The organism is Xanthomonas dyei (genome assembly GCF_002939865.1).
GTDB lineage: Bacteria > Pseudomonadota > Gammaproteobacteria > Xanthomonadales > Xanthomonadaceae > Xanthomonas > Xanthomonas dyei.
The window spans coordinates 1-56553 of the sequence record NZ_MDEE01000016.1 but is presented as its reverse complement, the minus strand read 5'-3'; the positions used below and the strand labels follow the sequence as shown (position 1 = coordinate 56553).

The window sequence follows — 56553 nt, the reverse complement described above, 5'->3', positions numbered from 1 at the left end:
TTCAGCGCCCCACCCTTGTGCCAGCGGGATTCCTTGTACTGCGGCATGCGATCGGGCAGATCGCGGTAGACGCCACCGGGACGGTAGTAGGCCGCGTGCATGCGCGCGCCGCTGACCGCCTCGTACACGTCCATCAATTCTTCGCGCTCGCGGAACGCGTACAGCATCACTGCCATCGCACCCAGATCGAGCGCATTGGAACCCACCCACATCAGGTGGTTCTTGATGCGGGTGATCTCGTCGAACATGGTGCGGATGTACTGCGCACGCTCGGGCGCTTCGATGCCCATCAGGGACTCGATCGCGCGCACGTAAGCGTGCTCGTTACACATCATCGACACGTAATCCAGGCGATCCATGTACGGAACCGACTGGTTGAACGGCTTGGACTCGGCCAGCTTCTCGGTGCCACGGTGCAGCAGGCCGATATGCGGGTCGGCGCGCACCACGGTCTCGCCGTCCATTTCCAGGATCAGGCGCAGCACGCCGTGCGCCGCAGGATGCTGCGGGCCGAAGTTCATCGTGTAATTGCGGATTTCCTGCTTGCTTTCGACAGGATTGCTCGCGAAGGCATCGGTTGCCTGGCGGAACTCACTCACTTGGCGGTCTCCGACTTGCCCACTTCACCGGCGGCAGTCTCATAACGGGCATCGTCGCGAATCACGCGCGGCACACCGACGCGCGGCTCGACCGAGGTGACCGGTTCGTACACCACGCGCTTGCGCTCTTCGTCGTAACGCACTTCGACGTTGCCGATCAGCGGGAAATCCTTGCGGAACGGGTGGCCGACGAATCCGTAGTCGGTCAGGATGCGGCGCAGGTCCGGGTGACCGTCGAACACGATGCCGAACAGGTCGAATGCTTCGCGCTCGAACCAGTTCACGCCCGGCCAGATATCGGTGACCGACGCCACCACCGGCACCTGCTCGTCCGGTGCGTAGCAACGCACACGCAGACGCTGGTTGTGCTGGTAGGAAATCAGTTGGGCGACCACCGCAAAACGCTGTTTGGGCATGTGCTGCGCATGCGCGCCGGTTGAGCTTTCCTGGCTGGGAAATTCGCCCCAACCGAAGCGACCGACGGCCTTGCCTTCGACGCCACGGCTGAACCCCTGCGACGACACATCGGCGGTATCCCACTCGTCGCTGCCGTAGCCCAGGTAATCGACGCCGCACAGGTCGCTGAGCTGCTCGAAACCGAGCTCGTCGCGCAGTGCGAGACAGGTCGTATGCCAATCGGCCGCGGCGACTTCCAGCGTCACCTCGCCGCGCGGCAATGCCACGGCGATCTGCGCACCGGCGAAACGTGCCGCAAGTCGGTCAGTGAAGGAAGATGCTTGCTCTGCCATGGGGGCTTGGCTGCTCTCGGTAGGAGAAGACGGGTGTCAGCGCGCGATCGTCTGGGTACGCCAGATCTTCTTCTGCAGCTGCAAGATGCCGTAGACCAGCGCCTCGGCGGTCGGCGGGCAGCCCGGGACATAGATGTCCACCGGCACGATGCGATCGCAACCGCGCACCACCGAATACGAATAGTGATAGTAGCCGCCGCCGTTGGCGCAGCTGCCCATCGAAATGACCCATTTCGGGTCCGGCATCTGGTCGTAGACCTTGCGCAGCGCCGGGGCCATCTTGTTGACCAGGGTGCCGGCCACGATCATCACGTCGGACTGGCGCGGCGACGGGCGGAACACCACGCCGTAACGGTCCAGATCCAGACGCGAAGCGCCGGCGTGCATCATTTCCACAGCACAGCAGGCCAGACCGAAGGTCATCGGCCACATCGAACCGGTCCGCGCCCAGTTCAACAATGCGTCGACGCTGGTAGTCACGTAGCCCTTTTCGAGCAGCGGGTTTTCGCCGTCCGGGCGCAGGATGTCTTCCACCCGGCCTTCCGGCATCGGGTTGGTCATCAGACGATCCAGGGTCTGAATCACTCCCATTCCAGCGCTCCCTTCTTCCACACGTAGATAAAGCCGAGGAACAACATGCCGACGAACAGCCCCATGGTGACCAGCGAACGTGCGCCGATCTCCATGAACACCTGTGTCCACGGCACGATGAAGATGATTTCCAGGTCGAACACGATGAACTGGATCGCGATGAGGTAGTAGCGCACATCGAACTTCATGCGCGCGTCTTCGAATGCCTCGAAGCCACACTCGTACGGCGAAAGCTTGCGCGCGTCCGGGCTGCGCGGAGCGAGAAACCGACCAATCAACATCAGCACGATGCCGATGCCGGTGGCGACGATCAGAAACAGCAGACTCGGCAAATATTCGGCCAGCACAGCGATTCTCTCTTGCCTCTGCCCGCACGCGCCGCGTGCCGGCATGGGGTATAGGCAGACCCCGCGCGCGACACATCGCAATGCGCAGGAACTGCAGCCAAACAATGGTGCCCAAGAGGGGACTCGAACCCCTACGACCTAAGTCGCTACCACCTCAAGGTAGTGCGTCTACCAATTCCGCCACCTGGGCATACTTTGCGCCGCTGGGCATCCCAGTGCGCAGCGTATTGTAACCGGCTTCAGCGTTTTTGTGCTGGTTCCGAAGCGTTTTCTTCGCTGGCCGCGGGCGTCGACGGCGCAGGTGCGGCCTGCACCGGTGCAGCAGCGGGCGCGGCGGCAGGAGCAGGCTGCGACGGAGCGGTCGGTACCGCGCCAGTGGCAGGCGACTGCGGCAACGGCTGGGTCAGCTCACCGGCCGCAGCCGGTGCCGGGGTGGCGGACTGCGACATCACGCCCAGGTTCTGATCGGTCGGACGGGCGCCGTGGGTGGCGTACCACGCCATGAACAGGCTGATGCTGAAAAACACCACCGCCAGCCACTTGGTCGACTTGGACAGGAAGTTCGACGCGCCCTGCGAACCGAACACCGTGCCCGAGGCGCCCGCGCCGAAGCCCGAACCGGCCGCCGCACCCGCACCACGCTGCATCAGGATCAGCGCAATCATCGCCAGCGCGACCAGCACGTAGACCACATTGAGGATCAACATCAGCATTTCGAAATCCGTCCCCGGACAAAACTTAATGGGTTAACAAGCGGCCGCCGCACGCGCAATGGCCAGGAAATCTTCGGCCACCAAGGAGGCGCCTCCGACAAGCCCACCATCGACATCGGGCTGCGCGAACAGCTCGCTGGCGTTGTCGGGCTTGACACTGCCCCCGTACAGGATGGGCAGAGAGTCGGCAATTCTAGCATCCGCCTTCGCGACTTCGCCACGCAGGAAGGCGTGCACGGCCTGCGCCTGCTCCGGACTGGCGGTGCGTCCGGTCCCGATCGCCCAGATCGGTTCATAGGCCAGCACCGCGCGGGCAAAGCCCTCGCTGCCGACCAATGCCAGCACCGGTTCGCACTGGGCACGTAGGATTGCCTCCGTCTGACCGGCTTCACGCTGTTCCAGCGATTCCCCAACGCACAGCACCGGGATCAAGCCGGCATGGAGGGCGGCGGCAAATTTGCGCGCCACCAGCTCGCTGCTTTCCTGGTGGTACTGGCGGCGTTCGGAGTGGCCGACCAACCCGTATTCGGCGCCGACATCGACCAGCATCGTGGCCGAGACCTCACCGGTGTAGGCGCCCTTCTCGTTGCTGCTGACGTCCTGGGCTCCAAAGGACAGGTAGTGCGCCTCGAAATCCTCGATCAGGTCGCCGAGGTAAGGCAGTGGCGGCAGGATGACGACATCGACACCCGCCAGGGGCATGTGCGCGGCAACCTGAGCCACCAGTTCGGTGGCGAAGGCGCGGCTGCCATGCAGCTTCCAATTTCCAGCAACGATCTTTCGACGCATCAGGCGCAGGTTCCTGAGGGGAAGACAGGCGACAGAATAGCCCATGCCCTGTCGGCAACCGGCACACTTCTGTCCGTCGCCTGTCCCACCCCTCCCCCAACAGGAACCTGCCATGTCCGTTTCGCCTGTCTTCGCGCTGGTCACCGGTGCTTCCAGCGGCATCGGCCGCGAGATTGCGCGGGCATACGCCAAACGGGGTGTGCCATTGATCCTGACCGCACGTCGGGTGGACCGACTACAGGCACTGGCTGCCGAACTGGGCGCGCAGGTGCGGGTGGAGGTGCTGCCGGCCGACCTGGCCGACCCTGCGGCGGCCGAAGCGCTGGTGGCGCAGATCCAGCGCAATGGCTGGACAGTGGGCACGCTGGTCAACAACGCCGGCTACGGCGTGCCGGGGCGTTACCTGTACAACGACTGGGCTACGCATGCGCGCTTTCTGCAGGTGATGATCGGCGCAGTGTGCGAGCTGACCTGGCGGTTGTTGCCGATGATCCGTGCCAGCGGCCAGGGCCGCATTCTCAACGTCGCATCGTTTGCCGCACTCACGCCCAGTGCCGACGGGCAGACGCTGTATGCGGCCAGCAAGAGCTTCATGTTGCGCTTCAGCGAGTCGCTGGCGCTGGAGAACGCCGATTGCGCAGTGAAGGTGTGCGCGCTGTGTCCGGGCTTTGCATGGTCAGAGTTCCACGATGTCACCGGCACCCGCGAAGCGATGTCCACCCTGCCCGGCTGGGCCTGGCTGCAGGCCGATGCGGTGGCCGAGTACGGCATCGCCGCATTGGAGCGCGGCCAGGTGCTTGCGGTGCCGGGCTGGCGCTATCGGCTGATCAATGCCGGCCTGCGCCTGTTGCCGCATGCGGTAGCGCTGCGGCTGATGGCGCGCGGCTCGCATCGGGTAAGACCGCTGGATTGAATACCTCACCGCCGCTTGGCAGTGGCATCGCGAAGCATCGGCTCTGCACGGCCGTTGCGTGCGGCATGCAACTCCGAAACTTGGAGCAACTCACAAAACCTGGCGAGCAGTCGTCAGGTGGGTGCGGACGGCGCCCTCAGAAACGACGTGGACGCGTGGACCATGCCGCACCGAGCACCGGCCGCGCCCGCGTGGCGGTGAGCACAGTCGGCTTGTTAGCCGCTCTTAGTGATTGACGATCTCGCCGTGCATGGCGGCCAATCGTGTCAACAGGCGATTCTGGGTGCGGCGCGGGATCTTTTGTTGATCCATTGCCCAGTTGAGATCTTCGACCAGGGCGTTGAAATCGCCCTCGCGGATGGCCAGATGCGCATGCGCCTGTTGCATCGATTTGGCGGTATCCGGGCACGGGCCATCGGCGACATGGCAGAACTTCTGCACCAGACGCGCGTTGAGCATGACGATGTTGACCCGCGCGAACTTGTCGACGATGCGTTGATCGTCGGCAATGCGCGACAACATGGTTTCCACCAGCGCCTCGATGCCGGCCTGCCCACCGAGTTCGTCATACAGCGTTTGAGGCGGCTGCGTGGTGGCGCAGGCACTCAAGCTCAGCGCGCATAGCAGGGACCACCGCAACCATCGATTCATCAGAACGCTACCTGCAAGGAGAGATACGGGCCGCGCTGGTTGGTCAGCGTGGCGATGTCGCCAAGATCGGCCCAGGCCGCAGTCAGCGAGACATGCTTGTTGGGGAACCAGGCGACAAAACCATCGGCCCAGGCCTGTTCGCGCGCAAAGCCCAGATTGTCCGGCTTGTCGCGATATTCCACACCAACCACCCACGACGGCGACAGCACGACCGCAGCGCTTGCCTCAGGGACCAGTCGATAGCTGTTGCGACGATCGCCGCCGAAGCCGAGCAACCCGGTCTGATTGGCGCGGGTCGCGCGCAGCGTACCGTTGAGCAGCAATTGATAGCCGCCGGCGCCCTGCAACAGCAGCCTGCTGGCGCTGACATACACATCGGTGCCGTGGTCGTCGCGCGCACCGATGGCCAGTGGCAGCGTACCGTCGCGCAAACGCTTGTACTGCACGCCGACGCTGACTTGCGGGGCGCGCCCGTAGACCAGATCGCCATACACGCGCAGCTTGGCGCCGAAGACATCCTGGCCAAGCGCGTTCCACGGCAATGCAAGGCGATCCTGCAAGGTGCCCAGATCCAGGCGCTGGCGCGCGAGCGACAGTTCCAGCCGGTTGCCGACCGTCAGCGCGGCGCCTTGCACATCAAGCCGGTAATCACCACTGTCCACATGCGTGGCAAACAGCACGGTGCCGAGCTCATCGCGGGTGCCATAACCGGACAACGTGGCCCACGGCACGATGCCGCCACCGCTGCTGCCTTCGATCATCGACACGCCGCCGGTGGCGAGCAGACGGCCGTCGCCGGCAACCGCAAGCGCTGGCATCAGCGCGACACTGCACACTGCAAAAACGAGCGCGGCGCGGAAACGATGCGTCATCCTTGCGCTCCGATCTGCGAGTGCGCGGACATCCCGAGTTGGCGCATGCACCACGCCACGAAGGGTGCCTGCTCCAGCGGCGGTGCATAGAGATAGCCCTGCACCATGTCGCAGCCATAGCCGCGCAACAGATCGAGTGCAGTGGCGTTTTCGACGCCTTCGGCGATCACGCTCAGGCCCAGGTTGTGACCAAGATCGATGGTGCTGCGCACGATGAAGGCATCGTCGGTACCTTCGGCCAGCTGCATGACGAAGCTCTTGTCGATCTTCAATTCGTTCACCGGCATGCGCTTGAGTTGGGCCAACGAGGAATAGCCGGTGCCGAAATCGTCGATGGACAGACGCACGCCGACGCTGCGCAGTTGATGCAGCATGTGCAGCGCGGATTCGACATCGCGCATCAAGGCGCTTTCGGTCAGTTCCAGCGTGACCGACTGCGCCGGCACCGCATGCTGTTCCAGCCGCGCACGCACATAATCGGGCAAGCCTGGATCGGCGAGATCCAGCGCCGAGAGGTTGATCGCCATGCCCAGCTCCAGCCCTTGCGTGCGCCAGCGCGCCTGGCAGCGCAGCGCCTCGTCCAGCACGAAGCGGGTCAATGGATGGATGACGCCGGAATGCTCGGCCAGCGGAATGAATTCGTCTGGACCGATCGGGCCCAGCGTCGGGTGATGCCAACGCACCAGCACTTCGACCTGTTCGACGCGATCGCTGCGCAGGCAGATCTTGGGCTGGAAGCGCAGAGTCAACTCGTTACCGCCAATGGCCTGGCGCAGATCGCCGGTCAGGCGCAGCCGCCGCAGATGCTGTTCGTCCTGTCCCATGCGGTAGACGCTGGCACCGATGGTGGCGATATCTCCAACCTGCCGTCGCGCAATATCGGCGCGGCGCAACAAGGTGTCCGGGTCGGCGCCATGTTCGGGAATCAGGGCGATGCCGATACTGGCTTCGAGCTGGATGCGTGCCTGCGGCAACGCCAGCGGACGACGCAATTGCAGCAGCAGGCGTTGTGCGTCCTGCTGCACGGTGGTCGCATCGGCATGCGCCACGATCACCATGAACTCATCGCTGCCCAGCCGCCCGACCAGGTTTGGTTCCTGCACCACCTCGGCGAGCCTGCGTCCGGCCTCGACCAGCAACTGGTCGGCAAAATCATGACCAAGGCTGTCGTTGAGTTCCTTGAAGCGATCCAGATCCAGGATCAGCACCGCCGCGGTGCCGCCAGAGGCGACAGTCTGCGCGGTCACGTCTTTCAGTCGTTCCAGCAACCAGACCCGGTTGGGCAGCCCGGTCAATGCGTCGTGCCGCGCCTGGTGCAGGATGTGTTGCTCGCGGCTGGCGATCTGATGCTGCATGCGCCCGAAGCTATCGGCCAGTTCGGCGAGCTCGCGACCGGGCGGAACGTCCACCGCCGTCTGATAATCGCCGCGCTGGATGCGTCGCGCGGCCTGCACCAGTTGCGCGACCGGTTTGCTGACGCCGCGTGCCAGAAAGATTGCCACGCACAGCGCGGCGGCGGTCGCCAAACCTGCCAGCAGCAGAATGCGCAATTTGAGTGTGCGATAGGGCGCGACCGCGCGATCGAGCGAGGCCTGCAAGGCCACCCGCACGTGGCTGTCGCCCTGGAGCGATTGCAGTTTGACCAGGTAGCGCGACTCACCCAGGTTGAGCGGAATCGCTGCCGCCTGCGTGTGCTCGGCGGCAGGCAACTGCTGCGCAAACTCGCGACGCGCCACAGGCTCCAGGGTGGATGCCAGCACGCGCACCGGCGGACCATCGGTAAAGAACGTGGCATCCAATCCCGTCGTGCTGCGGAAATCCTGGGCCAGGCCGTCGCCGGATTCGTTGCCGATGGCGATCCAGCCAACGCGGCTGGGCGCCAGCACCTGCACCACGGCCAGACGCACGATGTGTTGATCCAGGGCAACCACACCAACTGCACGCCCATCGCGTTGCGCCTGTTGCAACAACGCCTGTACCGCACGCAATTGTTCGGCCTGCGGAAGGTCGGCCAGCCCGGTCAAAAATTCGCCATCCGGCGAGAGCAGCACTGCGGTCTGCGCAGACATGCGCGCGGCATGATTGCGCAGCGCCGATTGCATGGTAGGCACATCGCCGCTGGCCACCGCGGCACGAAAGCCGAAGTCGTCTGCCAGCACCGACGCCGATTGCAGCAGCTGCTCGTCGCGGCGCAGATTGATGCGCTGCCAGACGCGCTCGCCGATCTGCAGTTCTTCGCCCAGTTGCGCCTTGACGCTGCGCTCGGTTGCCAGCTGCACGGCGATGAAGGTCAACGCCTGCGTGGCCAGCACGACCAGCACCAGCAAGACCGCGATGCGCGTGTGCAGGCGCATCGCCCTCATGGGTGCGGCTTCTTGGGGTCGGCGTGGCGGAACTTGTCCTGCAGCGCACGCACGCGCTCGTCCGGTGGCGCGACGACCGGAGCGGCGCCGGTGGTCTGCAAGGTGACCTTGCGTTGCAAGGCATCACGCGCAATCACCAGCGGCTCGCCCACTGCCGCGCCCTTGATGCGTGGATGCCAGACGCGCAGCGTGTAGGTGCCTGCCGGAGCATCGAGTTGCACACGGCCATCGCTGCCGGTCTTGCCGAAATACGGCGTCTCCAGCACCACGATATAGCCCAGCATCCAGTCATGAATGTTGCAGCCCACCGTGACCAGACCGGCCTGATCGAACCGCACCGGCGCGGCGGTAGTGCCCTGAAACAGCGGCAGTTCGAAGCGTTTGGCGGGCGAGAACGAATACACCTGATGGCGGATCTGATCGTTGTTCGGAAACCGTACCGAAGTGCCGGTGCGCACCACCAAGACCGCCGGCACGAATTGCGAGTTGACCTGATCCATCTCCAACATCTTGCCCGGGCTGGCTGCAGCGGGCCGCGGCAGTTCCAGACTGACCACCGCATCGACCAGGACACCGTTGGCATCGGTCACAGTGACGCTGACCGGGGTCGCTGCGGCCGGTGCCACTGCGCCACTCAGCGCCAGTAACGACACCGCACCTTTTTGTTGTAACCACCGCATCCGCATGCGCGTCCCCTGCCTCGTGCAATCGGTAGCGGGCGCCAGGCGAATCCGACGTCGCGCTAGCGATCAGACTGGTTATCGGCGCGGGTGAACGCAAGCTTTAATCAGACACGAGCGGAATTTTATGAACAGAAGTGTGGCGTCGGTCATGGCACATGCTGCGGACGCGTCCATGCCACGCTTAGAGCGGCTCACAAAACGCAGCGCGCAGTCGTCAGGTGGGTGTGGACGGCGCGTTCAGAACCGGAATGCACGCATGGACCATGCCGCACCGAGCAACGGCCGCGCCCACCTGGCGGTGAGCACAGTCCTTTTGTTGGCTGCTCTTAACCATCAACCGCGCATTACGTAGCTGGCGATGGAGGTGCCAGACGCCAAGCGGTCACCACCGCTGCCGGCTTACTTCAACTTGATCTCGCGCAGGCGCTCTTCCAGGAACCCATGTGCGGTAATCGGCTCGGGATAGCGGCTGGGATTGTCGGCGCTGATGCACGAGGGCAGCACGTCGATCAGGAAGTCCGGATTCGGGTGCAGGAAAAACGGCACCGAATAGCGTGGCTTGCGCGCCGCCTCGCCCGGCGGATTCACCACGCGGTGAATTGTGGACGGATACACGTGGTTGGTCAGGCGCTGCAGCATGTCGCCGATATTGACCACGATGGTGTCGGCGTCGGCGGTGAACGGCACCCACTCGCCGTCGTTGGAACGCACTTCCAGACCGGCCGCGCTTGCACCGACCAGCAAGGTGATGAAGTTGATGTCGCCATGCGCACCGGCGCGCACATTGGGAATGTCGTCGCTGGTGATCGGCGGGTAGTGGATCGGCCGCAGGATCGAATTGCCGTTGTTGGTCTTGTCGACAAAATAGTTTTGCGGCAGGCCGATGTGCAGCGCCAATGCCGAAAGCACGCGCGAGCCCAGCTGATCGAGCCGCTGATACAGCTGGTAGCCACGCTCGCGGAATCCGGGGACTTCTTCCGGCCACAGGTTCGGCGCCATCACGTCGCGGTACGGCGAATCGTCCGGAATCTCGCGACCGATGTGCCAGAACTCCTTCAGATCGAAGTGCTTGGAGTCCTTGGCGGTTTCCACGCCAAAGGCGGTGTAGCCACGTGCGCCGCCACTGCCCGGCACGTGATAGCGGCGCTTGACCTCTTCGGGCAACGCGAAAAATGCCTTGAACACGTCGTAGGCCGCGTCGATCTCGGTCTGCGCAATGCCGTGATTGCGGATGCCGGCAAAGCCCCACTGGCGGTAGGCCGCACCGAGTTCGGCGACGAAAGCGTCGCGATCGGTATCGAAACGGGTGATGTCCAGGGTGGGGATGCGCGCGCTCATACGAATATCTTGGTCGAAGTGAGAGAAGGCCCGCCGATCAGATCAGCAGGCGATACAACAGGTAGAACGTCGCGGCCTTGGCAACCACGACGCAGACGCCAATGATCAGCGACTCACGCCGCGTCACGCACCGCTCCGGACAGTCTGTCGAGCGTGTCCTGCATCAGACCGGCGTCGTCGGCTTCCACGGTCACGCGCACCACCGGCTCGGTGCCGGACGGACGCAGGAACGCACGCCCACGCCCCTGCACGGCGGCTTGCGCCTGCTGCAGCGCCTGCTGCACGCCGGGCGCTTCGACGATGGCCTTGGCCGCGCCGCCATCCAGACGCACATTCACGGTCTTTTGCGGCACCTTGGCCAAGCCGCTCAGCGCTTGACGAAGGCTGTGCCCATCGCGGCCCAGCGCTTCGAGCACCTGCAACGCGCTGACGATGCCGTCGCCGGTGCTGGCGCGGTCCAGGCACAGCAAATGACCGGAGGTCTCTCCGCCCAGCGTGCCGCCGCCTTCGACCAACGCCTGATGCACGTAGCGATCGCCCACCTTTGCGCGCTGAAACGGAATCTGCAGCGCGGCCAATGCCGGCTCCAGGCCGTAATTGGTCATCAAGGTGCCGACCACGGTGCCGGTGAGCCGGCCGCTGGCCTGCCACGAGCGCGCCAGGAGATACAGCAGATCGTCGCCATCGACCGGGTTGCCCTGGTCGTCGGCCATCAGCACGCGATCGCCGTCGCCATCGAAGGCGATGCCCAGATGCGCACCGCTCTGCCGCACCTTGGCGGCAAGATTGTCGATATGCGTGGAGCCGACGCCATCATTGATATTGAGCCCGTCCGGCGCCGCACCGATCACCACCACCTCGGCACCGAGCTCGCGGAACAGCATCGGCGCAATGTGATAGGTGGCGCCGTGCGCGCAATCCAGCACCATTTTCAGGCCATGCAAGGTGAAGCCGCGCGCCACGCTGGCCTTGCAGAATTCGATGTAACGGCCGATCGCATCGCGGGTGCGGATCGCCTTGCCCAGGCGCTCGGATTCCACGGTATGGAACGGCTCGTCCAACGCGGCTTCGATCGCCGCTTCGGTCGCGTCATCGAGCTTTTCGCCTTCGGCGGAGAAGAACTTGATGCCGTTGTCGTAATGCGGGTTGTGCGAGGCGCTGATCACCACGCCGGCATCGGCGCGCAAGGTGCTGGTCAAGAACGCGATGGCGGGCGTCGGCATCGGGCCGATCATCTGCACATCGGCGCCTGCAGCGACCAGGCCGGCTTCCAACGCGGCTTCGAACATATAGCCGGAAATGCGGGTGTCCTTGCCGATCAACACCAGTGGACGCTTGCTGCGACCTTGCGTGAGCACGCGGCCGAGCGCATTGCCCAGGCGCAGCACGAAATCGGCAGAAATGACGCCCTGCCCGACCCGACCGCGGATGCCGTCGGTGCCGAAGTATTTGCGGGTGCTCACAGCGCAGCCACCCGGCAGCGCGCGCCGTTGGCGAACGTCCGGGCGCAGATCCTCAGCCCTGCCGTCATCACAGCCCTCACGCTACCGCCTCTTGCGGACGTGCCTGACGCATCATCATCGCGGTCAAGTCGGCAATGCGGTCGCGCATCTCGCGACGGTCGCAGATCTGGTCGATGGCGCCGTGGTCGAGCAGGAATTCCGAACGCTGAAAGCCTTCCGGCAACGTTTCGCGCACGGTCTGTTCAATCACGCGCGGGCCGGCGAAGCCGATCAATGCATGCGGTTCGGCGATGTTGATATCGCCGAGCATCGCGAACGACGCAGACACGCCACCGGTGGTGGGATGGGTCAGCACCGAGATGTACGGCAAGCCGGCTTCGCGCAGGCGACCGAGCGCTGCGGAAGTCTTGGCCATCTGCATCAGCGAAAACAGACCCTCCTGCATGCGCGCGCCGCCGCTGGCGGAGAAGCACACGAACGGGCAGCCCACTTCCAGCGCCACTTCGGCCGCACGCGCAAAGCGCTCGCCGACCACCGAGCCCATCGAGCCGCCCATGAAGGGAAAATCGAAGGCGGCGGCGACCAGCGGGTTGCCCTTGAGCGTGCCGCGCATAGCAATCAGCGCGTCGTATTCGCCGCTGGCCTTTTGGCTGGCCTTGATGCGTTCGCCGTAGCGCTTCTGGTCCTTGAACTTGAGCACGTCGACCGGACTCAGCTGGGCGGCGATTTCGGTCGTCGCGGTTTCCGGGTCGAACAGCGAGTTCAGGCGCGCGCGCGCGCGAATGGCCATGTGGTGGTCACACTTCGGACACACCTCCAGGTTCTCCTCAAGTTCCGGGCCGTACAGCGCGCTGCCGCAGTTGCTGCACTTTTCCCACAGACCCTCGGGAACGCTGCGCTTCTTGGCCGGGGTGTTCTCGGTGCGGATGCCGGAGGGCATCAATTTGCTGAGCCAGCTCATTCGATTCCGTAAAAGCACCCCCTATGGGGCATCAGAATGCGGAGTGTAAACCAGCCCGGCGCCCGACGCTTTCAGAGAGCTACGCGGCGAAACACCAACAAGATAGTCAAGCGGACAGCCGCCCATCGGCACAGGCTTTTACAAGCAACACGATTATGGTATCAGCGACTTGGCACCCAGGGATCGTGGCTGGAGTGCTTCAGCAACCATACGCATGCTTAAATGCGCATCGCACAAACGGAACAAGCCTCCTAGCAGCCTCAGTGAACAAGGATCGATCATGAAAACCCCGGCATGCATTGCAGCTCTCTTACTCCTGGTCTCCGTTACCGGTAGCAGCCAAGCCCAGGTAAAGATGTGCGGGACCGAGACCAGCGCACCGCTTCCAAGCAAGACGACGTCGCACATCAATCCAGATGGCTCGATGACAATAAGGGTGCCTGCTGGCTGGTTCATGTTTACCCAGGAAAAAGGTGTCTGGGAAATCAGTCCGACCGCTGTCCTGACCTGCGCATGTCCTGGAGGATCTGGATGCAGCCCCACGTTACTTCCCAATGGCCAGACTTTCTGCGCAATGAGCTCAGACTGCACACAATGCAACCGTGGCGGAAGCACAGCTATGTATCCGGTTCCGCAAGATCAAATCGGCGTAACCTTCGCCAGTGCTGATGAAATCAAACGCTTGCCGCGGGTCGATGCCCGCTTTTTGTCGGTGCCCGATGTTAGAAAGGATCTACTTGCATTCAAAAAGACCCTGGGCATTCCGGTGGAAGCTGGCGGGCGCGATGCCGTGTGGATCCGCGTATATGGCTATGTCGCACCGATGGATATCCCCGATGGCTATCAGATCCCCATGACTGGCTCTGCAACTGAGAATATGGCACTAGGCTTGCTGGCAAGCCAATCCATTCAGGTCCCTTCTGCCGCAGTAAAATGTAGTTGCACCAGCGGCGGAAGTTGCAAGGCTGAGTCCAATTTCGGGGTTAAGGTATGCAATGCAGCTGCCTGCGCAACCTGCAGCATGACTTATTGATCGCATTGCACATCAACGGTCCAGCGCCTGCCGCAGCGGGGCCAGGAAGGCTTCGGCGCGTTCGCGGGCGCTGCGCACATCCTCGGCTTCGGCCAGGGCCGCGACCAGCGCGCTGCCGACCACGACGCCGTCGGCATCGACCGCCATTGCAGCTGCGCTGGCAGCGTCCTTGATGCCGAATCCCGCCACCACCGGCGCGCCGGCGCGTTGGCGCAGCTGGCGCAGGCGGTCGCTGGCGGCGTGGGTATCGAGCAGATTCGACGCGCCGGTCACGCCGGCAAAGCTGACGTAGTACAGATAGCCCTGCGCGGTGCTGCACAACATGTCCAGGCGTTGCTCGCTGGTGGTCGGCGAGGCCAGCGCGATCAGCGCCAGTCCGACCTCGGTGAAGATTTCGCGGGTTTCTGCTGCCTCTTCCGGCGGCAGGTCGACCAGCAGCACGCCATCCACACCGGCAGCGACGGCGGCTTCGGCGAAGCGGCGCGTGCCGTGGATTTCGATCGGGTTGAGGTAGCCCATCAGCACCACCGGGGTGGTGGCGTCTTCGCGGCGGAATTCGTGCACCGCTTCCAGCACGTAGGCCAGGCCGGCGCCACGCCCCAGCGCGCGCTCGGAGCTGCGCTGGATAGTGGGGCCATCGGCCATCGGGTCGGAAAACGGAACGCCCAGTTCGATCACGTCGGCACCGGCGCGCACCAGCGCGTGCATCACCGGCACGGTAGCTTCCAGCGATGGGTCGCCGGCAGTGATGAAAGGAATCAGTGCCTTGCGGCCGGCCTGACGCAGGGCGTCAAACCGCACAGCGATACGGCCTGGCGCGCGGCTCATGCGCAGCCCTCCACCAGTTGCACGGCGTCCCAGCGTCCCCAATACATCGATGTCACAGTGCCTTCTCCGGTTTCATAGCGAACGGCGAACCCGCCTTGCGGGTCGTGCCAGGTCAGATAAAGATCGTTGCCGCCGTCGCGGCCGTATTTATGCGGTTGGACGCTGTAACCCGCCGGCAGGCGCGCCCGCGCGTCGGCTTCGCTGTCGCCCACCTGGATGCCGAACGGGCCCACCGCGCCGGGGTCGTTGACGTCGAAACGGACGATGCGATCGGCTTCGACCATCATCGCCACGCCGCTGGGCAACAGCCCACCTTCCACATGGCCGCACTGCCCAAGAGGCCCCGCGTTGAGCGGTGCCCAGTGCGCACGTGGCTCCAGCTCACTGAAGCGCTGGCCAATGCGCACCGCACCACTGCGATCCAGCGCGGGCGCAGGCGGCGCAGCAAAGGCCAGCGCAGACATGCACAGCAGTGCCACACCACCGCCCAGCGTGCGCATCTGCGCTGCGATCACAGCACCATGCCCTCGCGCGCGGCGATGGTGTGCACATCCTTGTCGCCACGCCCGGACAGGTTGCACAGGATCAGCGCGTCCTTGGGCATCTCGCGCGCCAGCTTGATCGACTGCGCCACTGCGTGGCTGGATTCCAGCGCCGCGAGAATGCCCTCGGTGTGCGCCAGCAGATGGAAGGCGGCCATCGCCTCGTCATCGGTGATGCCCTGATACACGGCGCGCCCACTGTCGGACAAAAACGCGTGCTCGGGGCCGACGCCGGGGTAATCCAGGCCGGCGGAGATCGAATGGGTTTCGGTGATCTGGCCGTCGTCGTCGCAGATCACGTAGGTGCGGTTGCCGTGCAACACGCCGGGGCGTCCGGCAGCGATGGACGCGGCATGGCGGCCGGTGGCGATGCCGTCGCCGGCGGCTTCGGCGCCGTAGATCTTGACGCCGGGGTCGTTGAGAAACGCGTGGAACAGGCCGATGGCATTGCTGCCGCCACCGACGCAGGCGCTGATCGCATCCGGCAGGCGGCCATAGTCCTGCAGCATCTGCTCACGTGCTTCGCGGCCCACGATCGCGTTGAAGTCGCGCACCATGCGCGGATACGGGTCCGGGCCGGCCACCGTGCCGATGATGTAGAAGGTGTCGCGCACATTGGTGACCCAGTCGCGCATCGCTTCGTTGAGCGCGTCCTTGAGCGTGGCCGAGCCGGAGGTCACCGGAATCACCTTCGCGCCCAGCAGCTGCATCCGGTAGACGTTGATCTTCTGCCGTTCGATGTCGGTGGCGCCCATGTAGACCACGCACTCCAGGCCCAGCCGTGCCGCCACCGTGGCACTGGCCACGCCATGCTGGCCGGCGCCGGTCTCGGCGATGATGCGGGTCTTGCCCATGCGGCTGGCCAGCTGGGCCTGACCGATGGTGTTGTTGATCTTGTGCGCGCCGGTGTGGTTCAGGTCTTCGCGCTTGAGCAGGATTTGCGCTCCGCCCACCTCGCGACTGAGCCGCTCGGCATGGTAGATCGGGCTGGGCCGGCCGACGTAATGCTTGAGGTCCTTGTCGTATTCGGCGATGAACGCCGGGTCCTGACGCGCCTGATCGTAGGCGGCAGAGAGTTCCTGCAACGGGCCGATCAAGGTTTCGGCGACAAATCGGCCGCCGAACTTGCCGAAATGGCCGGCAGCATCCGGATAGGCGTAAAAGTCACTGATGGGCTGGGCCGACATGGAGATCCTCTGCAGCGAATGCGGTCATACGCGAAGCCGCTACCTTATCGCAGCCGGGCAGCGCGATAAATCGATAAGATTGCCGCAACCTGTGATCTGGACTCACACATGAGCACCGTGCTTCCACCGTTGGCGGCGCTGCGCGCCTTCGAGGCCGCCGCACGCCTGCAAAGCGTCAGCCGCGCCGCGCAGGAGCTGCACGTCACCCATGGCGCCATCAGCCGCCACGTCCGTTCGCTGGAACAGGCGCTGGGCGCGGCGCTGTTCGCCCGCCAGGGTCGCGGCCTGGTGCTGACGGCTGCGGGCGCCCGCCTGCGCGATGCTACCGGCGAGGGCTTCGCGCTGATCGCCGATACCTGGGCCGCGTTGCGACGCCCGGCCAGCGAGGCCCCGCTGGTGCTGGGCTGCTCCGGCAGCCTGCTGGCGCGCTGGGTGATTCCGCGACTCGGCCTGCTGCAGCGCGACCTGCCCGACCTGCGCCTGCACCTGTCGGCCAACGAACAACCGCCCGGCCCGGACCTGGACGGCCTGGACGCCGCCTTGCTGTTGGACACCCCGCCGTGGCCCGGGGAATGGCAGGTGCATGAACTGGGCGTGGAATGGATCGGCCCGGTGCTGAGTCCGCAGCTGGCCAGCGCGCTGCAGATCGACGGAAAATCTCCGGGCGCCCTGCGCGACCACCGCCTGCTGCACACGCGTTCGCGACCGCAAGCCTGGCCGGAATGGGCGCAGGCGCATGGCGTGGCGCCCGACGCGCTGCGCTTCGGCACCGAGTTCGAGCATCTGGTGTATTTGCTGGAAGCTGCAGCCGCCGGCCTGGGCATCGCCATCGCCCCCTACCCGCTAGTTGCCGCAGATCTGGCGGCCGGGCGCCTGCTGGCGCCGTGGGGATTCACCGTCACACGCGGGCGCTGGGTGCTGTGCGCCGCCAGGCGCAATCCGGACCCACGCATCGAACGCCTTGCCGGCTGGCTAGGCGAGGCATTGGCCAAGGATCAGTTCACGCCAACGACGCCGAGTAGGGGAGAAGCCTGAGCTTCCATCACGAAATCGCCTCGCCAAGCAATGCGCAAGCGCGGCTAACGAACCGTAACGAGTAGTCGTGGGAATGGGTGTGGACGGCACGCTTTGAACCGGAGGGCACGCGTATCACATGCCGGAACGAGCAGCGGACGCTACTGCCGACGATGAGCGCAGCAGCTTTATCAGCTGCACTGAAGCCGGCTGCGCGCGTTACAAGACGAGCGCAGCGGCTCAAGGGATTTGCGGGGATCAAAGAGTCTGGGCAGACGGCCAGGTGGCGAATGAACGAATGAACGAATGAACGAATGACTGGGTGCGACCGCTCGCCATTAACAAACACGAGCCACAAGCAGCCGTCCACAACCGATCACACCGGCGCAGCAAGCCCGCTCTTACCAATCCCCAATCCCAACTCACCAATCCCCAACCTACGACATCTCGTGGCAATCGGCTCGCCGCACTTCTTCCACGAACTTGCGCATCTTGTGGCCGTCCTTGATGCCGGGGGCCAGCTCCACGCCGCTGGACACATCCACGCCCCACGGCAACGTGGCAACGATCGCGTCGAACACATTGTCGGCCGTGATGCCGCCGGCAAGCAGGAACGGGCGATGCAACCCGGTGGGCAGGCGCGACCAGTCGAACGTCTTGCCGGTGCCACCGCCAGCCCCAGGCGCATGACTGTCGAACAGGAAGCCGGCCGTATTGGGAAAGGCCAACTGCAAGGTACGTGCGTTGGCGTCCTCGCCGTTGACCCCGGCGCTGCCCATCGGCACGGCCTTGAGGTAGGGCAGATTGAAGCTGCGGCAGAACGCGTCGTCTTCCTCGCCGTGGAATTGCAGCAGCGTCGGGCGCACGGTACGCACCACCTCGCGCACTTCTTCCTTGGAGTTGTTGCGGAACAAGGCCACCACATCGACCATCGGCGCGGTGGCCTGGCGCATTGCGCGCGCTTCGGCGGGCGCCACGCGGCGCGGGCTGCCGTGCGCGAAGATGAAACCCACCGCGTCCACACCCAGCTCCCCGGCCAGTCGGATGTCTCCGGCGCGGGTCATGCCACAGAACTTGATACGGGTGCGGTACAGCGATCGATTCATTGGGTCACCTCGGCAGGCAGATGCCACTCTGCAGGATACAGGGGCCCGATAAACACCAGGCCTTGTGGCGGCGCTGTCGGCCCGGCAACCGTGCGGTCGCGCCCGGCGAGCAACGTCGCGATCCAGTCGGTCGGTTGCTCGCCGGTTCCGATCAAAATCAGCGAGCCAACAATATTCCGCACCATGTGATGAAGGAATGCATTGGCCTGTACCTGCACCTCCACGACCTCGCCGATGCGCTGCACGGTGATGGCCTGCAGGTTGCGGCGCGCATGCAGTGCCTGGCACTGCACGCTACGGAAGGCGCTGAAGTCGTTTTCGCCCAATAGCGCCTGCGCGGCGGTATGCATGGCCTCGGCATCGAGCGGCCGACGCTCCCAGCTCAGCGTCTGTCGATACAGCGCCGGGCGGATCTGACGATTCAGCAGGCGGTAGCGATAGCGGCGCGCACGCGCGGAAAACCGCGCATGAAAATCGTCGGCGGCCGGCACGCACCAGCGCACTGCGATCGACGGCGGCAGCCGCGCGGTGGTGCCCAGCATCCAGCCACGCGGTTCGCGCCGCGCGTCGCTGTCGAAATGCACCACCTGGCATTCGCCATGGACGCCGGCATCGGTGCGCCCCGCACAGATCACCTGGATCGGCGCGTCGGCGACCGACGACAACGCCGCCTGCACGCTGGCCTGCACGCTCGGCCCGCCGTGCTCGCCCAACTGCTGCCAGCCCTGAAACTCGCTGCCGTCGTACTCCACGCCCAGCGCGTAACGCATCGGTACCTGCCTGTTGATTGAATCGGTGAAGCGTCTGCATCACATGTTGCGAACCGCCAAAGCGCACAGTCGATCAGTGACACCGACAGCGCGCTACGGGTGCTGCGGGTGCATGGTACAGCCGGTGACGGTGCCAACAGCGCCTGTCGGCAATACGCCATCATCCACCGCTGGCGTCAAGCCGCGGCGCGCTCGGACCACACCGCCAGCGTGCTGCCGCCGGGCTCGCGGAAATGAAACCGGCTGCCACCGGGAAAGCCGAACACCGGCTTGACGATCTCGCCGCCTGCCGCGCGCACGCGCTCCAGCATCGGGACCAGGTCGTCGGCATATAGCACCACCAACGGGCCACCTTCTGCCGGGGCGGGCACCGTGGTGCGATAAAAGCCGCCGTCCAGACGGCCGTCGTTGAAGGCCAGGTAGTCCGGGCCATAGGCCTGAAACTGCCAGCCGAACACGGTTTCGAAGAAGGTCCGGCTGGCATCGGGATCGATGGAGGCGAACTCCACGTAATCGATCCGCCGCTCGCGCACCGTGACGCTATCCATGGCCGGGCTCACGCCAGCTGTTCCAGCAATTGCGCCGCTTCGGCGCGAGTGGCGTCATCGCCGGTGGCAGCGACTTCGAGCAACAGACCGCGTGCGGTGTCCTTGTCGCCCAGGTCCATGTAGGCCACCGCCAATTCCAGGCGATCACGCCCGGCCGAGGCGAATTCCCTCTGACTCACCGCATTGGGCGTCCCCACCGGGACGACCGGGGCCTGCTCGACATCGTCGGGATGCTGCAGCACGTGATTGAAGTCGAAGCCGTCCTGGACAGAGGCAGCCGCTGGCGCCGATGGGCGCTCGCCAAGGGCGTACTGCGGTTCGATCTGCGGCGACGACACATCAGAGTCCTGAGCAACCTCAGGTTCCTGATAGGCCACTTCGAGCTCCGCCACCGGCGCCGGCGGGGTCGCGCGTAGCGCACGCCATTCGTCGCTGTTGATCACTGGAGCCATAGCCACCGGTTCGGACAGCAGTGGTTCGCGACGCAACACGTCCGACAGCGGCGTTTGCGCATCATGAGCGCGCTCGTCCTCGCGCAGGTTGGCCTGTTCGAATTCGGTTTCATGCAGCACATCGTGCTCGCTGGGCTCGGTGGCCTGCGCGTCGTCCTGCTGCTCGGTGGTCTCCACTGGAGCCAGGGGCGGTGCGAAGTCGAACTGCCGGCGCGGCAACGGCGGCAGCGGCGAGGGTTTGCGCCGACGCGCCGCCAGCCATGCGACCACGGCCGCCACGATCAGCACCAGCGCTCCGATCAACCACAGCGGAAAGCCGCCGCCTTGCGGGGTGGTCTGCGGCGCATCGGCCAGACGCTTCTGCGCGGCTGCCAGGTCGGTGTCCTTCATGGCGATCAAGGCTTGCTGTTGCTGCTTGAGCTTTTCCAGATCGGCCACGCGCGAGCGCAGGTCCTGCAATTCCGCATCGCGGGTGGCGATGTCTTCCTTGGCCTGTTGCAACTGTTGGTTGGCCGCCATCTCGCCCTCGCCTTCGGCACTGGTGCCGGACGTGGCGCCGGCGGTGTTGGTCTGACTCGCCACTGCCGGGGCGATTTCGAGCCGCGCGCCGGCACCGGCCGCGGTGGATGCCGCCGGTGCGGCAGGGGCAGGCGTCGCTGCAGCAGCCGCACCGGCATCGGCAGGCTGCGGAATGGCCGAGCGCGCCTGCCGCCACTGGGCAGCCTGCTCGCGCACCATCACCGCCGCTTCGGCCGCACCCACCTGCGCCAGCGCGTCTTCTTGCGGCGTGCGCAACACGACGCCCTGTTTCAAGCGATTGATGTTGCCGTTGACGAAGGCGTCCGGATTGGTCCGCAGCAACGCCAGCATGGTCTGATCCAGCGAATGCCCGCTGGAGCGTGCCAGGCCCGCTGCAATTTCCGACAAGGTCTGGCCCGAGCGCACGGCCGGCAATGCATCGCCGGCCTGCGTGGCAGCGGGCGCGGTTGCGGCGGCACGCGTCGGCGCAGGCGCAGCGCCAGCGTCCCGATCAGCGCGTTCCACCGCCGGAGCCGCCGCCGGCTCGCGTGCAATCTCGCGTGCAATGGTGTTGCTGGCGCCGGCACGCGGCGCGTCGATGGCCGGTTCGGCAATCGCGGCAGCGGTGTTGGGCGCATCGACCAGCGCGGCATATTCGCGCACCAGACGGCCCTGGCTCCACTCCACTTCGATCAAAAAATTGATCGCTGGCTGGTCCACCGGCTGACTGCTGGTCACGCGGATTACCGCACGCCCGCGCGCGTCCTGCGCGAACTGGAACTGCAGGCTGCTGACCAGTCCTTGCGGCCGCTCCAGCCCGACGCGCGCAAAGGTGGTTGCCGATGCCAGCGCCACGCGTGCGTTGTCGAGCTCGCCCGGCTCGTTGGAAATGACCGGAATCTCGGCCACCAACGGTTGCCCGGGTTTGGACAGCACCCGGATATCGCCCAAGCCCAACGCCATGGCGGCGCCGCTGCATGCCATCAACAGCAACGCACCTATCCCTTGTATCGGACGCATCGCGCCCCTGCCCCTATGTGTCATGGGCATCAATATAGCCGCTGAATGAGCGAAAAAGTCGTTCGTGCCTCGCGCATGCGCCGCGCTTGCGATGCCGCAATGCGACATCGGTGCAGCTGCGCAGCTGCGGGCGGTGAATCGGTAGACCGATCAGCCCATCACTTAAGAAGGAAGAAGACCCGCTGCGGCTGCTGCGGGGTGCGCGTAGAGCGCAGCAGCTTCGACTGCTGCCTCGATCGATATCGGCTTGTGCAGAGCACGAGTTGGGCCAACCCGGGCTTCATTCGAAAGCGAAGTGCAGTGCAGTGCAGTGCAGTGCAGTGCAGTGCAGTGCGATCAGTCTTCGCCGCCAATGCATGTCACATGCGAGCGCCTTCTTAAGACAGGCACTTTCTTACCCCGACACCAGGTCGTCAAAAGCTTCAAGCCGCCAGCTCGTGCAGGAGCGCACCTGGGCGCGACGAGCCGTCAGAGGGACAGCCTTCGCGCTCAGGCGCGCTCCTACAGAGCAGTGGATCAACCTTCCTGTGCGACCAGTTCAGCCAGCTGCACGGCGTTGAGTGCGGCGCCCTTGCGGATATTGTCGGAGACGATCCACAGATTGAGACCACGCGGGTGCGAGAAGTCCTCACGAATACGGCCGACGAACACTGCATCCTTGCCCGAGGCATGTGTCACCGGCGTCGGGTAGCCGCCCGCCTTGTGCTCGTCCACCACTTCCACGCCCGGCGAGGCTTCCAGCAGCGCGCGCGCGGCTTCGACGGTGATCTTTTCGCGGGTCTCGATGGCGACCGCTTCGGAGTGGCCGAAAAACACCGGCACGCGTACCGCGGTGGGATTCACCTGGATGTTCTCGTCGCCCAGGATCTTGCGGGTCTCCCAGACCAGCTTCATCTCCTCCTTGGTGTAACCGTTGTCCTGGAAGTCGTCGATGTGCGGGATCAGATTGAAAGCGATCTGCACCGGGAAGCGCTGCGGGTCGATTTGCTGGAAGCTCAACAGCTCGCTGGTCTGCTTGCCCAGTTCTTCCATCGCCGAGCGGCCGCCGCCGGACACCGACTGGTAGGTCGCCACGTTGATGCGCTCGATGCCGTACTTGCGGTGAATCGGCCCCAGCGCCACCAGCATCTGCATGGTCGAGCAATTGGGATTGGCGATGATGCCGCGCGGGCGCTGCTTGAGCGCTTCGGGATTGACTTCCGACACCACCAGCGGCACATCGTCGTCGTAGCGGAACGCGGAGGAATTATCGATCACCACCGCGCCGGCCGCGGCGAACTTGGGGCCGTATTCCTTGGACACGCTGCCGCCTGCGGAGAACAGCGCGATGTCCACGCCGGTCGGGTCGAAGTCGGCCAGATCCAGCACGTCGACCTTGCCGCCATTGAACTCGACCTGCCCACCGGCCGAGCGCGCCGAGGCCAGCGCGTACAAGTTGGCGACCGGAAAGTTGCGCTCGGCCAGGATGCTCAGCATGGTTTCGCCGACAGCGCCGGTGGCGCCCACGACCGCGACATTGAAACGACGGTTTTCGTTGCTCATGAGAATGTCTTTATCGAAAGAGTGAAGAGGGGAACGCGCTGCGCGTGGGTTCGGGGAACCTCCAACGCTGGCTGTGGAGGTTCCCTATCGTTTGGTCGCGCCGGTTTTGCTGGCGTCCACGATCGTGCCTCCGCGTTTGGCGGCTGCGATCGCATCGGCATTGAGCGCGCTCGGCGGATGCCCGGCGTTGGGGCCATGGCCAAGCGCGGCAATCAGGTTGTCCACCGCCAGCTGCACCATGGCACGACGCGTGGCCAGGCTGGCGCTGCCGATATGCGGGGTGAGCACCACGTTGTGCAGCGCTAGCAGTTCCGGGCGCACCGCGGGCTCGCCTTCGTAGACATCCAGACCGGCACCGGCAAGACGCCCATTGGCCAACGCATCGGCCAGCGCGAGCTCATCGACGATGCCGCCGCGCGCGATGTTCACCAGCGTGGCGCTGGGACGCATCTTGGCCAGCGCGGCAGCGTCGATGATGTGGTGCGACTGCTTGCCGTAGGGCAGCACCAGCACCAGGTGATCGGACTGCGCCAGCAAGCTGTCGAGATCGACGTACTGCGCGTTGAGGTCCTGCTCGGTCTGCGCCGCCAACCGGCTACGGTTGTGATATAGCACGCGCATGCCGAAGCCGTGCGCGCCGCGGCGTGCGATGCCCTGCCCGATCCGGCCCATGCCCAGGATACCGAGTGTGCTGCCGTGGATATCGGCACCGAGCATGGTCTTGAACGACCACTGCCCCCACTGCCCGTCGCGCAACCAGCGCTCGGCCTCGGTGATACGGCGCGCGGTGGCCATCAACAACGCAAAGCCCAGGTCGGCGGTGGTTTCGGTCAACACGTCGGGCGTGTTGCTGGCCAGGATGCCGGCCGCGCTCAGCGCGTCGATCTCCAGATTGTTGTAGCCCACACCGACATTGGCGATGGCGCGCAGCTGCGCGGCCGATGCGATTTCGGCCGCGCCCACGCGCTCGTTGAGCGTGATCAGTGCGCCATCGACGCTGGCCAGGTGCGCAGCAAGCTCATGCGACGAATACGCGGTGACGCGCTCGGTGGTGGTCAGCGCGAAATGCGCGCCCAGCTGTTCGACGACGTCGTCGAATAGCGGCTGGCTGACCCACACCTTGGGGCGTGTCGCTTCAGACATCGATCTGACCGGGGATGCGCGGCGAGATCTCGCCGACATCGCCGCATTGCGCGCGATGACGCAGCGCCTGATCCATCAGCACCAAGGCCATCATCGCTTCGGCGATCGGGGTGGCGCGGATGCCCACGCAGGGGTCGTGCCGCCCGGTGGTGATCACATCCACCACGGTGCCGTCCGCGTCCACGGTCGCACCGGGCAGGCGCAGGCTGGAAGTCGGCTTGAGCACCATCGACGCGGTCACCGCCTGGCCGGTGGAAATGCCGCCCAGAATGCCGCCAGCGTGATTGCTGAGAAAGCCTTCCGGGGTGATCAGGTCGCGGTGTTCGGTGCCCTTTTGCGCGGCACTGGCAAAGCCGTCGCCGATCTCCACGCCCTTGACTGCATTGATGCTCATCAATGCGGCAGCCAGCTCGGCATCGAGCTTGCCGTAGATCGGCTCGCCCCAGCCGGCCGGCACACCGCCGGCCACCACGTCCACGCGCGCACCGACCGAATCGCCGGACTTGCGCAACGCGTCCATGTAGGTTTCCAGCTCCGGCACCTGCTCGGCGTGCGGCCAGAAGAACGGGTTGTCTTCGACCGCATTCCAGTCGAAACCGGTCGGGCGGATCTCGCCCAGCTGCGAGAGGTAACCGCGCACCAGCACGCCGTAGCGCTGCTTGAGCCACTTCTTGGCGATGACGCCCGCGGCCACGCGCATGGTGGTTTCGCGCGCGGACGAGCGCCCGCCGCCGCGTGGGTCGCGGATGCCGTATTTCTGCCAGTAGCTGTAGTCCGCGTGGCCGGGGCGGAACTGCTGGGCGATGTTGCTGTAGTCCTTGCTGCGCTGATCGGTGTTGCGGATCAGCAGCCCGATCGGCGTGCCGGTGGTGCGGCCTTCGTACACGCCGGACAGGATCTCGATCTCGTCGGCTTCGCGGCGTGCCGAGGTATGCCGGCTCTTGCCGCTGGCACGGCGTTGCAGGTCCGGGGTGAACTCTTCCGGCGCCAGTTCCAGGCCCGGGGGGCAGCCATCGACAACGCAGCCGATCGCCGGCCCGTGCGATTCGCCGAAGGTGGTGACCGTCAACAGGCGGCCGAAACTGTTACTGCCCATAGCGGCATCCTCTCAACATTGCAGCAGGTGGCAGCGCGCGCACGATGCGCGGCAGATGACGCGCTGCCACCAGCATCGGTGCGACTGCCAACAATCCGCTGAACACCATAAAAAACACGTCCAGCTCGGCATCACGAACGAGCATCCAGTCGACAAGCAGGTAGAGCGCCGCGCCCACCCCACCCAGCAAGCCAAGCGCCACGCCCACGGTGCTGCGCCGATGCGCACGCAATGCCGCATCAGAGCTGCCGGCCAGGATCCAGACCGAAACAAGGCCAAAAAACGCCATCGACCAAAAACCGATCTGCGCCGCCGCGCTCAACCAGCGCTGCGCAGCCGGGCCGCCGTACATCGGGTCGAACAAGCGAAACACCACATCGAGCAGGCCGAACGGAATGGCCGCCCCGAAGACGGACACCGGCGCCAGCAGCACGATATCGATCAGCTGCGGACGCGATGCGGGCGCCTTAGCGCGCACCGGCCAACTCGGTGATGCGCGCGCTGTGCGCGATCAACTCGCGGCATTCCACTGCAAAGATGCCCATCTGCCCAACCTTGAACTCGACCCAGGCCAGATCCACTTCCGGCAGCAGCTTGATCAGATGCTGCTCTGACTCGCCTACCTCACAGATCAACAGGCCGTCTTCGCTCAGGTGCTGCGGCGCGTCGCGCAGGATCTTCAGCACCAGGTCCAGGCCATCGTCGCCGGCACGCAAGCCCAGCTCCGGCTCGTAGGAATACTCCTGCGGCAGTGCGTCGGTCTCGTCGTTGGTCACGTACGGCGGATTGGTGACGATCAGATCGTACTGACGGCCCGCCAGCCCGGTGAACAGGTCGGACGTGAGCAAGGTGACGTTGTCGGCATGCAGGCGCGCCTTGTTTTCGGCGGCCAGCGACAGCGCGTCGTCGCTGATATCCACGCCATCCACCTCCCAGTGCGGGTTGTAGTGGCCCATGGCGATGGCGATGCAGCCCGAACCGGTGCACAGGTCCAGCGCGCGGGTGACTTCGCGGCCGCCCAGCCAGGGCTCGAAGCCGGCTTCGATCAATTCGGCGATCGGCGAGCGTGGCACCAGGGCGCGCGCGTCGCTCTTGAAACTCAGGCCGGCAAACCAGGCTTCGCCGGTCAGATAGGCCGCCGGCACGCGCTCGGTGATGCGGCGCTCGAACAGGCCCAGCACGCGTTCTTTTTCGTCGCGCAGCAGCCGCGCCTGGCCATACGCCGGGCCCAGGTCGTGCGGCAGATGCAGGCTGTGCAGCACCAGTTGGGTGGCTTCGTCCAGCGCGTTGTCGTAGCTGTGACCGAAGGTGAGACCGGCTGCGTTGAAACGGCTGGTGCCGTAGCGGATCAGGTCGATGATGGTGTGCAGTTCGTCGGCCGCGGCGGCAGTCATGGCAACAACTAAAAAGGAATCGGCCCACGATTATAGAGGTCGGATCGGTATCATGAGCGTCCGTTGCACTGGAAACCGCCATGTTCAATCGCAATACCGGCATCGTGCTGCTGGTGGCGCTGGCCGCCGGTCTTGGGTTGTTGCTGGGCCAGAAGTTCTTCGGCGGTGCGCCCCGCTCGCCCTGGCCGCCCACCCAAACCATCACGTTTTACCCGCAGCCGCGCCCCTTGCCGCAGTTCAGCCTGCGCCAGTCCGATGGCACCCAGCTGGTGTCTGGCGAACTGAAAGGGCATTGGACGCTGGTGTTTTTGGGTTTCACCTTCTGCCCGGATGTCTGCCCGACCACGCTGACCGATCTGGCGGTGGCGCAGCAGCAGTGGGAAAGCATCCCCGACGGGCTACGCCCGCGCGTGTTGTTCGTGTCGGTGGACCCGCAGCGCGACCCGCCTGCGCGGCTGGGCGAGTACGCTCACGCCTTCCACAAGGACACGCTGGCCGCCACCGCAGACGTGCCGGCGCTGGAACGCTTTGCCACCGCGCTGGGCTTGGTATTCCAGAAGGTGCCGGGCAAGAACTTCGATCAGAACCCCAACGACTACAGCATGGATCACTCGGCCGGCATCGCCGTGCTCGATCCGCAAGGCCGCCTGACCGGCCTGATCCGTCCGCCGCTCGACCCCAAGGCGATTGCCGCCGACCTCCAACAGCTGACCAAGGTAACCGCTCCGTGAGTTTCGTCACTTCCCTGACCTACGTGCTGCCGCATCGGTTGCTGTCCTCCATGGCGCGCGCGCTGGCGTACTCGGACACGCCTTCGACCAAGCAATGGTTGATCGACACGGTGACACGCAAGTTCGGGGTAGACCTGAGCGAAGCGCAGGAACCGGACCCGCGCGCGTACCCCACCTTCAATGCGTTCTTCACCCGTGCCCTGAAGCCGGGCGCACGCGTGCCCGATGCCGACCCGGCAACCGTATTGATGCCGGCCGATGGCCGTATCAGCCAGCTCGGCCCGATCGAGAACGGGCGCATTTTTCAGGCCAAGGGCCAGTCGTTCACTGCAGCCGAATTGCTCGGCGACGCGGCAGCGGCTGCGCCGTTCAACGACGGCCTGTTCGCGACGGTGTATCTGTCGCCCAAGGACTACCACCGCGTCCATATGCCGTGGACCGGTACCCTGCGCGAAACCGTGCATGTGCCCGGCCGCCTGTTCAGCGTGGGCCCGGATGCGGTGCGCAACGTGCCGCGGTTGTTTGCCCGTAACGAGCGCCTGGTGTGCCACTTCGACACCGAGTTCGGCCCGATGGCCTCGGTGATGGTGGGCGCGCTGCTGGTGTCCGGCGTGGAAACGGTGTGGAGCGGCGTGGAAATTCCACGCTATGGCGACCGCATCACGCGCAAGGATTACCGTGGCAAGGGAATCGTCTTGGAGCGGTTTGCGGAGATGGCGCGCTTCAATTACGGCTCGACAGTGATCGTGCTGCTGCCGCCGGGTGTGGCCAAACTCGATGGCGCACTTGCTGCAGAGACGGCGGTGCGTCTAGGCCAAGCGCTCGCACATCGTCAGGTGGGCTGAGCGCAGCGACGCGGTCAGCTACGGTGTTGTTGGTTGTGGTTACTCGTCACCGCAATCCTTTCAAAGCACGTTGCATCGCTGGAAACAGCCAGCGAACGCTGCGCCCGCTTTTTCACCTGCACTTCAAACCGCCGGATATCGGCGGTTTTCAGGATCTTCGATGACAACACGGATGTTGCGCTGGCCGCTGGCGATTGCGCTGCTCACGGCAGTGACCGGTTGCGGCCACAAGAGCGAGCAGCAACAACTGGACGACCTGCGCGGTGGCCTGCAGTACCGGGGCTACCGACACTTCAGTGAGCAGGGCTTACCGATCGCATTTGCGGCGTACCAGCGCGGCAGTGCCCTGCTGGACACCCCGCCCGCGCCGTTGACCGCCGACGACATCTGCATGCTGCACGCCATGCTGTCCTACACGGCGCTATCGGCGAACAAATTGCTGCCAGCAATCGCCGAGGCCGACCTGCTGGAGCGCGATTGCGCTCCCCAGGGGCGCGTGATCGCCACCGCATTGCGCTCGGTGGCCTACGAACGCAAGCAATGGCCACAACTGGCGCAACAGTCCAGCGACAGCCTATGGAAAAACAGTGCCGATCCGGAAGGCGACTTCGCCACCTTGGTGATGCTGCACGTGGTGATGGCCTATGCCGCGATGCAGGACAAACGCTGGGAAAACGTGGTGTTGCATGTCGATGCGATTGCGCTGGCGGTGCGTGCACCGTGGCTGGGCGAACTGGCGCGCGCCGGGCTGGACCTGGCCGAGCACCGTTATCTGGCTGGCTTACGCCGTCTGAAACGGCTCAGCGAAAATCCCGGCGTGCCGCCGGAGGTGCGTGCCGAACTGCACACCTTGATCCTGCATGTGGAAGCCGAGAGCGGCGACCTGGATTCCAATCTGGTCATCGCCCGCATCCTCAGCCGTTTCATGTGGCAGGCGATCAAGCAGAACGGCTCGCCGCTGATGCAGCAGGCGATGCAGTTTGCAGAGCAGCAGGCGCAGCGCTTTGGTCCCGAGGCGTTGCGCCAGAGCTGGCGCGCGCGGTGGACGCAATGGTGGGACGGCCTCAAGGCACGATGGAGCGAGGACAGCGACTCGCCGCCCTCCTCGCAGGCAGGTACGGCACCAGCTGCGCCGCCGACTTAAACGCCGCTGACAAAACGACTGCGCTCGCTGCCAGACGGGCGCAGCCGGTGCTCGGTGCGGCAGGGACCACGCGTACACGTCGTTCCTGAGCGCCCCGTCGATACCCACCTGACGGCTGCTCGCTACGTTTTTTCAGCCGCTCCAAGTGAGGTGCTGCAATCTGCGATCGCAGCACCTCACACTCAGCGGTCGCAGCCCGCCAGCTTGATGCTCTGCCCCGGCTTGAGTGCGTAGCTCGGTGCCTTCAGGCCATTGGCCTTGGCCAGTTCCTTGATCTCGCACTGGTACTTCTGCGCCACGCGGCCGAGCGTGTCGCCCTTGGCGATGGTGTAGCTGCGCGCCTGCTTCGCCTTCGGTTTGGCGACCGCCGGCTGGCCGGTGGCCACGGTGGTCGGCACGCCGGCCATCGGGCTGACATCGCCCACCGCCACGGTCGGCGTGTACTCGGTTGCGCTGCTGCGCACGATGGCGCTGTTGAGATCGGCAGTGATCAAGGTGCGCGCCAGGTCCGCACGCGGACCGTTCACGCAGTAACGCGTGTACAGGCTGGCGATGCGATTGGTGGCGTTGATGACGGTGCCGGCCGGAATCCAGCCATCGGGTTCATAGCGCGGGTTGAGGTTGCGCAGCGCGCGCATGTAGCCCTCGCGGACGCCCATGCCGCCCAGGCAGATCGTCAGCTCATAGATCGTGGTGGACTTGGCGAGCTTGAGCGTGGCGGGCTGCGCGTCGAGCTTGGGGAAATCGACGCCGTACTGGCGCGGGTGCAGGAAGATCCACGCCGCAGCGATCACCATCGGCACGTAGTCCTTGGTTTCGGCCGGGAACTGGTTGTAGACGTCCTGCTCCCAGAAGCCGCGCCCGCCGGTCTGCGAAAAAACGCGCGCAGCACGCCCTTCGCCACCGTTGTAGGCGGCCAGCGCCAGCTCGATGCTGCGGTTGAGGCCGGCCATGCGCTCGTTGAGATACGCGGCGCTGGCTTCGGCGGCGCTGCGTGCATCGAAACGCGTGTCGAAACCGGTGCCGTCCGGGCCCAGCCCGAAGCGCCGCCCGGTGGCCGGCATGAACTGCATCAGCCCGGCCGCACCGGCGCGCGAATTGGCGTGCACCTTGCCGTTGGATTCCTTGGCCATGATGCCGAACAGCAGCGCCTCGGGCAGGCCGCGCTTCTGCCATTCCGGCCACATCACCCCGCGCAGGCTGCTGTAGTTGTCGTAGCTGGTCATCAACGCCGGGCGCATATCGGTCAGCCAGCGGCGGATGCCGGCCTGCACGGCCGGGTTGTACTGCACCATCTTGTCGAACTCGTGGCGCTGGTCGTTGAGCAGGGTGGCCGCACGCGCCGCCTCGGGCACGCCGTTGGCGACCGGGCCGAGATGATCCGGGTCGGCCTGCAGCAGGGTGTCGTCGTCTTCCGGGTCTTCGGCGGCCGGCGCTTCGGCATCGGTGCGCGCCTTGAGCAGGCGCTTGTAAGTAGCCAGCTGATTGGCCACCAAACAGCCACGCTGCTTGATGCAGGCGTCGATGACGTCCTCCATGTCCTCCAGTGCGGCGTCGCCTTCGGCGGTGCCCTTGGGGTCGGAGTTGTTCACCAGCACCAGCGCATCGCGGTAGCGCTTTTCGGCCGCGGCCATGCGTGTATCGAGCACGGCAGCCTTCTCCGTGTCGCGCTTGGAGATGGCGTGGGCGGCGGGGACGACAGACATCAGCGCCACCACAGCCAGGACAGGCCATGGGCGCAAACCAAAATGAGCGAGCGGCATCGGAGACAGTGCAGCGGAAAGGCAGGCAGGGTAGCCGCCGGGACGACACCGGGGCAAGGCGATGCCGCCGGCAGGTCAGTGGCGCGTTAGCTTGGCGCGCCTGCCCGTTGCAGTGAAAACCGGCGGAGCCGGTTGTCTGGCAGCGGCGCGCACGGTGTCGGCCTTGCTGGAGACAGGCGCCGGCTCGCCGCATCGCCTGGCTGTCAGAACCCATACGTCGCCCACCGATTTGTGCGGCAACGTTGCCCGCTAGAATCCGGTCTTTCCTCACCGGATCTGCCCAATGGCCTCGTTCCTGCTCGGCAAAGGCGTCACCGACGATATTCCGGTCCTGCTCGAAGGCCGCTTCGGCAACCGCCATGGTCTGGTGGCCGGCGCCACCGGGACCGGCAAGACCGTGACCCTGATGACCCTGGCCGAAGGCTTCTCGCGCTTGGGGGTGCCGGTGTTCCTGGCCGATGTGAAAGGCGACGTGGCCGGCTTGGCCGTGGCCGGCGACGGCGCGCCCGGCGTGCTGCAGCGCGCCACGGATGTGGGCATCGCCGACTACGCACCAGCCGCCAGCCCGGTGGTGTTCTGGGACTTGTACGGGCAGCTCGGCCACCCGGTGCGCACCACGGTGAGCGAAATGGGTCCCACCCTGCTCGCCCGCATCCTGGAACTCAACGACACCCAATCCGGCGTGCTGGACATCGTGTTCAAGCTGGCCGACGACCGCGGCCTGTTGCTGCTGGATCTGGACGATCTGCGTGCCCTGCTCGCGCTGGTGGTGGAAGAACGCAAGGAGCTGTCGACCAGTTACGGGTTGGTCTCGGCGCAATCGGTGGCCGCGATCCAGCGCGCGCTGCTGCGGCTGTCGCAGGACGGCGGCGAGCAGTTCTTCGGCGAACCGGCGCTGGAACTGGCCGAGCTGATGCGCGTCGCGCCGGACGGCCGCGGGGTGATCGGTATCCTGGCGGCCAACCAGTTAGTGCTCAAGCCGCGGCTGTATTCGACCTTTCTGCTATGGCTGCTGTCGGAGTTGTTCGAAGGCCTGCCGGAAGTGGGCGATCTGGACCAGCCCAAGCTGGTGTTCGTCTTCGACGAGGCGCATTTGCTGTTCGAAGACGCGCCTGCGGCGCTGGTGCAACGCATCGAGCAGGTGGTACGGCTGATCCGCTCCAAGGGCGTGGGCATCTATTTCTGCTCGCAGTTTCCCGATGACATTCCCGACAACATTCTTGGCCAGCTCGGCAACCGCGTGCAGCATGCGCTGCGTGCCTACACCCCGCGCGACCAGAAAGCAGTCAGGACCGCGGCGCAGACCTTCGTGGCAAATCCCAAGCTCGATGTGGCCACCGCCATCTCCAGCCTGGGCACCGGCGAGGCTCTGGTGTCGCCACTGGAGGGCAAGGGCGTGCCCGCGCCGGTGCAGCAGACCCTGATCGCTCCGCCGCGTTGCCGCATGGGTGCCATCAGCGCACCCGAACGCGCGCAGGTCCGCGCGGCCAGCCCGGTGGGCACACGCTACGACACCGCGATCAACCGCGAATCGGCAGCCGAGCTGTTGGCACGCCGCGTCGAACAGGTCGCCGCGCAGACCGCCGCCCCTCCAGCACGCACGCGCGAGGAGGAGGAAACCCAGGACAGCGGTTTCGGAAAAGCGGTCAAGGACGCGGTGTTCGGCACCGGCCGCCGCCAGGGCATGTTGGAAACGATGGCCAAACAAACATCGCGCACCATCGGCAGCAAGATCGGGCAGCAGATCGTGCGCGGGATTTTCGGCAGTATTCTTGGTGGGAAGCGTTGAGGGCTTTCGAACACGACAAGGACGTAAATCATGCACCGCATCTACCGGTATCGCCGGGGATTTGGCCTATTGCTGCTCATCGCAGCAACCTGCTCCGCACAGCAGTTACGCAATCGCGATTACGACGACACGCCTGGTCACTATGGCTCGATCGAATGGCCATTACGCAGACAGCATCTGCTGGCCGGACATTACAACGGAAACATCCAGGTAACGGTAGATCGAACAGACTGCCCTGCAGCTACTGCAGATTTGCGCCTTGACGCGACCAAAGGACGCCCAGAGAGTCGTCACTACACATTGAGTTACACATGTTTATCGGGAAAGGATCCGGACTCTCGCAAACGAACCGTGACGTTGCGTAGCACCTGGTGGATAGATGAGATCGCAGGTAGCTGCCTGATACTCGAACGGGAGCCGGACGCAGCGCGCAACCCTCCCCTCGCCTATCCGTTATATGGCTTTCGTATCAACGAAAACACACATTCCAAAGCCGTCACGGGCATCCTACTCTCGCAGGATGGCTCAGACTGCCAGAGTGGCGGTGCGTCCGAATACGTCGACAAAACACTCAAACGTGTGCGCTGAGCGCAGCACCACTATCGACTGGCTCCGGCAACCCGCAAGTTGCCGGACGATACAATTGACCGAACTCTGATTACTCCAGCACGCCATGCAATTTGGCGTACTGCAGCAACATGATGGTCTTGGCGTCGGCGATTTCGCCGGAGGCGATCATCGCCAGCGCAGCGTCCAGCGATAGCTCCAACACCTCGATCTCTTCGCCGTCTTCTTCGACCCCGCCACCGTCGCTCACCTTGTCGCCGTCGAAGTATTCGCCGACGAAGAAGTACAAGCGTTCGGTGACCGAGCCCGGGCTCATGAACGCTTCAAATACCTTGCGCACGTTGTCGATGCGGTAGCCGGTCTCTTCTTCGGTTTCCTTGCGGATGCAGGTCAGCGCATCGTCCTGGTCGAGCAAGCCGGCACAGGCTTCGATCAGCATGCCATCCGGGTTGCCATTGAGCAGCGTCGGCAGGCGGAATTGCCGGGTCAGCATCACCGTCTGCCTGGCGCGGCTGTAGAGCAGGATGGTGGCGCCGTTACCGCGGTCATACGCCTCGCGCGACACCGTCTGCCAGCGGCCGTCCTTGCGCTGGAAGTCGAAGGTGACCTTGCGCAGCACATAGCAGTTGTCTGACAGCACATCAATGCTGCGAATGCGAACCTGCGGGGTGTCGGCAACAGATGGATTCAAGCAGAACTCCTTGCGATAGGGGGAATGACTGCGCCACCGCGATTGCACGTCAGCGCGTGCCGCCTGCAGCAACATCGCCACATGGCCGGCAGCCGACCGGTAGCGAACCATAGGTTCTACGCAGAAGTCCATGTGCGCGACCGATGGTTCCTGATGCCCGATGGCTCTCCCGTCGCACTGCGTTCAATCGTTGTGAGCCAGCCACGTGCCGGCGGCACCATCTGCGCTTTTGTGCAGCTCACCACGCAGGTCCCGCGCACGCCGCCTGCCAGCCCCGCGATATTCACGGCGCCAGGCAGTGCAGCCGCAGGATTGCATGCGGCAGACAGCGGATCCCACCCAGTTCGACGTCACCGGGTAGCCGCGATACCCCAATTGCACCCAGCCACGCATCGCCGCACAATCCCGTCACATCACACGCTTGGGGAGCGTCATGGAAGACCGTTTTCGCGCGCACAGGGTTGCTGCGCAGGCTGCGCCCGCACCGTTCTGGACCCGCATCCCGGCGATCGCCACTTATCCGCTGCGCGGCTCGGCGCTGTATGCATTGATCGCACTGACGCTGTGCAGCGCGCTGCTGGTCTTGCCGGGCATCCTCAAACTGGTGGTCATGGGCGTGCTGGGCATGGCGACCTACACCTATGCCTTCGACATCCTGCGCCACACCGCCGATGGCCAGCCCGATGCGCCCCGGCTCGGCTACAACAGCTTCGACAGCGCGGTGCTGCGTCTGATCCTGCTGGCCTTTGCACTGGGCATCGTGATCGGCGTTGCCGCCGCGCTTGCAGGTAAATTCGGGCTGACCATCGCCTATCTAGGCACCATGCTGTTGTTGCCCGGCATGCTGATCTCGCTCGCCATCGATGGCAGCCTGCGCCGCGCGCTCAACCCGGCGGTGTCGATCGACATGGCGCTGCGGATCGGCTGGCCGTATCTGGCCGCCTATGGCCTGCTTTACGTGATCCAGGGCAGCGGCACGGCAGCGGTCTTCGTCGCACTGAAATATCTGCCCCCGCTGGTACGCGAGGCGACGGTGATGATGACCTCGATCTGGACCCTGTTCGCCAGTTTTCATCTGCTCGGGTATCTGGTGTACCAGTACCACGAAGCGCTGGGCTACGTCCCCAGCGGCGGGGATGTGCACGAACGCGCCGACCCGGACCAGCGCCTGCTAGACGAGGCCGAACAGTACGTGCGCGACGGGCATTCCGACGAGGCGTTCCAGGCCCTGCGGGGCGCGGTCCGCTCGCGCGCGGTGAGCCTGGCGGTGCATGAGCTGTATCAACGCCTGCTGCGCCAGCACCATCGCAACGACGAGCTGCGCGAGCACACCCAGCAATACATCAATCGCTTGCTGCAGGAGAAGCAGGAGCGCCGCGCGCTTGCGTTGCAGCGCGAAGCCCTGGACAACGACCCCGCGTTTACTCCGCTCCTGTCCGAACAGGCCACGCTACTCGCCGAGCGCGCCAAGATGGCCGGGCAGTTTCAGCTCGCGACCGATGGGTTGCTGGCCGCCATCGCAGGCTGGCCACGCGATCCGATGCTGCCGAGCTGGTCGCTGGATGCCGGCCTGATGCTGGCCGAGCGTTTCGGCCGCGATGAGCAGGCGCGCGCCATTCTGCAGAACGCGTCGGCGCATTGCGAAGATGCCGCACAACGCGCAAAGCTGGATGCGGCGTTGCGGGCGGTTGCGATCCAACCGGTTTAGCGCATCTAACAAAACGACTGCGCTCACCGCCAGGCGCGCGCAGCCGGTGCACGGTGCGGCATGGACCACTCGTACACTCCGGTTCGGCCGCGCCGTCCACACCCACCTGACGACTCCTGGCTACGTTCTGTTAGCCGCTCTTGGCAGTCCAACAAATATCGCCGCAGCCGGACGGTGGTGGCCCGCCCTCAAAGCCGGTTTGACGCACCTCATAAAGCGCCTGCATAGCAGCAAGTACGCGCGCGCTCGGCTCTCAGAACGGCATGTAGTGAGTACTGAGCGCGCCATCCAATCGCACCGACGACCGCTCGCTCGGCTCGGCTAGCCGCTGCTGAGACGGCTTTAAAAACGCCTGCCGCCGGTACCCTCCGAAATCCACTCGAACACGCAGCTACGTCAACCATTCTCAAGCAGAAAACGCGCCTTGACCGCCTGCCCCTGCTCCGGAAATTGATCGCGCACCAGCTGCAACACCCGCGTGCGCTGTTCGCCGGCCTGCAGTTCGCCGTGCCGCAGCGCCAGCACAAACCACTGCTGGGCCAGTTCGGCGCGTGGCGCATCGATCTCGCACTCCTTCAACAAACGCTCGGCATCGGCCAGCAGCCCGGTACGCAGGCACGCGCCGACCAGGGCCATGCGTGCCGGTAGCGCAACGGCGATCGTGTCCTTGCTCAGTTCTGCTGCCACGCCCAACTGGACGCGCGTCTGTTGTGCGTTATGGCTGGGCAGGTGCAACAGCGTCTGTGCATGGCGCACGGCGTCCTGCGTGCGCCCGGCGTTGCGGGCCACGCGGTAACGGGCCAGCGCAACGTCCGGGCTGTGTGGCGTCTCGCTGGCAAGCTCGGCGAGCAGCCGCTCGGCTTCAAGGTTCTCCATGCGACCCAGATGGCGCTGCGCACGCTCCCAGCGGTCGTCCACCTGTGCGGTGGCGTCCTCGTCCATGAAGGCCGGGCGGGTTTGCCGCACTGCGACCAGCAACGCACCGAGCAGCGCACCGCTGAGCAAACCGCCAGCATGCGCTTCGAAGGCGACACCGCCGTTATCGCTGCCCAGCAGGCTGTACAACTCCCAGCCCAGCCACAGTGGCAGCAGCAGAATCGCCGGCCCACGCACGTAGTTGAAGACCACAAAAAACCAGTAGAAAAACCGCACCCGACGACGGCCCCACACCACGCAGAACGCCCCCATCAATGCGGCGATCGCACCGGACGCGCCCAGCCCGCCGCCGGGCTCGCCCCAGCGCCACCACAGACTCGCTGCGCTGGCCCCAAACCCGCCCAGCAGATACAGCAGCAGAAACCAGCCGCTGCCGATCGCCCCTTCCAGCAAGGTGCCCAGCGCCAGCAGAAACACCATGTTGCCGAGCAAATGATCGAAGTCGCCATGCAAGAAGGTGGCGGTGAGCATGCGCGCCGGCGACCACTCCGAACTGCGTTGCAGATGACGCAGCGTAAACACCCTGGACAGGCGGGCATCGTAAGGCGCACGCAGACCGCGCCATTCGCGCATCTGCTCCTCGTCCTTGAATAACGCGCCGCCGCGCAAGGCCTGCGCAAATGCGACATCGTGCAGTGTCAGATGCGCCAGATACGCGGTGCGCTGCGGCGCCGGCACGCTGTCCAGCTTGCCCTGCCGCGCGGCACGCAGTTTGGGGTCGGTGGTCTGCGCCAGGTAGCGTGCGTGCGCCTGCGCTTCCAGCGTGCCCAGCCCGGACGCGACGTAGTAATGCACGGCGTTTTCGACCAGCGCATCGTCCTTGCGCTGATAGCCCAGATAGACCACGACATTGATCAGCACCAGCAGCAGCGTCACCCACGGAATGTTCTGGCGCGACCAGGGTTTGTGCAGCGGCATGAGCAACATGACAACGTCCGTGTCCGAGATGGCGCAAAGCTTCGCCGGGCGGCGGCAGATGCGCAAGCCGTCCATGCGCGCTAGCATCGCGCCCCCACCGTTCGACACCCCACGCCCGACATGAGCCGCTGGCGCCCGCCCGCCGAAAAAAGCACCGCGTTGATCACGCCCGAAGGTCACACCCGTCTGAAGGTCGAACTGGAAGATCTGTGGCGGGTGCGGCGGCCCGAGGTGGTGCGCGCACTGGCCGCGGCGGCTGCCGAGGGCGATCGATCGGAAAATGCCGAGTACACCTATCGCAAGAAGCAGCTAGGCGAGATCGACCGCCGTGTGCGCTATCTCAGCAAACGCCTGGAAGCGTTGCGCGTGGTGGATACCGCGCCCACCGACCCGAACGCGGTGTTTTTTGGCGCACAGGTGGAGCTGGAAGATACAGATAGCGGCGAGCTGTTGCGCTATCGCATCGTCGGTCCGGACGAAACCGACGCCGGCCTGGGCTGGATCAGCATCGATTCGCCGCTGGCCCGCGCGCTGCTGAAAAAGCGTGTGGACGATGAGTTCGAAGCGCAACTGCCGGCCGGAAAGCACACCTTTGTGGTGGTGTCGGTGGATTACGGCAGTCAGTAAGCAGGTGACGCAGGCGGCTGAGCTGTAGAGGCGCCTTTATGCGATGGTGTTGTCAGCAAGAAGCATCGCGCTGACGTGATCACCACCCTGCTGGGCGATGCGCTCGGCGGATGAAACGCGCGCAGGCAACTGATGCGATCGGCTGCGCTATAGGCGCGCAGCGTGCGCGATTGGCTTGATCGGGAAGGCCTTGTCGCGCTCTGGCGCGCTCCTACGAAGGGCGCGTGGCGGCTTGGTGTCGCACGTTGCCGTTGCGCAACGTGCGCCGGCTTGCGTCCGGTTACACCATCTGCAGGTTCAGCGCGCGCCCCTGCTGGGCAGCGCCGGTGGGCGGCAATGCGTCGCCGAACAAATCGTGGTCATCGCTGTCGGTGATTTCCACATCGATCAGGTCGCCAACCTTCAGCCCAAGCTCGCCGCCGTTCTGGATATGCACCAGGCCGTCGATCTCCGGCGCGTCCGCGCGCGAACGGGCCACAGCGATGTCGTCTTCGATCAGATCGACCAGGCATTGCTGCACGCTGCCGATCTTGGCTTCCAGCCGCATGGCGGAAATCTGCGCCTGCTTGGCCATGAAGCGCGCCAGGCGCTCCTGCTTCACTTCTTCCGGCACCGGGTCTGGCAATGCGTTGGCGCTGGCGCCGTCCACCGGCGAGTAGGCGAATGCACCGACGCGATCCAGCTGCGCCTGATCCAGAAACTCCAGCAGCGCTTCGAACTCGGCCTCGGTCTCGCCGGGGAAGCCGACGATGAAGGTCGAGCGCACCGTGATCTCCGGGCACATCGCCTTCCAGCGCTGCACGCGCTCGAGGGTTTTTTCCACCGCACCGGGCCGCTTCATCAGCTTGAGGATGCGCGGGCTGGCGTGCTGGAACGGGATGTCCAGATACGGCAGCAGCTTGCCTTCGGCCATCAACGGAATCACATCGTCCACGTGCGGATACGGATACACGTAATGCAGGCGCGTCCACACGCCCAGCTCCGACAAGCCTTCGCACAGCGCCTTCATGCGGGTCTGGTACATGCGATCGCGCCACGGGCGCTCGGCGTACTTCAGGTCCACGCCATAGGCCGATGTGTCCTGCGACACCACCAACAACTCTTTGACCCCGCCGCGGACCAACCGCTCGGCTTCGCGCAGCACCTCGTCCACCGGACGCGAGGCCAGATCGCCACGCATCGAGGGAATGATGCAGAAGCTGCAACGGTGGTTGCAGCCTTCGGAAATTTTCAAGTACGCGTAATGGCGCGGGGTCAGCTTGATGCCGTAGTCCGGCACCAGATCCACGAACGGGTCGTGACGCGGTGGCAAGGCCGCATGCACCGCCTCCATCACGCTCTGGTAGTCCTGCGGGCCGGACACCGCCAGCACCTGCGGGTAGGCCGCGCGGATCTGCTCGGGGCGCTTGCCCAGGCAGCCGGTGACGATCACCTTGCCGTTGGCGTTCATCGCCTCACCGATCGCATCCAGCGATTCGGTCACCGCCGAATCGATGAAGCCGCAGGTGTTGACCACCACCACGTCGGCCGCGTCGTAGCTGGGCACGATGTCGTAGCCCTCCACGCGCAGCTGGGTGAGGATGCGTTCGGAATCGACGAGCGCCTTCGGGCAGCCAAGGCTGACGAAGCCGACTTTGGGGTTCAGCTGGGACATGGAAGCAGGAGCCTGGGAAACGGAGCGGCCTGGGGCCTGGGCAAGGCCAATTATAGCGGCGTACGGGCAACGCTCTGAACCGCAAAGACGCACCAGCCCGGCCGGCTTTGCGAAACCCTCACTTTTCACCATGCCGGTCCGGTCGATAATGCGCACCTCCCTCGCCGCACATCAGGAATTCCCATGGGTCACTGGACCACGCTCGACACCCCCGACGGCCAGGTTGCCGCCTGGCACGCCACCCCCGCCTCCAGCCCGCGCGGCGGCCTGGTGGTGATCCAGGAAATCTTCGGCGTCAACGAACATATCCGCGCGGTCGCCGACGACTACGCCGCACGCGGCTATGAAGTGCTGGCGCCGGCCTTCTTCGATCTGGAAGAAAAGGACGTGCAGCTGCCGTACGACCAGCCCAGCGTGCAACGCGGCCTGGCCCTGGCCAACGCGGTGGGCCTGGAACGCGCAGTGGAGGTGGTCAAATCCGCCGCCACCTTGCTGACCCGCGCCGGCAAGGTGGGCACGGTGGGGTATTGCTGGGGCGGCTCGGTGGCGCTGCTGTCGGCCATCCGCCTGGGCCTGCCCTCGGTGAGCTATTACGGCGGCCGCAACACCCAGCTGCTGGACGAAACGCCCAAGGCGCCGGTGATGTTCCACTTCGGCGAACAGGACGCCAGCATCCCGCCGGAAGCGATCCAGGCGCACCGCGAAAAACTGCCGCAGATGGAAACCTTCGTGTATCCCACCGGCCATGCCTTCAACCGCAGCATCGACCCCAACCACTACGACGCCGACAGCGCCGAGCGCGCGCTCGAACGCACCCTGGGCTTCTTCGAGGCGCATCTGGGATGAGCGCACCGGCATCGAGCGCCCCTGCAGCAGGCGACTTCCAGCTGGATGCGCGGCTGGCGGCCGACAGCGTGTTCGTCGCCGAGGGGCCGCTGTCGCAGGTGCGCTTGATGGACGACACCCGCTTCCCCTGGCTGGTGCTGGTGCCGCGGGTGGCCGATGTCAGCGAGTGGATCGATCTGGATGGTGGCCAGCAGCGCCTGTTGCTGGCCGAGATCAACCAGCTCTCGCAGCTGCTGCGCGTGGAGCCAGCCGTGGCCAAGCTCAACATCGGGGCGCTGGGCAATATTGTGCGGCAGCTGCATGTGCACCTGGTCGGCCGTCATCCCGGCGATGCGGCCTGGCCGGGCCCGGTCTGGGGCAGCGGCCCGGCACAGCGGTTTGCCGCCGACGCCTTACAGGAGCGTGTCGCGGCATGGGCGCAGCGGCTACGATAGGCGCCCGTTCGCCAACCTGCCCTCTCGCATGAAATCCAATGTCGTCGCCGCGCTGATCCTGATCCTGGTGGGCCTGCTGTTTCTGGCCAACAACCTGGGCTGGACCAATCTCAGTCTGGGCAAGCTGATCGCCACCTGGTGGCCGGCCGCGCTGGTGGCCTGCGGCATCGGCATGTTGTTCGGGCGTGGCAAGTAGGTGGGGCTGGGATTGGGGAGTTGGGATTCGGTAGTGGTCACAGCGGTGTCTCGGTGCTGTTGGCTCGCCTAGCAGTTCAGCTGCGTGGTCCCCCCACCTTCTCCCCTCGGGAGAAGGTGCCCCGAAGGGGCGGATGAGAGTACGCGCGAAGCTAGTGCATTCGACGAAGCGTTCTGATCCAGCACTATTTTCTGATCCAACACCATTTTCCGATGTTGCAGCGACCATGACCATCGCGCCCGTCGTCGTTACCGCGTGCGCCTTGATGACAATTCACGATCAATGCGCACCCGGCAGCAGCGCGACATGACGACTGTCACCCGCAACTGTTGACTTCCGGCACCTGATTGGCGGGGCCATCGCGCGCAGCATGGCCTCACACCCAACGAGGACGCCGCCATGCATTACCGACTGACTTCCGGCCTGTTTTTGATCGTCATGGGCGGGATGTTCCTGCTCAACAATCTTGGCCTGAGCCGCATCGACCTGGGCGACGTGATTGCGGCGTGGTGGCCCTTGATGATCGTCTGGGCCGGCGTCCACCAGCTGATGCGTCGCCGCAAACCGGTGCTGGCAACCGACTGAGCTGCGGGCTAGAAGCACTGGCGAGAGCGACCTCGCATGCTGTGTGCAATGCAGGCACGCGACGCATCCCGTGCACCGCACACCCTTGATATGGCCTCAGCGCGTCACGGCCCTGCTGCCGCCGGCTGCCGACGCGCTTGCGTCGACACCCATGCAGCGCATTACGTACGCGGCAAGGTCACGCCGGTCTGGCCCTGGTACTTGCCACCGCGGTCCTTGTACGAGGTTTCGCACACTTCGTCGGACTGGAAAAACAGCATCTGCGCCACGCCTTCGTTGGCATAGATGCGCGCCGGCAGCGGCGTGGTGTTGCTGAATTCCAGCGTTACGTGGCCTTCCCACTCCGGCTCCAGCGGGGTGACGTTGACGATGATGCCGCAGCGCGCGTAAGTGCTCTTGCCCAGGCACACCACCAACGTATCGCGCGGGATGCGGAAATATTCCACCGTACGTGCCAGCGCAAAACTGTTCGGCGGGATGATGCAGACATCCGATTCGACATCGACAAAGCTGCCCGGGTCGAAATGCTTGGGGTCGACAATGGTCGAGTTGATGTTGGTGAAAATCTTGAACTCGCGCGAGCAACGCACGTCGTAGCCGTAGCTGGAAGTGCCGAAGCTGACGATGCGCTGGCCTGCGGCGTCGTGCTTGATCTGGCCGGGCTCGAACGGCTCGATCATCGCGTGCTGCTCGGCCATGCGCTTGATCCAGCGGTCGCTCTTGATGCTCATGCGGTGTTCCTTGAAGACGGAAGGCGACAGGCCGGGCGGCCCGCGCGAAAGACGGCAAAGTCTAGCAGCGGCCGGCACCAGAGGCCGGCCGGCGGATTACAGCAGCGAGGCGGAAATGGGAATGCTGGCGCGCGGACGCTTGCCCAACGCTTCCGACAGCCGCCTGGCTGCCGCCAGGTAGGCCTGCGCGGCAGCAGAGTCCGGCGCGGCGATCACGATCGGCTGACCGGCATCGCCCTGCTCGCGGATCGCAATCGCCAACGGCAGGGAGCCCAGCAACGGCACGCCGTACTGCGCGGCCATGCGCTCGCCGCCGCCTTCGCCGAACAGATGCTCGCGATGGCCACAGTTGCTGCAGGTATGCACCGCCATGTTCTCGATGATGCCCAACACCGGCACCTCGACCTTTTCGAACATCTTCAGCGCCTTGCGCGCATCCAGCGTGGCGATGTCCTGCGGCGTGGTCACGATCACCGCGCCGGCCACCGGAATCTTCTGCGACAGGGTCAGCTGAATATCGCCGGTGCCGGGCGGCAGATCTATCAGCAAATAGTCCAGGTCGTCCCACAGCGTGTCGTTGAACAGCTGGGTGAGGGCCGAGGTGGCCATCGGCCCGCGCCAGATCATCGGCGTGTCCTGATCGACCAGCAGGCCGATCGACATCGCCTCGATCCCGAATGCGCGCAATGGCTCGATCGACTTGTTGTCCGGGCTGTCGGGCTTGCCGCTCAACCCCAGCATCGCCGGCACGCTCGGCCCGTAGATATCCGCGTCCAGCACGCCGACGCGCGCGCCCTGCTGCCGCAGCGCCAACGCCAGATTCACTGCAGTGGTGGACTTGCCCACCCCGCCCTTGCCCGACCCCACCGCAATGACATTGCGGATACGCGGGTGCGGCGCCAGCGCGCCCTGCACCGCGTGCGCGGCGATCCTGCGTTCGCCGCTCATGCCTGGCTGCCTGCTGCTGCGGCAGCAGCGTTCATTGCGCGCGCATTGTTGTCCCACATCGTTGCCATTACCTGTCCCGTCCATCGTGTGCGGCTGTGCGGGGCCATGCCCATCGCAGCGCGAAAGACGCTCAGTTTACCGGCTCGTGTCGATTACCTCCGCCATCGCCTTCGCCCGGAAGCACGCCGCGGCGTCGCGCACGCACATGTCAGTCATGGACATATTTCACAATTGTAGACACGTGGTGAAGGAATTGTTACGGTCAGGGATCAATTCAGCTCGCACTCAGTGAGTACGGCTGGTGGACTCATCCCAGCAAGGAATCCGCACGTTCATGTCGAGTCGTCTCCCGCAATCTACCCGCCGTCATCGTTTGAGCGCCGCCCTGTTGGTCGCGCTGGTCGCGCCCGCCGGCCACGTTGCCGCGCAATCCGAAAATGGTGTGGCTCCCGGTACCACCGATCTGGACAAGGTCACCGTCACCGGCTCGCGCATTGCGCGTACCGGCTTCGTCACGCCGTCGCCGGTCACCGCGATCACCGCCGAAGAGATCCGCGCCACCGGCGCGACCACCATCAGCGACCTGATGGCGCGCATGCCAGCCCTGACACCGACCTACACGCTGGGCAACTCCACCCGCTTTATCGGCACCGCCGGCCTGGGCCTGCTCGACCTGCGCGGGATGGGCACCGACCGCACCCTGGTGCTGGTCAACGGTCGCCGCCATGTGGGTTCCAGCCCCGGCTCGACCGCGGTGGACGTCAACACGATTCCGGTGGAATGGGTCGAACGTGTTGAGGTGATCACCGGCGGCGCGTCGGCGGTGTATGGCGCCGACGCGGTGGCCGGCGTGGTCAACTTCATCCTCAAGAAGAACTTCACTGGCTTCGAAACGCGGGCGCAAACCGGCCTCGCCGATGAGGGCAACTACAACCGCTCGTTCGCCAGCTTTTCTGCCGGCACCGACTTTGCGCAAGGCCGCGGCAACATTGCGATCTCGGGCGAGTACAGCAAGCAGGACCGCTTCGGCCGCGGCAACCGCGCCATCGGCCGCGAGTATCTGGTCAATGTGCAAAACCCCAGCTTCGACCCCAGCCGCCCGCCAAGCGAAAGCAACCCCCAGACGGTGCTCAGCGGCCCGGGCGGCAACCACAGCACCTCTTACGGCGGCACCTTCAACCTGGGCACGTTCGATTTCCGCAACCCGGCCACCTACGGCAACCGCTATCTGTTCGCTGAAGATGGCAGCTTCCGCCGCAACCGCTACAACGGCACGGTGGTCAGCAATACCTCGTGCGTGGATTGCGACTTCGCCGATCTCAACGCCGTGGCCGACCTGCAGCCGGGCTTCGATCGCAAGAGCGTCAACACGATGGTGAACTTCGAACTGAGCGAGAACCATCGCCTGTTCTTCGAAGGCAAGTACAGCGAGACCGATTCGGAATTCTTCGGCCAGCCTGCGTTCGACAGCTCGCTACGCGTGCGCCGGCAGAACCCGTATGTCAGCCCGCAGCTCGGCGCGCTGATGGATTCGCGCGGCGCCACCCAGATCCTGATGAACCGCTTCAACGTCGATGCCGGCCGTCGCGGCGAAAACATCGAGCGCAAGACCTACCGCGCCGTGCTCGGTGCCGAAGGCAACTTCACCGACAACTGGACCTACGACGTGTCTGCCAATTATGGCAAGACCACGGTGGACCGCCTCAACCTCAACAACCGTATCAACGAGCGTTGGCAGGCGGGTATCGATGCTGCGCGCGATGCCAGCGGCACTATCGTCTGCCGCACCACGCTGGACCCCAACGCGATCAATCCCAACACCAACCGCGTGTATTCGGCACTGGCGCGCGAAGGCTGCGTGCCCTTCAGCGTCTTCGGCAATGGCGCGGTCACACCGGAAGCCGCCGCCTGGTTCAACACCACCGCGCGCGCGCAGGCCAAGATCCAGCAAACCGTGTTCAGTGCGTCGGTGGCCAACAGCAACCTGCTGTCGCTGCCGGCTGGCGACATCGGCTTCGCCGGCGGCGTGGAATACCGCAAGGAACAAAGCGAGGAAATCACCGACCCGTTGGCCGCCTCCGGGGTGACCTTCCTCAACGCCATTCCCAACAGCGGCGGCGAGTACACCGTGAAGGAAATCTTCGTCGAAAGCACCATTCCGTTGCTCGCCGGCCTGCCCGGCGTAGACCGCTTGGCGCTGGATGTGGCCGGGCGCTATTCGGACTACGACAGCATCGGCTCGACCAAGACCTGGAACATCGGTCTGGACTGGACCATCATCCCGTCGCTGCGGTTGCGCGGCACGCTGGCGCAGGCGGTGCGTGCGCCCAGCATCGGCGAGCTGTACGACTCGCAGAGCGAAAACTTCGCCACCATCGCCGACCCTTGCAACTACCTTCCCACCAACACCAACCGCCCCGGCACGGCCGGCGATGTGGCGCTGCGCCAGGCCAACTGCAGCGCACTGGGCGTGCCGGTCGGCTGGATCGACACCTATACCGCCACCCGTCCTGGCGTCAGCGGCGGCAATCCCGAGCTGAAGCCCGAGCGTGCGCGCAGCCTGTCCTACGGGCTGGTGTGGCAGCCGGAGTTCTTCGAAGGCTTCGGCATGTCGGTCGACTACTGGCGCATCGATCTGCGCGATGCCATCGGCACGGTCACGGCCGAGACCAATGCCACGCGTTGCGTGGACAACCCCGGCGGCATCAACAACAGCTTCTGCGGCTTCGTGCAGCGCGCTCCGCTGGGCGGCTTTACCGACCCACAGGGCGCCATCTACCCCGAGCACAGCATCATCGGCTGGCAGGCACTCAACGAAAATCTGGCCCGCTCGCGCCGTGTGGGCGTGGATCTGGAAATGGATTACCGCTTCCAGATCGGCGAAGGCAACACGGTGCTGCGGCTGGTCGGTACCCGGCTGATCCAGTCGCGCGAATGGGTCTTTCAGGATTTCCCGCAGGAATACGACGAATACGTGACCTACTTGACCGACCCGCGCTGGCGCGCGCAGTTCCAGACCAAGTACAACTGGAACGAATGGCGCGCCTCGTGGGACATGAACTATGTGGACGGCAACCTGCGCGTGACCCCGGAGAGCTACAACAGCAACCCGGGTTCGGCCAGCCCGATCAAGAACGGCTCGTACACGTACCACAACTTCCAGTTCGGCTATCAGTTCCCCGGCTCGAAGATCGACGTCTACCTCGGCATCGACAATGCCTTCGACAAGGATCCGCCGCGCAACTACTTCGGCTCGGATTTCAACTCGGCGTTGTACGACAACGTCGGCCGGTTCTTCTATCTGGGGACGACGGTGCGGTTTTGACCGAACGTGATGCTTGAGAAGAGCCCCGCTTGTCGGGGCTTTTTTTTCGCCGCGGTGGTACGCCCGGCCCTGGTGCCGCTTTCCAGCTGCAGGCCTGCTCGCCGTTGTCGCGACAGCTTCTCGAGCCTGCATTATCTGTATCCAATGTAACTATCAAACATACCCTGTGGTTGAGGTTGTTTCTTTCTTTGTGTCGCAGCGCTTGAAATTGTGCTGAATTCCTCACTTCTGATGCGGATTACCTGTATTTCATTAACAAATCGTTCCGATTGCTTGCGTTGCAGCGCAGACATTCATTACGTTCGAGTTAAGGCCATCTGACTCCCCGATGACCGTCCCTTCTCCGCACTCCCAGTTGAAAGGTCAGGAATGAGCAATCAGTTTCGTCGCCAAGTCCTCAAGCGCACCGCTCTCGCCGTCGTGCTCGGTGCTTGCCTAACCAACGGCGCGGTCTACGCGCAGAGCACCACCGGCAGCATCTACGGCAGCGCTCCGTCCGAAGCCGGCAGCACGATCGTCGTGCAGAGCGACACCGGCCTGAGCCGCACCATCACCATCGACGCGAACGGCCGCTACAACCTCGGCTCGCTGCCGGTTGGCGCCTACACCGTCACCCTCAAGCGCGGCGACCAGGTCGTCGATACCCGCAAGAACGTGCAGCTGCGCGTTGGCTCGGGCACCGAAGTGTCGTTTGCAGGCGCCAGCGCCGCAGGAAACGCCGATGCGACCACGCTGGGCGCGATCACGGTCACTGCCGCCAATGCACCGAAGATCGATGTCAGTTCGACCAGTTCGCGTTCGGTGATCACCTCCGAGCAGCTGGCCACCCTGCCGCTGGGGCGCAGCGCTGAAGCGATTGCGTTGTTGGCGCCGGGTGCCATCTCCGGAAGCGGAGCGTTCAATAATGGCTCGCGTTCCACCATCTCCTTTGGCGGCGCGGGTGTAACGGAAAACGCTTATTACATCAACGGCGTTAACGTCACCAACCCGTTCAACAATCTCGGCGGGCTCAGTCTCCCTTACGGCGCAATCGACCAGCAGGAAACCTATACAGGCGGCTACAGTGCAAAGTACGGCCGCTCGACCGGCGGTGTCATCAGCCAGGTGGGCAAGCGCGGCACCAACGAGTGGCATTTCGGAGCGCAAGCGGTATGGGAACCGAAATCGCTGGCGAGCTCACGCGGCGATGCTTGGTATCCGAATAGCGAACTTCCGGCAAATTACGGTTATGAAGATGATGACCTGCCCGGCACGATCTATCGCCGCGGCAAGGGCGACGTGCAGAACAGGACCGTTTACAGCGCGTACGCAGGTGGCCCGCTGATTGAGGATCGCCTGTTCCTGTTCGTGGCCGGCGAAACGGACAAGGTCGACGGAGCAACCACCAATATTGCGACGGCCGCCAGCGACCAGGGACGCAGCCATTATGAGAACAGTTCGCCGAAGTTCTACGGCAAACTGGACTGGAACATCAACGACAGCAACATCCTCGAATACACACGTATCGAAAACAACGACCGACGTTCGGGCGTATACAACAACTACGACTATGCAACGCTTACGGATCAAGGTCCTTCCGGGCTGTTCACGGATACGTACAAGCTCAAAGACAGTGTCGACATCGTGAAGTTCACCAGCTACATCACGGACGACCTGACCCTCAATGCAACGTGGGGACGCGATACTCAGCACAACCAGCAGTTCAACCCCGGTGCATCGGCATTGCCCAACATTGCCAGCGCTAATCTGCAAGACCCGGCGATCACAGGCGGCCGGCGTATTACCAACCGGCAGGCCACCACGACTGTCAAGGCAGCAGATCCGATCAATAAGAGCCGCAATCTGCGTCTGGAGCTGAACTATCGTCTGGGCGATCATGACTTGACCGCCGGCGTGGACAATATGTACTTCAACGCCTACGACGAGGGCGTATTTACCAGTGGTCCAGGGTATCGCTGGATCTACGGCAGCCAGGACGATCCCAGCGAACCCATCAATGGTGCGCTGGGCGTTGGCCCATCTGGTGGTGACGGTTACTTTGTGAACCGCCGTATCTTCACCACGGCGACCAGCATGTCCGTTGAGCAGAAGGCCTACTACCTGGAAGATCGTTGGCAGGTCAACGATAACTGGCTACTCACGCTGGGTATCCGCAACGACAAGTTCACCAACTACAACAGCGACCACGTGGCTTACGTGGACAGTGGTGACCAGTGGGCTCCGCGCCTAGGGGTTAGCTGGGATGTCTTTGGCGATTCTTCCTTCAAGGTATTTGCCAATATTGGCCGGTACTACTTGGCGTTGCCAAATCAGGTTGCCATCCGCGGAGCGTCTGCCTCCACGTATACCAATGAGTACTTTACTTACTCGGGGATCGACGCCAATGGTGAGCCAACCGGCCTGGCGGCACTCGGACCGGGTCCTGTATCTTCCAACGGAGAATATGGTGAGGCGCCGGATCCGAATTCCTTCGCCCCAAGCGATCTGAAGTCGCAGTATCAGGACGAGTTCCTGATCGGCTTCGAAAAGACGCTAGGCGAGAAGTGGAATTCGGGCGCCAAAGTCACCTACCGCAAATTGCAGACCGCGATCGACGATGTCTGCGATCCAGGACGCATGTCCGATGCGCTCCAAGCAGCAGGCGGTGACCCGAGCAGCGTGACCATTCCTGGTTGCGTGATGTTCAATCCTGGCGAAACCAATACCTATAACCTTGCCAACACCGATGGCTCTGGCTATACCCAGCTGCGTATGTCGCAGTCCGATTGGGGCTTCACGGACAAGGCAAAGCGTAACTACGTGGCTGTCGATCTGTTTATCGAGCATCCATTCGATGAAAAATGGTATGGCCGCATCGACTACACCTGGTCGCATCTCTACGGAAATACCGAAGGGCAGGTGAAGTCGGATCTTGGGCAAGCCGACATCTCCAAGACACAGGATTGGGACGCTGCACAATTGATGTACTACGCGGGTGGCAACCTGGCCAACGACCGTCGTCATCAGTTGAAGGCATTTGGCGCCTACCAGTTCACGCCTGAGTGGCTGGCATCGGCAACGGTACGGGTCATGTCCGGCACACCGAAGTCGTGCCTGGGTTACTACGAGGGCCCTGACGCCGCAGCGGTGGATTACGACCCGGTCGGCTATGGGTCTGCATATCACTACTGCTATGGCCAACCTGTATCTGCGGGCGGCGCTGGCGAGACGCCATGGATCAAAAATCTCGATCTAGGCGTCACGTATCGTCCAGGCTTCGCCGATCACAAGCTTGCGTTTTCGCTGAATGTATTCAATGTGCTGAATGACCGCTCGGTCAATCGCATCTCCAGCACCAATGAGGTCACTCGCCGGACCGTGTCCAACACGTATGGGCTTGGCACCGAAGCCTGGAGCTACAACCAGCCGCGCTACATGCGTCTGACTGCGTCATACGATTTCTGATCGTTTGATCGCGTGCAAAGGCGAAGGTGGGTTCACTCACCTTCGCCATGCAGACGTACTGTCTCTGGCCCCGGTTTTTCCGGGGCCTTTTTTTGGCCGCCATCGCCGGCTGCATCAGCCGCCCAAAATCACCCGCGCAGCATTATGCCCAGGCGCTCCAGTCACCCCACCGCCGGGATGCGTGCCCGATCCACACAGATATAAACCCGGCACTGCGCCGCGATACGCGCCCTGCCCCAGCATCGGGCGTGCGCTGAAGAGTTGATTGAGGCTGAGGGCGCCGTGGAAGATGTCGCCGCCAATCAGCCCGAAGATGCGCTCCAGATCGAGGGGGCTGAGGATCTGCCGGCCCACTACAGATACGGCGAATCCTGGCGCGTAACGCTCGACCGTTGCGATCATCAGATCGGCGACTTCCTCGCGATGATCGTCCCAGTGCCGGCCATCGGAAAGTTGCGGTGCAACGTGCTGACAGAACAGGCTGGCCACATGCTGGCCGGGCGGCGCCAGCGAGTCGTCCAGCGTGCTGGGAATAAGCAATTCGACCACCGGTTCGCGCGACCATCCCGATGCGCGTGCGTCCTGCCAGGCACGGTCCATGTAATCCAGACTCGGCGCCAGGATGATGCCGGCCGTGAGATGGTCGCCAGCGCCGGGCAACGCGGTGAAATCGGGAAGACGCGACAGTGCGACGTTCATGCGAAAGGTGCCCGAGCCGCAGCGGTAATGGACGATGCGTTCGCGCGTGGCCTCCGGTACGTCCTCGGCTCGCATCAACCGCTGGTAGAGCAACTTCGGGTTGACGTTCGCAACCACGGCAGGCGCGCGCAGCGTTTCGCCATCGGCCGTCACCACGCCCACCGCATGCCCTTGCTCCACCAACACCCGATCCACCGCACAGCCGGTGCGAATCTGCGCGCCGTATGCGCGCGCACTGGCGGCCATCGCCTGGGTGATGGCGCCCATGCCGCCGATCGCGTGCCCCCAGGCGCCTTTGACGCCGTTGCTTTGCCCGAACACGTGATGCAACAACACGTACGCCGTGCCCGGTGTGTACGGGCTGGCGTAATTGCCGACGATGCCGTCGAAGCCGAATAACGCCTTGATCGGTGCGCTTTCGAACCAACGATCCAGATACTCGGCGACCGAAATGGTGAATAGATCGAGCAAATCTTGCTGCAACGCGAGCGGTAATTCCTGCAGCTGCAGACCCACCTTGCCCGCACGCCACAGCTGCGGCAACGCACGCAGCCATCCGGCATCGGTAACATCGGGGGGTGGCTGCAAGGCAAGCGCACGCAAGACATCGGCCAGTTGTTCCAGGCGCGCTTCATACGCAGGCAGTGCAGCGGCATCGCGCGCGGAGAACTTGGCCACTTCCACAGCGGTGCGCCCAGCGCCGGCCAACAGATAGTCGCCATTGGGCTGCGGCAAGAAGTTGTTGATGCGACGCGCCACCACGCGTAACCCGTGCCGCTCCAACCCAAGATCGTCGATGACCTTGGGCTGCAGCAACGACACCGTATAGGACGCCACCGAGTTGCGAAACCCGGGATGAAATTCTTCGGTGACAGCGGCGCCGCCAACCACATCGCGCGCTTCCAGTACCAGCACGCGTTTGCCGGCCCGGGCCAGATACGCCGCGCACACCAGGCCGTTGTGGCCGGCGCCGAGGATCAAAGCGTCCAGCGGTTGGGAAGCAGTAGGCATGCAGACGTATATAGCACCGCTTGCGCAGCCGGACCATTCGGGCCTTAGCGGCTATCTCGATCGCTATCGGCACATCGACATCGACGGCCAGGCCAAGAAGTGATCACGCACATGGCCTGGAGCCGCAGCGCCCGGCACAACAAAACACCTCGCTGCCGCTACGCATCGCCATGCGCGCAAGACTGCCGTGCCCCAAGAGCACCGCCCAGCCAGCGCTTCTACACATCCCGCACCCATGACCTTCGACACCATGCCTGTCGGCTGGCGAGGCGTAGAGTGCCGGCCACGGCTCCGGCGACGGAGCTCCCCAATCGACTGTTGCTCCTGGAGCCTTTGTGATTCGAACACCTCATCTATTGACGCTGACCCTGGCCGTGGCGGCCGCGCTGAGCGGTTGCAAGAAGTCCGACGATGCCGCGCCTGCGGCACCGGCTGGCGATACCGCAGCGGCCGCACCCGCTGCACCCAAGACCCTGACCCTGGACCAGAGCAAGCTGCCGGCGGTGAACCAGTTCACCGCGGCCGATCTGGATGCCAATGGCAACGCCTGTACCGATCTGAACGCCTACGCCAACGCCAAGTTCCTGGCCGCCAACCCGGTGCCGGGCGACCGCACCAGCTGGGGCGCGTTCGAAATGCTCGACGAGCGCTCCAACGCGATCCAGCAGCAGCTGGCCGTGCAGGCCGCGGCCGACACCGGCGCCACCGGTGTGGAGAAGATCGTCGGCGACCTGTGGTCCACCGGCATGGACGAAGCCAAGATCAATGCCCAGGGCATCGAGCCGCTGAAGCCGGAACTGGCCGCCATCGACGCCATCAGCGACAAGGCCAAGCTCGTGGACTATCTGCGCAGCAGCGCCGCCAAGGGCAACAACGATCTCTTCAGCTTCGGCGCCGAAGCAGACTTCAAGAAGTCCAGCCAGAACATCGCTTATGCGATGCAGGGCGGTCTGGGCCTGCCGGATCCGGAGTACTACACCAGCGCCGGCAACAAGGCCAAGCTGGAGGCATACCAGGCGCATATTGCCAAGGTGCTGGAGCTGTCCGGCGTCGCGGCAGCCGATGCCGCCGCGCAGGCCAAGCAGGTGGTCGCGTTCGAAACCCGCCTGGCCAAGGTCTCCAAGACCAGCACGCAGATGTCGCGCGATGCCTCGCTGGCCTACAACCCGATCTCGCCGGCCGATGCCGACAAGCTGACGCCGAACTGGTCGTGGACCGAGTTCTTCAAGTCGCAGGGCGTGGCCACGCCGGAGATGTTCTCGCTGGCGATCCCGGCCTTCCATCAGGAAGTGAGCAAGATGATCGCCGACACCGCCCCGGCGATCTGGCGCGCTTACTTGCGCTTCCATGCCGTCGATGGCGCCTCGCCGTTCCTGAGCCAGCCGTTCGTCGATGAGAACTTCGCGTTCTACAACAAGACCCTGCGTGGCCAGAAGGAAATCAAGCCGCGCTGGAAGCGCGTGCTGGCAACCATCAACGGCCAGGCCGGCGAAACGCTGGGCCAGATGTACGTCAAGGTTGCCTTCCCGGCCGATTCCAAAGCCAAGATGGAAACCCTGGTGACCAACCTGCGCACCGCCTTGAAGGCGCGCATCGAAAAGCTGGACTGGATGAGCCCTGAGACCAAGGCCAAGGCGATCGCCAAGTGGGAAAGCTTCACCCCCAAGATCGGCTTCCCGGACAAGTGGCGCGAGTGGACCGGCCTTGCCACCAGTCGCGATAGCTACCTGGGCAACGTGCTGGCCGCGCAGGAATTCAACTACAAGTGGAACCTGTCCAAGATCGGCAAGCCGGTGGACAAGACCGAATGGGGCATGAGCCCGCAGACGGTCAACGCCTATTACAACCCGCTGCAGAACGAGATCGTGTTCCCGGCCGCGATCCTGCAGCCGCCGTTCTTCGACCCGAATGCACCGGAGGAAATGAACTACGGCGGCATCGGTGCGGTGATCGGGCATGAGATGACCCACGGTTACGACGACCAGGGCAGCCGCTTCGGTGCCGATGGCAACTTCATCCCCGATCCGGGTTGGTGGACGCAGAAGGATCTGGATGCGTTCAAGGGCCGCACCGGCAAGCTCGTCGCGCAGTTCGACGGCTATCGCACGCCGGCTGGCGACAAGGTCAAGGGCGACCTGACCCTGGGCGAAAACATCGCCGACCTGGGCGGCCTCAACACCGCTTACGACGCCATGAAGACCGCCACCGCCGGCAAGGACGACCCCAAGACCGACGGCATCACTCGCGACCAGCGCTTCTTCCTCAACTGGGCCACGGTGTGGCGTCGCAACTTCACCCCGGAAGAACTGGTGGTGCGCCTGAAGACCGACCCGCACGCGCCGGCCAACTTCCGCGCCATCGGTGCACCGTCGAACATGCCGGCATTTGCCGCCGCGTTCTCGTGCAAGGCCGGCGATGCGATGGTGCGTCAGGGCGATCAGCAGGTTGTGATCTGGTAACGCTGCAACATGGATGACCGGGTGTGCGGCGGGTGGGAGACGCCCGCCGCACACCTTTCAGCGCTGGACGCTCCCCATTCGCGGCGAACGTCACGCATCAGATGCGTCCGCAGTCAGCCGGATCGCTGCATGACGCTTTGATGACGCGATCGCATAGTCGTTCGCTGAAGGCTTCCACCCGGGCAAGCCTCAACAATGCTCAACCGGCACCTTTGCTGCCTGGTGCCAACCTATGATTGCCGCCTCTTATCGCGACAATCCCCCATGTCCCTGCTTAAGACCACGACCCTCGCGGTTGCCTTGCTCATCGCGCTGGCCGGTTGCAAACCCGCACACGACGATCGCCAAGCGAACGACAAAACACCCCTTCCCGGCACAGCGGGTCATGCCGACGTGCAAGCGAAGACGGTCTTCAATGCCGCCGATCTGGATCGCAGCATCAGTGCATGCCAGGACCTTGATGGCTTCGTCAATCGCACATGGAGCCTGGCCAATCCGGTTCCAGCCGATCGCGCCAGCTGGGAGATGGCCAACGAAATCGACGAAAAGAGCACCGCGGTCCAGCGTCAAATCGTTGAAGATGCCGCCAAATCGGTGGCCACGCTAGACCAGCACAGCGTGGCGGCCAAGCTCGGCATCTTGTATGCGTCCGGTATGGACGATGCGGCAATCGAAGCGGCCGGTGACCAACCGCTGAAGCCGCAATTAAATGAAATCGATGCGCTGACATCGAGCAAGGACATTGCCGATTACATCGCGCAGCGCCATGCGCAAGGTGACCCGCAGGTATTCAATTTCTCCATCCATGCCGATTTCAGCGATGCCACGCAGCAGATCGGTTACGCCGAACAAGGCGGCCTTATTTTCAGGACCAAGGACTATTACAGCGCAGCCCAATACGCCCCGTTGCGTGCGGCCTATCTGGAGTACATCGCCAAATCCTTTGAACTGACCGGCACCTCGGCCGAGGCCGCAACGGCGCAGGCCAAACAGGTGCTGGCATTGGAATCGCGCCTGGCTGCGGCATCGCTGTCCAAAGTCGAGGCGCACGACCCCAAGAACCAGTACCGCTTCGTCAGCGTGGCCGATGCAGACAAAGCCACCCCGCATTTTTCCTGGGAGAAGTTCTTCGCCACGCAAGGTGTCACGATCGATAAAGGATTCTCGCTGGCAAACTCTCGGTTCTTTAGGGAACCTCTGAACAAAGCACGGCAGATGCGCGACACTACCCGCCTCGTGTTGAGGAATCATCCATGCAACTGACGTTCGGCGACGC

General features: G+C 64.4%; 50 protein-coding genes, 1 tRNA gene and 4 other RNA genes (1 of these 55 only partly in view). 20 read left to right on the top strand and 35 right to left on the bottom strand.

The window, feature by feature from the left end; translation table 11 throughout:
- The 7 genes from XdyCFBP7245_RS12315 to tpiA form a co-directional block, all read right to left on the bottom strand.
- On the bottom strand, positions 1–599 hold the beginning of the coding sequence (locus tag XdyCFBP7245_RS12315) for an NADH-quinone oxidoreductase subunit D (protein ID WP_104615904.1). 709 nt of this gene lie to the left of the window's left edge; the window shows 599 of its 1308 coding nt (coding positions 1–599); its start codon is at positions 597–599; its stop codon lies beyond the left edge, outside the window.
- Positions 596–1348, bottom strand: coding sequence for an NADH-quinone oxidoreductase subunit C (locus XdyCFBP7245_RS12310; RefSeq protein WP_104615903.1), 753 nt, complete (start codon positions 1346–1348; stop codon positions 596–598). Before XdyCFBP7245_RS12310 ends, XdyCFBP7245_RS12315 begins: the two co-directional genes overlap by 4 nt.
- A gap of 36 nt (positions 1349–1384) precedes the next feature.
- Entirely contained in the window at positions 1385–1939 is a 555-nt protein-coding gene (locus XdyCFBP7245_RS12305; RefSeq protein WP_039420570.1) for a NuoB/complex I 20 kDa subunit family protein, read from the bottom strand.
- Positions 1930–2286: an NADH-quinone oxidoreductase subunit A gene (locus XdyCFBP7245_RS12300; RefSeq protein WP_005991364.1), complete on the bottom strand. Its 357-nt coding sequence runs from the start codon at positions 2284–2286 to the stop codon at positions 1930–1932. The genes XdyCFBP7245_RS12305 and XdyCFBP7245_RS12300 overlap by 10 nt, the downstream gene beginning before the upstream one ends.
- A gap of 105 nt (positions 2287–2391) precedes the next feature.
- Positions 2392–2476: transfer RNA gene (locus tag XdyCFBP7245_RS12295), tRNA-Leu, on the bottom strand.
- Between the two features lie 49 nt (positions 2477–2525).
- On the bottom strand, positions 2526–2999 hold the full coding sequence (gene secG / locus XdyCFBP7245_RS12290) for a preprotein translocase subunit SecG (protein WP_104615902.1): 474 nt from the start codon (positions 2997–2999) through the stop codon (positions 2526–2528).
- 33 nt (positions 3000–3032) lie between these two features.
- Entirely contained in the window at positions 3033–3788 is a 756-nt protein-coding gene (gene tpiA, locus XdyCFBP7245_RS12285) for a triose-phosphate isomerase (protein WP_104615901.1), read from the bottom strand.
- A 112-nt stretch (positions 3789–3900) separates the two neighbouring features.
- Between tpiA and XdyCFBP7245_RS12280 the strand changes: the two genes are divergently transcribed.
- Complete coding sequence (locus XdyCFBP7245_RS12280; protein ID WP_104615900.1) at positions 3901–4701, top strand: SDR family NAD(P)-dependent oxidoreductase; 801 nt, start codon at positions 3901–3903, stop codon at positions 4699–4701.
- 87 nt (positions 4702–4788) lie between these two features.
- Here XdyCFBP7245_RS12280 and XdyCFBP7245_RS12275 read toward each other — a convergent pair.
- The 9 genes from XdyCFBP7245_RS12275 to accD form a co-directional block, all read right to left on the bottom strand.
- A non-coding RNA gene (locus XdyCFBP7245_RS12275) (sX9 sRNA) lies at positions 4789–4865 on the bottom strand.
- Between the two features lie 61 nt (positions 4866–4926).
- Positions 4927–5352 (bottom strand): group I truncated hemoglobin, encoded by a 426-nt coding sequence (locus XdyCFBP7245_RS12270; RefSeq protein WP_104615899.1) that lies wholly within the window; start codon positions 5350–5352, stop codon positions 4927–4929.
- Positions 5352–6170: a DUF3034 family protein gene (locus tag XdyCFBP7245_RS12265; protein ID WP_386261460.1), complete on the bottom strand. Its 819-nt coding sequence runs from the start codon at positions 6168–6170 to the stop codon at positions 5352–5354. Before XdyCFBP7245_RS12265 ends, XdyCFBP7245_RS12270 begins: the two co-directional genes overlap by 1 nt.
- Positions 6171–6220: 50 nt before the next feature.
- Entirely contained in the window at positions 6221–8587 is a 2367-nt protein-coding gene (locus tag XdyCFBP7245_RS12260; RefSeq protein WP_104615897.1) for a putative bifunctional diguanylate cyclase/phosphodiesterase, read from the bottom strand.
- Complete coding sequence (locus tag XdyCFBP7245_RS12255; RefSeq protein ID WP_104615896.1) at positions 8584–9267, bottom strand: methylamine utilization protein; 684 nt, start codon at positions 9265–9267, stop codon at positions 8584–8586. The genes XdyCFBP7245_RS12260 and XdyCFBP7245_RS12255 overlap by 4 nt, the downstream gene beginning before the upstream one ends.
- Before the next feature lie 191 nt (positions 9268–9458).
- Positions 9459–9535, bottom strand: a non-coding RNA gene (locus tag XdyCFBP7245_RS12250) — sX9 sRNA.
- A 134-nt stretch (positions 9536–9669) separates the two neighbouring features.
- Positions 9670–10608 (bottom strand): isopenicillin N synthase family dioxygenase, encoded by a 939-nt coding sequence (locus XdyCFBP7245_RS12245; RefSeq protein WP_104615895.1) that lies wholly within the window; start codon positions 10606–10608, stop codon positions 9670–9672.
- 113 nt (positions 10609–10721) lie between these two features.
- Positions 10722–12071, bottom strand: a complete 1350-nt coding sequence (gene glmM / locus XdyCFBP7245_RS12240; protein WP_104615894.1) for a phosphoglucosamine mutase — start codon at positions 12069–12071, stop codon at positions 10722–10724.
- Between the two features lie 76 nt (positions 12072–12147).
- The gene (accD, locus tag XdyCFBP7245_RS12235; RefSeq protein ID WP_104615893.1) at positions 12148–13032 is read right to left on the bottom strand and encodes an acetyl-CoA carboxylase, carboxyltransferase subunit beta; all 885 of its coding nucleotides are present in this window, start codon (positions 13030–13032) and stop codon (positions 12148–12150) included.
- 280 nt (positions 13033–13312) lie between these two features.
- Here accD and XdyCFBP7245_RS23780 point away from each other — a divergent pair, with 280 nt between their 5' ends.
- Positions 13313–14065 carry a hypothetical protein gene (locus XdyCFBP7245_RS23780; RefSeq protein ID WP_146091669.1) on the top strand — a complete coding sequence of 251 codons (753 nt, stop codon included), beginning with the start codon at positions 13313–13315 and terminating at the stop codon, positions 14063–14065.
- 12 nt (positions 14066–14077) lie between these two features.
- Here XdyCFBP7245_RS23780 and trpA read toward each other — a convergent pair whose 3' ends face one another.
- Genes trpA through trpB form a run of 3 tightly spaced genes read right to left on the bottom strand, consistent with a single transcriptional unit; the run spans position 14078 to position 16622 of the window.
- Complete coding sequence (gene trpA, locus XdyCFBP7245_RS12230) at positions 14078–14893, bottom strand: tryptophan synthase subunit alpha (protein ID WP_104615892.1); 816 nt, start codon at positions 14891–14893, stop codon at positions 14078–14080.
- Positions 14890–15393 carry a hypothetical protein gene (locus XdyCFBP7245_RS12225; protein ID WP_386261452.1) on the bottom strand — a complete coding sequence of 168 codons (504 nt, stop codon included), beginning with the start codon at positions 15391–15393 and terminating at the stop codon, positions 14890–14892. The genes trpA and XdyCFBP7245_RS12225 overlap by 4 nt, the downstream gene beginning before the upstream one ends.
- Before the next feature lie 11 nt (positions 15394–15404).
- A complete protein-coding gene (trpB, locus tag XdyCFBP7245_RS12220; protein WP_104615890.1) occupies positions 15405–16622 on the bottom strand; it encodes a tryptophan synthase subunit beta in 1218 nt (405 codons plus the stop codon).
- 108 nt (positions 16623–16730) lie between these two features.
- Between trpB and XdyCFBP7245_RS12215 the strand changes: the two genes are divergently transcribed.
- Positions 16731–17657: a LysR family transcriptional regulator gene (locus XdyCFBP7245_RS12215; protein WP_104615889.1), complete on the top strand. Its 927-nt coding sequence runs from the start codon at positions 16731–16733 to the stop codon at positions 17655–17657.
- 416 nt (positions 17658–18073) lie between these two features.
- Here the strand turns inward: XdyCFBP7245_RS12215 and XdyCFBP7245_RS12210 are convergent, their stop codons facing one another.
- From XdyCFBP7245_RS12210 to prmB, 9 genes are all read right to left on the bottom strand, one after another.
- Positions 18074–18742 (bottom strand): phosphoribosylanthranilate isomerase, encoded by a 669-nt coding sequence (locus XdyCFBP7245_RS12210; RefSeq protein ID WP_104615888.1) that lies wholly within the window; start codon positions 18740–18742, stop codon positions 18074–18076.
- On the bottom strand, positions 18739–19512 hold the full coding sequence (gene truA / locus XdyCFBP7245_RS12205; RefSeq protein WP_104615887.1) for a tRNA pseudouridine(38-40) synthase TruA: 774 nt from the start codon (positions 19510–19512) through the stop codon (positions 18739–18741). Before truA ends, XdyCFBP7245_RS12210 begins: the two co-directional genes overlap by 4 nt.
- A 176-nt stretch (positions 19513–19688) precedes the next feature.
- Positions 19689–20072, bottom strand: a complete 384-nt coding sequence (locus tag XdyCFBP7245_RS12200; protein WP_104615886.1) for a VOC family protein — start codon at positions 20070–20072, stop codon at positions 19689–19691.
- Positions 20069–22051, bottom strand: a complete 1983-nt coding sequence (locus XdyCFBP7245_RS12195; protein ID WP_170068626.1) for a type IV pilus assembly protein FimV — start codon at positions 22049–22051, stop codon at positions 20069–20071. Before XdyCFBP7245_RS12195 ends, XdyCFBP7245_RS12200 begins: the two co-directional genes overlap by 4 nt.
- A 516-nt stretch (positions 22052–22567) precedes the next feature.
- The gene (locus XdyCFBP7245_RS12190) at positions 22568–23593 is read right to left on the bottom strand and encodes an aspartate-semialdehyde dehydrogenase (RefSeq protein WP_104615884.1); all 1026 of its coding nucleotides are present in this window, start codon (positions 23591–23593) and stop codon (positions 22568–22570) included.
- Positions 23594–23677: 84 nt separating this feature from the next.
- On the bottom strand, positions 23678–24736 hold the full coding sequence (locus tag XdyCFBP7245_RS12185) for a 2-hydroxyacid dehydrogenase (RefSeq protein WP_104615883.1): 1059 nt from the start codon (positions 24734–24736) through the stop codon (positions 23678–23680).
- Positions 24729–25832, bottom strand: a complete 1104-nt coding sequence (aroC, locus tag XdyCFBP7245_RS12180; RefSeq protein WP_104615882.1) for a chorismate synthase — start codon at positions 25830–25832, stop codon at positions 24729–24731. Before aroC ends, XdyCFBP7245_RS12185 begins: the two co-directional genes overlap by 8 nt.
- Positions 25822–26310: a hypothetical protein gene (locus tag XdyCFBP7245_RS12175; protein ID WP_104615881.1), complete on the bottom strand. Its 489-nt coding sequence runs from the start codon at positions 26308–26310 to the stop codon at positions 25822–25824. The genes aroC and XdyCFBP7245_RS12175 overlap by 11 nt, the downstream gene beginning before the upstream one ends.
- A complete protein-coding gene (gene prmB, locus XdyCFBP7245_RS12170; RefSeq protein ID WP_104615880.1) occupies positions 26300–27226 on the bottom strand; it encodes a 50S ribosomal protein L3 N(5)-glutamine methyltransferase in 927 nt (308 codons plus the stop codon). Before prmB ends, XdyCFBP7245_RS12175 begins: the two co-directional genes overlap by 11 nt.
- Before the next feature lie 80 nt (positions 27227–27306).
- Between prmB and XdyCFBP7245_RS12165 the strand changes: the two genes are divergently transcribed.
- The 4 genes from XdyCFBP7245_RS12165 (at position 27307) to XdyCFBP7245_RS12150 (ending at position 30084) form a co-directional block, all read left to right on the top strand.
- The gene (locus tag XdyCFBP7245_RS12165; RefSeq protein WP_104615879.1) at positions 27307–27957 is read left to right on the top strand and encodes an SCO family protein; all 651 of its coding nucleotides are present in this window, start codon (positions 27307–27309) and stop codon (positions 27955–27957) included.
- Positions 27954–28802 carry an archaetidylserine decarboxylase gene (asd, locus tag XdyCFBP7245_RS12160; RefSeq protein WP_104615878.1) on the top strand — a complete coding sequence of 283 codons (849 nt, stop codon included), beginning with the start codon at positions 27954–27956 and terminating at the stop codon, positions 28800–28802. Before XdyCFBP7245_RS12165 ends, asd begins: the two co-directional genes overlap by 4 nt.
- 160 nt (positions 28803–28962) lie before the next feature.
- The gene (locus XdyCFBP7245_RS12155; RefSeq protein WP_228323050.1) at positions 28963–29946 is read left to right on the top strand and encodes a hypothetical protein; all 984 of its coding nucleotides are present in this window, start codon (positions 28963–28965) and stop codon (positions 29944–29946) included.
- A 61-nt stretch (positions 29947–30007) separates the two neighbouring features.
- Positions 30008–30084, top strand: a non-coding RNA gene (locus XdyCFBP7245_RS12150) — sX9 sRNA.
- Positions 30085–30128: 44 nt separating this feature from the next.
- Here XdyCFBP7245_RS12150 and XdyCFBP7245_RS12145 read toward each other — a convergent pair.
- Positions 30129–31709 (bottom strand): transglycosylase SLT domain-containing protein, encoded by a 1581-nt coding sequence (locus XdyCFBP7245_RS12145; protein WP_104615876.1) that lies wholly within the window; start codon positions 31707–31709, stop codon positions 30129–30131.
- 283 nt (positions 31710–31992) lie between these two features.
- Here XdyCFBP7245_RS12145 and XdyCFBP7245_RS12135 point away from each other — a divergent pair, with 283 nt between their 5' ends.
- A complete protein-coding gene (locus XdyCFBP7245_RS12135) occupies positions 31993–33498 on the top strand; it encodes a helicase HerA-like domain-containing protein (protein ID WP_104615875.1) in 1506 nt (501 codons plus the stop codon).
- Between the two features lie 30 nt (positions 33499–33528).
- Complete coding sequence (locus tag XdyCFBP7245_RS12130) at positions 33529–34086, top strand: hypothetical protein (RefSeq protein ID WP_104615874.1); 558 nt, start codon at positions 33529–33531, stop codon at positions 34084–34086.
- Between the two features lie 70 nt (positions 34087–34156).
- Here the strand turns inward: XdyCFBP7245_RS12130 and nudK are convergent, their stop codons facing one another.
- Positions 34157–34756: a GDP-mannose pyrophosphatase NudK gene (gene nudK / locus XdyCFBP7245_RS12125; protein ID WP_104615942.1), complete on the bottom strand. Its 600-nt coding sequence runs from the start codon at positions 34754–34756 to the stop codon at positions 34157–34159.
- A gap of 433 nt (positions 34757–35189) precedes the next feature.
- Here nudK and XdyCFBP7245_RS12120 point away from each other — a divergent pair, with 433 nt between their 5' ends.
- On the top strand, positions 35190–36464 hold the full coding sequence (locus tag XdyCFBP7245_RS12120) for a hypothetical protein (RefSeq protein WP_170068625.1): 1275 nt from the start codon (positions 35190–35192) through the stop codon (positions 36462–36464).
- Positions 36465–36524: 60 nt separating this feature from the next.
- Positions 36525–36600, top strand: a non-coding RNA gene (locus XdyCFBP7245_RS12110) — sX9 sRNA.
- Positions 36601–36860: 260 nt separating this feature from the next.
- Here XdyCFBP7245_RS12110 and XdyCFBP7245_RS12105 read toward each other — a convergent pair.
- Positions 36861–38327, bottom strand: a complete 1467-nt coding sequence (locus tag XdyCFBP7245_RS12105; RefSeq protein WP_170068624.1) for a rhomboid family intramembrane serine protease — start codon at positions 38325–38327, stop codon at positions 36861–36863.
- Positions 38328–38438: 111 nt separating this feature from the next.
- Between XdyCFBP7245_RS12105 and greB the strand changes: the two genes are divergently transcribed.
- Positions 38439–38945 carry a transcription elongation factor GreB gene (gene greB, locus XdyCFBP7245_RS12100; RefSeq protein ID WP_104615872.1) on the top strand — a complete coding sequence of 169 codons (507 nt, stop codon included), beginning with the start codon at positions 38439–38441 and terminating at the stop codon, positions 38943–38945.
- Positions 38946–39225: 280 nt separating this feature from the next.
- On the opposite strand, the gene rimO is transcribed toward greB, so the two are convergent.
- Entirely contained in the window at positions 39226–40599 is a 1374-nt protein-coding gene (gene rimO / locus XdyCFBP7245_RS12095) for a 30S ribosomal protein S12 methylthiotransferase RimO (RefSeq protein WP_104615871.1), read from the bottom strand.
- 183 nt (positions 40600–40782) lie between these two features.
- Between rimO and XdyCFBP7245_RS12090 the strand changes: the two genes are divergently transcribed.
- From XdyCFBP7245_RS12090 to XdyCFBP7245_RS12075, 4 genes are all read left to right on the top strand, one after another.
- Positions 40783–41445 (top strand): dienelactone hydrolase family protein, encoded by a 663-nt coding sequence (locus XdyCFBP7245_RS12090; protein WP_055850012.1) that lies wholly within the window; start codon positions 40783–40785, stop codon positions 41443–41445.
- Positions 41442–41879 carry an HIT domain-containing protein gene (locus tag XdyCFBP7245_RS12085; protein ID WP_104615870.1) on the top strand — a complete coding sequence of 146 codons (438 nt, stop codon included), beginning with the start codon at positions 41442–41444 and terminating at the stop codon, positions 41877–41879. Before XdyCFBP7245_RS12090 ends, XdyCFBP7245_RS12085 begins: the two co-directional genes overlap by 4 nt.
- Before the next feature lie 28 nt (positions 41880–41907).
- Positions 41908–42075, top strand: a complete 168-nt coding sequence (locus XdyCFBP7245_RS12080) for a LiaI-LiaF-like domain-containing protein (protein ID WP_005994260.1) — start codon at positions 41908–41910, stop codon at positions 42073–42075.
- Between the two features lie 399 nt (positions 42076–42474).
- Positions 42475–42660: a LiaF transmembrane domain-containing protein gene (locus XdyCFBP7245_RS12075; protein WP_104615869.1), complete on the top strand. Its 186-nt coding sequence runs from the start codon at positions 42475–42477 to the stop codon at positions 42658–42660.
- A 161-nt stretch (positions 42661–42821) separates the two neighbouring features.
- Here the strand turns inward: XdyCFBP7245_RS12075 and dcd are convergent, their stop codons facing one another.
- Entirely contained in the window at positions 42822–43391 is a 570-nt protein-coding gene (gene dcd / locus XdyCFBP7245_RS12070) for a dCTP deaminase (protein WP_055850006.1), read from the bottom strand.
- Between the two features lie 96 nt (positions 43392–43487).
- Positions 43488–44339 (bottom strand): iron-sulfur cluster carrier protein ApbC, encoded by an 852-nt coding sequence (gene apbC, locus XdyCFBP7245_RS12060; RefSeq protein WP_104615868.1) that lies wholly within the window; start codon positions 44337–44339, stop codon positions 43488–43490.
- Between the two features lie 334 nt (positions 44340–44673).
- On the opposite strand from apbC, the gene XdyCFBP7245_RS12055 reads away from it, so the two are divergent.
- Together XdyCFBP7245_RS12055 and XdyCFBP7245_RS12050 are read left to right on the top strand one after the other, a co-directional pair.
- Positions 44674–47664 carry a TonB-dependent receptor plug domain-containing protein gene (locus XdyCFBP7245_RS12055; RefSeq protein WP_104615867.1) on the top strand — a complete coding sequence of 997 codons (2991 nt, stop codon included), beginning with the start codon at positions 44674–44676 and terminating at the stop codon, positions 47662–47664.
- A 369-nt stretch (positions 47665–48033) separates the two neighbouring features.
- Positions 48034–51108 (top strand): TonB-dependent receptor, encoded by a 3075-nt coding sequence (locus tag XdyCFBP7245_RS12050; protein ID WP_104615866.1) that lies wholly within the window; start codon positions 48034–48036, stop codon positions 51106–51108.
- A 114-nt stretch (positions 51109–51222) separates the two neighbouring features.
- On the opposite strand, the gene XdyCFBP7245_RS12045 is transcribed toward XdyCFBP7245_RS12050, so the two are convergent.
- On the bottom strand, positions 51223–52818 hold the full coding sequence (locus XdyCFBP7245_RS12045; RefSeq protein ID WP_104615865.1) for a phytoene desaturase family protein: 1596 nt from the start codon (positions 52816–52818) through the stop codon (positions 51223–51225).
- A 356-nt stretch (positions 52819–53174) separates the two neighbouring features.
- Here XdyCFBP7245_RS12045 and XdyCFBP7245_RS12040 point away from each other — a divergent pair, with 356 nt between their 5' ends.
- Positions 53175–55277, top strand: a complete 2103-nt coding sequence (locus XdyCFBP7245_RS12040) for a M13 family metallopeptidase (RefSeq protein WP_104615864.1) — start codon at positions 53175–53177, stop codon at positions 55275–55277.
- A gap of 264 nt (positions 55278–55541) precedes the next feature.
- Complete coding sequence (locus XdyCFBP7245_RS12035; protein WP_158255510.1) at positions 55542–56540, top strand: M13 family metallopeptidase; 999 nt, start codon at positions 55542–55544, stop codon at positions 56538–56540.
- Positions 56541–56553 lie beyond the last annotated feature (13 nt).

Excerpts from the sequence above, each read along its gene's own strand:
- XdyCFBP7245_RS12120 (WP_170068625.1), top strand. The coding sequence starts at position 35,190 with ATGGAAGACCGTTTTCGCGCGCACAGGGTTGCTGCGCAGGCTGCGCCC.
- XdyCFBP7245_RS12145 (WP_104615876.1), bottom strand. The coding sequence starts at position 31,709 with ATGCCGCTCGCTCATTTTGGTTTGCGCCCATGGCCTGTCCTGGCTGTG.
- rimO (WP_104615871.1), bottom strand. The coding sequence starts at position 40,599 with ATGTCCCAGCTGAACCCCAAAGTCGGCTTCGTCAGCCTTGGCTGCCCG.
- XdyCFBP7245_RS12245 (WP_104615895.1), bottom strand. The coding sequence starts at position 10,608 with ATGAGCGCGCGCATCCCCACCCTGGACATCACCCGTTTCGATACCGAT.
- aroC (WP_104615882.1), bottom strand. The coding sequence starts at position 25,832 with ATGGGCAGTAACAGTTTCGGCCGCCTGTTGACGGTCACCACCTTCGGC.
- greB (WP_104615872.1), top strand. The coding sequence starts at position 38,439 with ATGAGCCGCTGGCGCCCGCCCGCCGAAAAAAGCACCGCGTTGATCACG.
- XdyCFBP7245_RS23780 (WP_146091669.1), top strand. The coding sequence starts at position 13,313 with ATGAAAACCCCGGCATGCATTGCAGCTCTCTTACTCCTGGTCTCCGTT.
- XdyCFBP7245_RS12310 (WP_104615903.1), bottom strand. The coding sequence starts at position 1,348 with ATGGCAGAGCAAGCATCTTCCTTCACTGACCGACTTGCGGCACGTTTC.
- XdyCFBP7245_RS12185 (WP_104615883.1), bottom strand. The coding sequence starts at position 24,736 with ATGTCTGAAGCGACACGCCCCAAGGTGTGGGTCAGCCAGCCGCTATTC.
- XdyCFBP7245_RS12265 (WP_386261460.1), bottom strand. The coding sequence starts at position 6,170 with ATGCCAGCGCTTGCGGTTGCCGGCGACGGCCGTCTGCTCGCCACCGGC.
- XdyCFBP7245_RS12035 (WP_158255510.1), top strand. The coding sequence starts at position 55,542 with ATGTCCCTGCTTAAGACCACGACCCTCGCGGTTGCCTTGCTCATCGCG.
- accD (WP_104615893.1), bottom strand. The coding sequence starts at position 13,032 with ATGAGCTGGCTCAGCAAATTGATGCCCTCCGGCATCCGCACCGAGAAC.
- prmB (WP_104615880.1), bottom strand. The coding sequence starts at position 27,226 with ATGACTGCCGCCGCGGCCGACGAACTGCACACCATCATCGACCTGATC.
- XdyCFBP7245_RS12260 (WP_104615897.1), bottom strand. The coding sequence starts at position 8,587 with ATGAGGGCGATGCGCCTGCACACGCGCATCGCGGTCTTGCTGGTGCTG.
- XdyCFBP7245_RS12255 (WP_104615896.1), bottom strand. The coding sequence starts at position 9,267 with ATGCGGTGGTTACAACAAAAAGGTGCGGTGTCGTTACTGGCGCTGAGT.
- XdyCFBP7245_RS12225 (WP_386261452.1), bottom strand. The coding sequence starts at position 15,393 with ATGCGCACGCTGGGCGGTGGTGTGGCACTGCTGTGCATGTCTGCGCTG.
- XdyCFBP7245_RS12270 (WP_104615899.1), bottom strand. The coding sequence starts at position 5,352 with ATGAATCGATGGTTGCGGTGGTCCCTGCTATGCGCGCTGAGCTTGAGT.
- XdyCFBP7245_RS12190 (WP_104615884.1), bottom strand. The coding sequence starts at position 23,593 with ATGAGCAACGAAAACCGTCGTTTCAATGTCGCGGTCGTGGGCGCCACC.
- XdyCFBP7245_RS12045 (WP_104615865.1), bottom strand. The coding sequence starts at position 52,818 with ATGCCTACTGCTTCCCAACCGCTGGACGCTTTGATCCTCGGCGCCGGC.
- trpB (WP_104615890.1), bottom strand. The coding sequence starts at position 16,622 with ATGTCGGCCCAGCCCATCAGTGACTTTTACGCCTATCCGGATGCTGCC.
- XdyCFBP7245_RS12080 (WP_005994260.1), top strand. The coding sequence starts at position 41,908 with ATGAAATCCAATGTCGTCGCCGCGCTGATCCTGATCCTGGTGGGCCTG.
- XdyCFBP7245_RS12215 (WP_104615889.1), top strand. The coding sequence starts at position 16,731 with ATGAGCACCGTGCTTCCACCGTTGGCGGCGCTGCGCGCCTTCGAGGCC.
- tpiA (WP_104615901.1), bottom strand. The coding sequence starts at position 3,788 with ATGCGTCGAAAGATCGTTGCTGGAAATTGGAAGCTGCATGGCAGCCGC.
- secG (WP_104615902.1), bottom strand. The coding sequence starts at position 2,999 with ATGCTGATGTTGATCCTCAATGTGGTCTACGTGCTGGTCGCGCTGGCG.
- XdyCFBP7245_RS12130 (WP_104615874.1), top strand. The coding sequence starts at position 33,529 with ATGCACCGCATCTACCGGTATCGCCGGGGATTTGGCCTATTGCTGCTC.
- XdyCFBP7245_RS12165 (WP_104615879.1), top strand. The coding sequence starts at position 27,307 with ATGTTCAATCGCAATACCGGCATCGTGCTGCTGGTGGCGCTGGCCGCC.
- XdyCFBP7245_RS12305 (WP_039420570.1), bottom strand. The coding sequence starts at position 1,939 with ATGGGAGTGATTCAGACCCTGGATCGTCTGATGACCAACCCGATGCCG.
- XdyCFBP7245_RS12210 (WP_104615888.1), bottom strand. The coding sequence starts at position 18,742 with ATGAATCGATCGCTGTACCGCACCCGTATCAAGTTCTGTGGCATGACC.
- XdyCFBP7245_RS12050 (WP_104615866.1), top strand. The coding sequence starts at position 48,034 with ATGAGCAATCAGTTTCGTCGCCAAGTCCTCAAGCGCACCGCTCTCGCC.
- truA (WP_104615887.1), bottom strand. The coding sequence starts at position 19,512 with ATGCGTTACGCGCTGGGCGTGGAGTACGACGGCAGCGAGTTTCAGGGC.
- XdyCFBP7245_RS12090 (WP_055850012.1), top strand. The coding sequence starts at position 40,783 with ATGGGTCACTGGACCACGCTCGACACCCCCGACGGCCAGGTTGCCGCC.
- XdyCFBP7245_RS12135 (WP_104615875.1), top strand. The coding sequence starts at position 31,993 with ATGGCCTCGTTCCTGCTCGGCAAAGGCGTCACCGACGATATTCCGGTC.
- XdyCFBP7245_RS12105 (WP_170068624.1), bottom strand. The coding sequence starts at position 38,327 with ATGTTGCTCATGCCGCTGCACAAACCCTGGTCGCGCCAGAACATTCCG.
- XdyCFBP7245_RS12075 (WP_104615869.1), top strand. The coding sequence starts at position 42,475 with ATGCATTACCGACTGACTTCCGGCCTGTTTTTGATCGTCATGGGCGGG.
- apbC (WP_104615868.1), bottom strand. The coding sequence starts at position 44,339 with ATGAGCGGCGAACGCAGGATCGCCGCGCACGCGGTGCAGGGCGCGCTG.
- XdyCFBP7245_RS12085 (WP_104615870.1), top strand. The coding sequence starts at position 41,442 with ATGAGCGCACCGGCATCGAGCGCCCCTGCAGCAGGCGACTTCCAGCTG.
- XdyCFBP7245_RS12055 (WP_104615867.1), top strand. The coding sequence starts at position 44,674 with ATGTCGAGTCGTCTCCCGCAATCTACCCGCCGTCATCGTTTGAGCGCC.
- dcd (WP_055850006.1), bottom strand. The coding sequence starts at position 43,391 with ATGAGCATCAAGAGCGACCGCTGGATCAAGCGCATGGCCGAGCAGCAC.
- XdyCFBP7245_RS12155 (WP_228323050.1), top strand. The coding sequence starts at position 28,963 with ATGACAACACGGATGTTGCGCTGGCCGCTGGCGATTGCGCTGCTCACG.
- XdyCFBP7245_RS12280 (WP_104615900.1), top strand. The coding sequence starts at position 3,901 with ATGTCCGTTTCGCCTGTCTTCGCGCTGGTCACCGGTGCTTCCAGCGGC.
- trpA (WP_104615892.1), bottom strand. The coding sequence starts at position 14,893 with ATGAGCCGCGCGCCAGGCCGTATCGCTGTGCGGTTTGACGCCCTGCGT.
- XdyCFBP7245_RS12195 (WP_170068626.1), bottom strand. The coding sequence starts at position 22,051 with ATGCGTCCGATACAAGGGATAGGTGCGTTGCTGTTGATGGCATGCAGC.